The sequence below is a fragment of the Corynebacterium sp. AOP36-E1-14 genome, assembly GCF_052377495.1.
Taxonomy (GTDB): Bacteria; Actinomycetota; Actinomycetes; order Mycobacteriales; family Mycobacteriaceae; genus Corynebacterium.
Window position 1 is genome coordinate 1 of sequence record NZ_JBQSWV010000020.1, and the last position, 57,671, is coordinate 57,671.

At 68.6% G+C, this 57,671-nt stretch carries 51 protein-coding genes and 3 tRNA genes (1 of these 54 running past the window's edge); 34 read left to right on the forward strand and 20 right to left on the reverse strand.

Annotation, left to right across the window (positions count from 1 at the left end; all coding sequences use genetic code 11):
- Positions 1 to 566: 566 nt before the first annotated feature.
- The 7 genes from ACT3TD_RS10070 to rplA all read left to right on the forward strand — a co-directional run bounded on the left by ACT3TD_RS10070 (position 567) and on the right by rplA (position 4,017).
- A tRNA-Thr gene (locus ACT3TD_RS10070) sits at positions 567 to 639 on the forward strand.
- 55 nt (positions 640 to 694) lie between these two features.
- Positions 695 to 768 (forward strand) — tRNA-Met (locus ACT3TD_RS10075).
- A 366-nt stretch (positions 769 to 1,134) separates the two neighbouring features.
- Positions 1,135 to 1,207 (forward strand) — tRNA-Trp (locus tag ACT3TD_RS10080).
- Between the two features lie 85 nt (positions 1,208 to 1,292).
- Entirely contained in the window at positions 1,293 to 1,628 is a 336-nt protein-coding gene (gene secE / locus ACT3TD_RS10085; protein WP_301442994.1) for a preprotein translocase subunit SecE, read from the forward strand.
- Between the two features lie 121 nt (positions 1,629 to 1,749).
- Entirely contained in the window at positions 1,750 to 2,613 is an 864-nt protein-coding gene (gene nusG / locus ACT3TD_RS10090; protein ID WP_301442995.1) for a transcription termination/antitermination protein NusG, read from the forward strand.
- Between the two features lie 159 nt (positions 2,614 to 2,772).
- Positions 2,773 to 3,219, forward strand: a complete 447-nt coding sequence (rplK, locus tag ACT3TD_RS10095) for a 50S ribosomal protein L11 (RefSeq protein WP_301442996.1) — start codon at positions 2,773 to 2,775, stop codon at positions 3,217 to 3,219.
- An 84-nt stretch (positions 3,220 to 3,303) separates the two neighbouring features.
- Positions 3,304 to 4,017 carry a 50S ribosomal protein L1 gene (gene rplA / locus ACT3TD_RS10100; protein WP_301442997.1) on the forward strand — a complete coding sequence of 238 codons (714 nt, stop codon included), beginning with the start codon at positions 3,304 to 3,306 and terminating at the stop codon, positions 4,015 to 4,017.
- Between the two features lie 81 nt (positions 4,018 to 4,098).
- Here the strand turns inward: rplA and ACT3TD_RS10105 are convergent, their stop codons facing one another.
- Complete coding sequence (locus ACT3TD_RS10105) at positions 4,099 to 5,088, reverse strand: esterase/lipase family protein (RefSeq protein WP_301442998.1); 990 nt, start codon at positions 5,086 to 5,088, stop codon at positions 4,099 to 4,101.
- Between the two features lie 369 nt (positions 5,089 to 5,457).
- Between ACT3TD_RS10105 and rplJ the strand changes: the two genes are divergently transcribed.
- The 14 genes from rplJ (at position 5,458) to ACT3TD_RS10175 (ending at position 25,449) form a co-directional block, all read left to right on the forward strand.
- On the forward strand, positions 5,458 to 5,976 hold the full coding sequence (gene rplJ, locus ACT3TD_RS10110; RefSeq protein WP_301442999.1) for a 50S ribosomal protein L10: 519 nt from the start codon (positions 5,458 to 5,460) through the stop codon (positions 5,974 to 5,976).
- Positions 5,977 to 6,056: 80 nt separating this feature from the next.
- Positions 6,057 to 6,437, forward strand: a complete 381-nt coding sequence (rplL, locus tag ACT3TD_RS10115) for a 50S ribosomal protein L7/L12 (protein WP_301443000.1) — start codon at positions 6,057 to 6,059, stop codon at positions 6,435 to 6,437.
- A gap of 118 nt (positions 6,438 to 6,555) precedes the next feature.
- Positions 6,556 to 7,575: a DUF3068 domain-containing protein gene (locus tag ACT3TD_RS10120; protein ID WP_441578934.1), complete on the forward strand. Its 1,020-nt coding sequence runs from the start codon at positions 6,556 to 6,558 to the stop codon at positions 7,573 to 7,575.
- 423 nt (positions 7,576 to 7,998) lie between these two features.
- Positions 7,999 to 11,517 (forward strand): DNA-directed RNA polymerase subunit beta, encoded by a 3,519-nt coding sequence (rpoB, locus tag ACT3TD_RS10125; RefSeq protein WP_444614791.1) that lies wholly within the window; start codon positions 7,999 to 8,001, stop codon positions 11,515 to 11,517.
- Between the two features lie 86 nt (positions 11,518 to 11,603).
- Positions 11,604 to 15,575, forward strand: a complete 3,972-nt coding sequence (locus tag ACT3TD_RS10130; RefSeq protein ID WP_444614790.1) for a DNA-directed RNA polymerase subunit beta' — start codon at positions 11,604 to 11,606, stop codon at positions 15,573 to 15,575.
- A 532-nt stretch (positions 15,576 to 16,107) separates the two neighbouring features.
- A complete protein-coding gene (gene rpsL / locus ACT3TD_RS10135) occupies positions 16,108 to 16,479 on the forward strand; it encodes a 30S ribosomal protein S12 (RefSeq protein WP_444614789.1) in 372 nt (123 codons plus the stop codon).
- 1 nt (position 16,480) lies between these two features.
- Positions 16,481 to 16,951 carry a 30S ribosomal protein S7 gene (gene rpsG / locus ACT3TD_RS10140; protein ID WP_444614788.1) on the forward strand — a complete coding sequence of 157 codons (471 nt, stop codon included), beginning with the start codon at positions 16,481 to 16,483 and terminating at the stop codon, positions 16,949 to 16,951.
- Positions 16,952 to 17,064: 113 nt separating this feature from the next.
- On the forward strand, positions 17,065 to 19,191 hold the full coding sequence (gene fusA / locus ACT3TD_RS10145; protein WP_444614787.1) for an elongation factor G: 2,127 nt from the start codon (positions 17,065 to 17,067) through the stop codon (positions 19,189 to 19,191).
- A gap of 411 nt (positions 19,192 to 19,602) precedes the next feature.
- Positions 19,603 to 20,793, forward strand: coding sequence for an elongation factor Tu (gene tuf, locus ACT3TD_RS10150; RefSeq protein ID WP_444614786.1), 1,191 nt, complete (start codon positions 19,603 to 19,605; stop codon positions 20,791 to 20,793).
- A 494-nt stretch (positions 20,794 to 21,287) separates the two neighbouring features.
- A complete protein-coding gene (locus ACT3TD_RS10155) occupies positions 21,288 to 21,956 on the forward strand; it encodes an isochorismatase family protein (protein WP_301444270.1) in 669 nt (222 codons plus the stop codon).
- On the forward strand, positions 21,949 to 22,701 hold the full coding sequence (locus ACT3TD_RS10160) for an SDR family oxidoreductase (RefSeq protein WP_301444271.1): 753 nt from the start codon (positions 21,949 to 21,951) through the stop codon (positions 22,699 to 22,701). The genes ACT3TD_RS10155 and ACT3TD_RS10160 overlap by 8 nt, the downstream gene beginning before the upstream one ends.
- Positions 22,679 to 23,869, forward strand: coding sequence for an isochorismate synthase (locus ACT3TD_RS10165; protein WP_441579566.1), 1,191 nt, complete (start codon positions 22,679 to 22,681; stop codon positions 23,867 to 23,869). The genes ACT3TD_RS10160 and ACT3TD_RS10165 overlap by 23 nt, the downstream gene beginning before the upstream one ends.
- 49 nt (positions 23,870 to 23,918) lie before the next feature.
- Positions 23,919 to 24,959, forward strand: coding sequence for an ABC transporter substrate-binding protein (locus ACT3TD_RS10170; RefSeq protein WP_441579567.1), 1,041 nt, complete (start codon positions 23,919 to 23,921; stop codon positions 24,957 to 24,959).
- Positions 24,960 to 24,984: 25 nt separating this feature from the next.
- Positions 24,985 to 25,449 (forward strand): pyrimidine dimer DNA glycosylase/endonuclease V, encoded by a 465-nt coding sequence (locus tag ACT3TD_RS10175; RefSeq protein ID WP_301443995.1) that lies wholly within the window; start codon positions 24,985 to 24,987, stop codon positions 25,447 to 25,449.
- Here ACT3TD_RS10175 and ACT3TD_RS10180 read toward each other — a convergent pair.
- The 9 genes from ACT3TD_RS10180 to ACT3TD_RS10220 form a co-directional block, all read right to left on the reverse strand.
- Positions 25,430 to 26,296: an ABC transporter ATP-binding protein gene (locus ACT3TD_RS10180; protein WP_301443996.1), complete on the reverse strand. Its 867-nt coding sequence runs from the start codon at positions 26,294 to 26,296 to the stop codon at positions 25,430 to 25,432. The two genes, ACT3TD_RS10175 and ACT3TD_RS10180, sit on opposite strands and share 20 nt — an antisense overlap.
- A 12-nt stretch (positions 26,297 to 26,308) precedes the next feature.
- Positions 26,309 to 27,400, reverse strand: a complete 1,092-nt coding sequence (locus ACT3TD_RS10185) for a FecCD family ABC transporter permease (protein WP_444626358.1) — start codon at positions 27,398 to 27,400, stop codon at positions 26,309 to 26,311.
- Complete coding sequence (locus ACT3TD_RS10190; protein WP_444626360.1) at positions 27,397 to 28,488, reverse strand: FecCD family ABC transporter permease; 1,092 nt, start codon at positions 28,486 to 28,488, stop codon at positions 27,397 to 27,399. Before ACT3TD_RS10190 ends, ACT3TD_RS10185 begins: the two co-directional genes overlap by 4 nt.
- A 195-nt stretch (positions 28,489 to 28,683) precedes the next feature.
- Complete coding sequence (locus ACT3TD_RS10195; protein ID WP_444614785.1) at positions 28,684 to 29,247, reverse strand: hypothetical protein; 564 nt, start codon at positions 29,245 to 29,247, stop codon at positions 28,684 to 28,686.
- Positions 29,244 to 29,921 (reverse strand): hypothetical protein, encoded by a 678-nt coding sequence (locus tag ACT3TD_RS10200; protein WP_441579571.1) that lies wholly within the window; start codon positions 29,919 to 29,921, stop codon positions 29,244 to 29,246. Before ACT3TD_RS10200 ends, ACT3TD_RS10195 begins: the two co-directional genes overlap by 4 nt.
- Positions 29,918 to 31,060, reverse strand: a complete 1,143-nt coding sequence (locus ACT3TD_RS10205; RefSeq protein WP_444614784.1) for an Asp23/Gls24 family envelope stress response protein — start codon at positions 31,058 to 31,060, stop codon at positions 29,918 to 29,920. Before ACT3TD_RS10205 ends, ACT3TD_RS10200 begins: the two co-directional genes overlap by 4 nt.
- A 6-nt stretch (positions 31,061 to 31,066) precedes the next feature.
- The gene (locus ACT3TD_RS10210) at positions 31,067 to 31,255 is read right to left on the reverse strand and encodes a hypothetical protein (RefSeq protein WP_301444146.1); all 189 of its coding nucleotides are present in this window, start codon (positions 31,253 to 31,255) and stop codon (positions 31,067 to 31,069) included.
- Between the two features lie 7 nt (positions 31,256 to 31,262).
- Positions 31,263 to 31,727 (reverse strand): hypothetical protein, encoded by a 465-nt coding sequence (locus ACT3TD_RS10215; RefSeq protein WP_444614783.1) that lies wholly within the window; start codon positions 31,725 to 31,727, stop codon positions 31,263 to 31,265.
- Between the two features lie 39 nt (positions 31,728 to 31,766).
- Entirely contained in the window at positions 31,767 to 32,252 is a 486-nt protein-coding gene (locus ACT3TD_RS10220; RefSeq protein ID WP_301444148.1) for an Asp23/Gls24 family envelope stress response protein, read from the reverse strand.
- A 737-nt stretch (positions 32,253 to 32,989) separates the two neighbouring features.
- On the opposite strand from ACT3TD_RS10220, the gene rpsJ reads away from it, so the two are divergent.
- The 11 genes from rpsJ to rpsQ are packed head-to-tail and all read left to right on the forward strand — an operon-like array spanning position 32,990 to position 38,189.
- Entirely contained in the window at positions 32,990 to 33,295 is a 306-nt protein-coding gene (gene rpsJ / locus ACT3TD_RS10225) for a 30S ribosomal protein S10 (protein ID WP_010120790.1), read from the forward strand.
- Between the two features lie 53 nt (positions 33,296 to 33,348).
- Positions 33,349 to 34,005, forward strand: a complete 657-nt coding sequence (gene rplC / locus ACT3TD_RS10230; RefSeq protein WP_441583039.1) for a 50S ribosomal protein L3 — start codon at positions 33,349 to 33,351, stop codon at positions 34,003 to 34,005.
- On the forward strand, positions 34,002 to 34,667 hold the full coding sequence (gene rplD, locus ACT3TD_RS10235; protein WP_441583040.1) for a 50S ribosomal protein L4: 666 nt from the start codon (positions 34,002 to 34,004) through the stop codon (positions 34,665 to 34,667). The genes rplC and rplD overlap by 4 nt, the downstream gene beginning before the upstream one ends.
- Positions 34,664 to 34,969 (forward strand): 50S ribosomal protein L23, encoded by a 306-nt coding sequence (gene rplW / locus ACT3TD_RS10240; RefSeq protein ID WP_444614782.1) that lies wholly within the window; start codon positions 34,664 to 34,666, stop codon positions 34,967 to 34,969. The genes rplD and rplW overlap by 4 nt, the downstream gene beginning before the upstream one ends.
- A 38-nt stretch (positions 34,970 to 35,007) precedes the next feature.
- Entirely contained in the window at positions 35,008 to 35,850 is an 843-nt protein-coding gene (gene rplB, locus ACT3TD_RS10245; RefSeq protein WP_444614781.1) for a 50S ribosomal protein L2, read from the forward strand.
- 15 nt (positions 35,851 to 35,865) lie between these two features.
- Positions 35,866 to 36,144, forward strand: coding sequence for a 30S ribosomal protein S19 (rpsS, locus tag ACT3TD_RS10250; RefSeq protein ID WP_014010890.1), 279 nt, complete (start codon positions 35,866 to 35,868; stop codon positions 36,142 to 36,144).
- Positions 36,145 to 36,146: 2 nt separating this feature from the next.
- A complete protein-coding gene (gene rplV / locus ACT3TD_RS10255) occupies positions 36,147 to 36,512 on the forward strand; it encodes a 50S ribosomal protein L22 (protein WP_038546287.1) in 366 nt (121 codons plus the stop codon).
- Complete coding sequence (gene rpsC / locus ACT3TD_RS10260) at positions 36,512 to 37,255, forward strand: 30S ribosomal protein S3 (protein ID WP_444614780.1); 744 nt, start codon at positions 36,512 to 36,514, stop codon at positions 37,253 to 37,255. Before rplV ends, rpsC begins: the two co-directional genes overlap by 1 nt.
- A gap of 3 nt (positions 37,256 to 37,258) precedes the next feature.
- Positions 37,259 to 37,675, forward strand: coding sequence for a 50S ribosomal protein L16 (gene rplP / locus ACT3TD_RS10265; RefSeq protein ID WP_145941229.1), 417 nt, complete (start codon positions 37,259 to 37,261; stop codon positions 37,673 to 37,675).
- Positions 37,675 to 37,908, forward strand: a complete 234-nt coding sequence (gene rpmC / locus ACT3TD_RS10270) for a 50S ribosomal protein L29 (RefSeq protein ID WP_441582747.1) — start codon at positions 37,675 to 37,677, stop codon at positions 37,906 to 37,908. Before rplP ends, rpmC begins: the two co-directional genes overlap by 1 nt.
- Complete coding sequence (gene rpsQ, locus ACT3TD_RS10275; RefSeq protein WP_444614779.1) at positions 37,908 to 38,189, forward strand: 30S ribosomal protein S17; 282 nt, start codon at positions 37,908 to 37,910, stop codon at positions 38,187 to 38,189. The genes rpmC and rpsQ overlap by 1 nt, the downstream gene beginning before the upstream one ends.
- A gap of 203 nt (positions 38,190 to 38,392) precedes the next feature.
- Here the strand turns inward: rpsQ and ACT3TD_RS10280 are convergent, their stop codons facing one another.
- Both ACT3TD_RS10280 and ACT3TD_RS10285 read right to left on the reverse strand, forming a co-directional pair.
- Positions 38,393 to 40,036 carry a (2,3-dihydroxybenzoyl)adenylate synthase gene (locus tag ACT3TD_RS10280; protein ID WP_444614778.1) on the reverse strand — a complete coding sequence of 548 codons (1,644 nt, stop codon included), beginning with the start codon at positions 40,034 to 40,036 and terminating at the stop codon, positions 38,393 to 38,395.
- Positions 40,033 to 46,869, reverse strand: coding sequence for a condensation domain-containing protein (locus ACT3TD_RS10285; protein WP_444637987.1), 6,837 nt, complete (start codon positions 46,867 to 46,869; stop codon positions 40,033 to 40,035). The genes ACT3TD_RS10280 and ACT3TD_RS10285 overlap by 4 nt, the downstream gene beginning before the upstream one ends.
- A 117-nt stretch (positions 46,870 to 46,986) precedes the next feature.
- On the opposite strand from ACT3TD_RS10285, the gene ACT3TD_RS10290 reads away from it, so the two are divergent.
- Complete coding sequence (locus ACT3TD_RS10290; protein ID WP_441579917.1) at positions 46,987 to 47,250, forward strand: phosphopantetheine-binding protein; 264 nt, start codon at positions 46,987 to 46,989, stop codon at positions 47,248 to 47,250.
- An 18-nt stretch (positions 47,251 to 47,268) separates the two neighbouring features.
- Here the strand turns inward: ACT3TD_RS10290 and ACT3TD_RS10295 are convergent, their stop codons facing one another.
- Together ACT3TD_RS10295 and ACT3TD_RS10300 are read right to left on the reverse strand one after the other, a co-directional pair.
- Entirely contained in the window at positions 47,269 to 49,023 is a 1,755-nt protein-coding gene (locus tag ACT3TD_RS10295; protein ID WP_444614776.1) for an amino acid adenylation domain-containing protein, read from the reverse strand.
- Entirely contained in the window at positions 49,020 to 50,402 is a 1,383-nt protein-coding gene (locus ACT3TD_RS10300) for a SidA/IucD/PvdA family monooxygenase (protein ID WP_444614775.1), read from the reverse strand. Before ACT3TD_RS10300 ends, ACT3TD_RS10295 begins: the two co-directional genes overlap by 4 nt.
- Before the next feature lie 144 nt (positions 50,403 to 50,546).
- Here ACT3TD_RS10300 and ACT3TD_RS10305 point away from each other — a divergent pair, with 144 nt between their 5' ends.
- On the forward strand, positions 50,547 to 51,272 hold the full coding sequence (locus tag ACT3TD_RS10305) for a GNAT family N-acetyltransferase (RefSeq protein WP_444614774.1): 726 nt from the start codon (positions 50,547 to 50,549) through the stop codon (positions 51,270 to 51,272).
- A gap of 20 nt (positions 51,273 to 51,292) precedes the next feature.
- Here the strand turns inward: ACT3TD_RS10305 and ACT3TD_RS10310 are convergent, their stop codons facing one another.
- The 6 genes from ACT3TD_RS10310 to ACT3TD_RS10335 form a co-directional block, all read right to left on the reverse strand.
- Complete coding sequence (locus ACT3TD_RS10310) at positions 51,293 to 52,591, reverse strand: hypothetical protein (RefSeq protein ID WP_444614772.1); 1,299 nt, start codon at positions 52,589 to 52,591, stop codon at positions 51,293 to 51,295.
- Positions 52,592 to 52,618: 27 nt separating this feature from the next.
- Entirely contained in the window at positions 52,619 to 53,740 is a 1,122-nt protein-coding gene (locus tag ACT3TD_RS10315; protein ID WP_444614771.1) for an acyl-CoA dehydrogenase family protein, read from the reverse strand.
- Positions 53,709 to 54,803 carry a dimethylsulfone monooxygenase SfnG gene (gene sfnG / locus ACT3TD_RS10320; RefSeq protein ID WP_444614770.1) on the reverse strand — a complete coding sequence of 365 codons (1,095 nt, stop codon included), beginning with the start codon at positions 54,801 to 54,803 and terminating at the stop codon, positions 53,709 to 53,711. Before sfnG ends, ACT3TD_RS10315 begins: the two co-directional genes overlap by 32 nt.
- A gap of 26 nt (positions 54,804 to 54,829) precedes the next feature.
- Positions 54,830 to 55,348, reverse strand: coding sequence for a flavin reductase family protein (locus ACT3TD_RS10325; RefSeq protein WP_444614769.1), 519 nt, complete (start codon positions 55,346 to 55,348; stop codon positions 54,830 to 54,832).
- A gap of 250 nt (positions 55,349 to 55,598) precedes the next feature.
- Positions 55,599 to 56,870 carry an acyl-CoA dehydrogenase gene (locus tag ACT3TD_RS10330; protein ID WP_444614768.1) on the reverse strand — a complete coding sequence of 424 codons (1,272 nt, stop codon included), beginning with the start codon at positions 56,868 to 56,870 and terminating at the stop codon, positions 55,599 to 55,601.
- Positions 56,867 to 57,671, reverse strand: partial view of an LLM class flavin-dependent oxidoreductase gene (locus tag ACT3TD_RS10335; RefSeq protein ID WP_444614767.1) — the 3' portion only. It continues 638 nt past the right edge of the window; the window shows 805 of its 1,443 coding nt (coding positions 639-1,443); the start codon falls outside the window, past its right edge — the gene reads right to left on this strand; the stop codon is at positions 56,867 to 56,869. The genes ACT3TD_RS10330 and ACT3TD_RS10335 overlap by 4 nt, the downstream gene beginning before the upstream one ends.

Below are 57,671 nucleotides of genomic sequence, written 5' to 3' on the forward strand. Positions count from 1 at the left end.
ACTCTGCTGCCCGGCGCAATCCCTGCATTTCGGTCCGGTGACTGGCAGTGATCGGACCGAAATGCAGGGATTGCGCCGTGGTGTGGGGACGAGCTGCTTCGGGCTACCCGGAGTCAGCGGGAGCGGCCTCCATGGGCCGGCATGGCACGGGCCATGGCGGCTCCGCGGCTCAATAGCCCCCGATGAGCTATTCGAGCCCCATTCCTCTGTCTTGACCTGCCGAGGAGCGCCGGTCCCGGACACACATTCTGTCGTTTAATCCGCATCTGCCGCTTGGGGTGGGGCTGCCCGGGTAAGGTTGAGGCAGCAACCCCGGAGGACGGTGGAACCAACCTCCGGGGTTGCCCGGTCGCCCGGTACCGAGGAGGGCCGTCGGACGCGGCGAGCGGGGGAGGGGAGGCCGTACGAAGCCCGAGGATGCGGCGGTGGTGTTCCCCGGAGTGCTATTTATTCTCACTGACCTGCAGATTTGTGCAAGTAGGGTCGCTCTGGTTATTCTACTTCAGGCTTCGAGCGATGGAGCGGGAACAACCAAGGTTGTGCTCCGGTCCTGCTGCGTGAAGTACGCCCCCTTAGCTCAGTCGGTAGAGCGTTTCCATGGTAAGGAAAAGGTCGACAGTTCGATTCTGTCAGGGGGCTCAAGTCATTTCTAGGCGATATCCGGCTTGCCGGTCACAGCCGGATGAATGGCCCTGGCGGTGTAGCTCAGATGGTTAGAGCGCACGACTCATAATCGTGAGGTCCCGGGTTCGATCCCCGGCATCGCTACAACTGGACACCCCGCGGCACCGAGAGATCGGGCCGCGGGGTGTTTCGCTGTGCACGCTCCGTGCTCGCGGTCTCTCCGCGCTCTCCCGCCGGGCGTCCACCCACGGCCGCGTGCCGGATCCGTCCCGGCGCCGGCACGGAAAGGCCGGATCCGGCACGGCACGCGGGGTTGCGTCCAGCCCGAACCAGGACGCAACCCGGACGCGCCCCGGGCTCACCCCGGACGCGCCCCGGGCTCACCCCGGACGCGCCCGGCCCAGTTGTTGCCGGGGACGGGCTACTGATACACTGCTGCGGTGCCGTTGTTGCGGTACCGTCCGTGAGACGTCGACGTCTGCCCGAGTGGTAGGCTGAGATCCATCGCGAAGGGGCGTGGCTCAATTGGCAGAGCAGCGGTCTCCAAAACCGCAGGTTGCAGGTTCAAGTCCTGTCGCCCCTGCACATGCCCCGGGATGCCGGGCCGGTGGTTCGCCACCGACCCGGGGTCACCGGGGTCTTCCATATTCCGAGGAGCTGTAGATCACGTGAGTGACGAGAAGAACGATGAGGTCGGTTCCGCCGGTGGTCCGTTGCGCCCGTCAGGTAAGCGTCAGGTCAGCGGATACGGCGCCGCCCACGACCACGACAACGGCGTCTCCGCCAAGATCGCGGACGTCGAGGGGTCCAAGTCCGGCGGCAGCCGGATCCTGGCGTTCCCGCGGTCGGTGGGTTCCGAGGTCAAGAAGGTCATCTGGCCCACGGGCCGCGAGATGGTCACCTACTCCATCGTCACGATCGTCTTCCTCATCGTGATCACCGCGATCTGCACGGTCGTCGACCTGCTCACCGGTGAGGGTCTGGAGTTCATGTTCGGCCTCTGAGCGTGCTAGAATCTTCGTTGTAACCACCGCCTCCGCCTTCCGGCGAGGCGGATTTTTCATGCGGGGGACGGCAACGTGCCCGTCCGCCAGGCGTCAGTACCATCCGGGAGATGATCAACCCATGAGTGACGAGAACATCCACGACAGCAGCACCGCCGAGGGCCTCGCTGCGGCCGCGCACAACGACGTGCAGCAGGCCGTCAGCGAGCTCGGCGATACCGCGCCCGCCGCCGGCGCGGAGATCGACGGGGAGGACGGCTCGGCCGCCGCAGCGTCCTCCGCCGACGCGCCCGCCGAGCAGGCGCCCGAGGACGCGGCCATGGCCGCGTACCGCACCCGCCTGCGCGAATTCATGCGCGCGCTCAAGAAGCTCGACGGCGACTGGTACATCATCCAGTGCTACTCGGGCTACGAGAACAAGGTGAAGACCAACCTGGAGATGCGTGCGCAGACCCTGGGTGTCGACGAGCAGATCCACGAGGTCGTCGTCCCGATCGAGGAGATCACCGAGCTCAAGGACGGCAAGCGTAAGCGCGTCAAGCGCAAGCTGCTGCCGGGCTACGTCCTGGTGCGCATCGAGCTGGACGACGCGTCCTGGTCCGTCATCCGCGATACCCCGGGCGTGACGTCCTTCGTCGGCAACGAGGGCAAGCCCACCCCGGTGAAGATCCGTGAGGTCGCCAAGTTCCTCCTCCCGCCGGAGGCGGCCACCGCACCGACCAACGAGGAGGAGACCGACTCCGCCAGCAACGTCGACGTCAGCGACACCGGTGTCGCCATGGCCCCGACGCCGCTCGGCGAGCAGGTCGAGGTCGACTTCGAGGTCGGGGAGTCCGTCACCGTGCTGTCCGGTCCCTTCGCCTCGGTGTCCGCGACGATCTCCGAGATCGACGCCGCCAACAGCAAGCTCAAGGCCCTGGTCTCGATCTTCGGTCGCGAGACCCCGGTTGACCTGGCGTTTGACCAGGTCGAGAAGCTCAACTAGAGTTTGACCGTTGCTCTTCGTGAGCACGACAACATTCCACCCGGTGGCCGGTACACAGTCCGGCATCCGGACAGGTGCGTCCGGCCCCCGCCATAGGGCCGGCGGCGCCGCTCCCCGAGGGGGAAGCGGCACACCTGGTACCACGTGAAGAGGTGAACCATGGCTAAGAAGAAGAAAAAGGTCTCAGGCCTGATCAAGCTGCAGATCCAGGCTGGCGCCGCCAACCCGGCTCCGCCCGTGGGCCCGGCGCTCGGTGCGCACGGCGTCAACATCATGGAGTTCTGCAAGGCGTACAACGCCGCGACCGAGTCGCAGCGCGGCAACGTCATCCCGGTCGAGATCACGGTCTACGAGGACCGCTCCTTCGACTTCAAGCTGAAGACCCCGCCGGCAGCGAAACTGCTGCTGAAGGCCGCCGGCATCCAGAAGGGCTCCGGTGTCCCGCACACGGAGAAGGTCGGCCAGGTCAGCTGGGCCCAGTGCCGCGAGATCGCCCAGACCAAGTTCGAGGACATGAACTCCAACGACCTGGAGAACGGTGCACGCGTCATCGCCGGCACCGCCCGGTCGATGGGTATCGACGTCATCGACCAGCCGGCCAAGTAGTCAGCCGACTGCCGGTTCCACCCGTGGCAGGGCCACTTGCGGCCCGTCGACCACAATCCAACAACCACTGATTGGACCAGTACCATGAGCAAGAACTCCAAGGCGTACCGCGCCGCAGCAGAGAAGATCGACGCCGATCGTCTCTACTCCCCGATCGAGGCCCTGAAGCTGGCCAAGGAGACCTCCTCCAAGACGCACGACGCCACCGTCGACGTCGCCTTCCGCCTGGGTGTCGACCCGCGCAAGGCCGACCAGCTCGTCCGCGGCACCGTCTCCCTGCCCAACGGCACGGGTAAGAACGTCCGCGTCATCGTCTTCGCCGAGGGCCCCAACGCCACCGCCGCCGAGGAGGCCGGTGCCGAGGCCGTCGGAACCGCCGAGCTCATCGAGCGCATCCAGGGTGGTTGGACCGACTTCGATGCCGCGATCGCCACCCCGGACCAGATGGCCAAGGTCGGTCGCGTCGCCCGCGTCCTGGGCCCGCGTGGTCTGATGCCGAACCCGAAGACCGGTACCGTGACCACCGACGTGGCCAAGGCCGTCACCGAGATCAAGGGCGGTAAGATCTCCTTCCGCGTCGACAAGGCCGCGAACCTGCACGCCATGATCGGCAAGGCCTCCTTCGACGAGAAGGCGCTCGCCGAGAACTACGGCGCGCTGGTCGAGGAGCTCCTCCGCGTGAAGCCGTCCGCCGCCAAGGGCCGTTACATCAAGAAGGCCTCCGTCGCGACGACCAACAGCCCGGGCATCCAGGTTGACCCGACCGTCGTGAAGAACTTCGCCGGCGAAGAGGCCTAAGTCTCAGACTCCTCTTTCCGTCCCGCGTAGGACGCCGCCCCGTCCTCCCCGTACACCGGGGAGGACGGGGCGTTCTTCATGTCAGTACCCGCGTTGCAGGAGTTGCCCGAGGACGGGCACGACGCGGGCGACGACGTGCGGGTGCGCACGGCGGTAGGCGCCGTCCTCCCCGGAGTCGGAGTCCGACAGACGCTCGAGGATGAGGTCGAAGGAACGCGGCGAGTAGCAGATCGACAGGTGGTCGCTCCAGTCGCCGGAGTTGCCGTCGGACTGCACGCAGTGGTTGCGTACGCTCGCCCCCTCGCCGGGGGTGAGGAACTGGGTGCGCCACGGGGTGACGACCTCGTCGTAGCGCGTCCCGATCATGGTGTAGTCCACGCCCGGGACTGTGTGCCCGTCGCGGTTGATGTGGTTGATGACGTCGGAGTCCACGATCTGGTCCTCGGCGCAGCCACCCAGGACGCTGCGAACGATCCGGGAGACGTCCACCCGGCCGTGGAGGGCCTCGCGGAGCTTCGCGGTGAGCGTGCCGAGGCCCATCAGCGTGGTGCCGTTGCCGGAGCCGGCGAGCCCGATGATGTTGCGGATCTTGGGTTCGCCGCCGGCGAACCGGCCCTCGTGCTCGGTGACGAGCATGCGGGCCTGCGCGGAACCCTGTGAATGGCCGACCACGTCCACCTTCTCGGCGCCGGTCGCCTCCAGCACCCGGTCGATGAAACGGCCGATGTCCTCGGTGGCGTCGAGCAACGGTCCGCTGGCGAAACAGCAGCGGCGACGGCCCAGCAGGCTCTCGTCGTCGCCGCCGTAGTTGAGCGCGAAGACACGGTAGCCCCGTGCCACGAGCTTCGGTGCGATGTACGACCAGGTGCCGTAGGCGTTCATCCACGTGCCGTGGAGCAGCACGACGGGCACCGGGTGTTCCTCGGACATCGGTGTCTCCCAGTCGTTCACCCGGGAGGGGAGTGGGTCGTGTCGTCCCCACGAGCGGAGGAAGGCGGAGAGGAAGAACCGGTGGTCGGGGACGCCGGCGGACCGGGCTGCTCCGGCGGGGGAGGCGGCAGGGGAAGTCATGTCCACGAAACTACATCCCGGGGCGCTCCGCGGCCGGGATTTTGCGGTTCGTGTGTGCCGGTCTATAGTGACACGAGAAGTTTGATCGCGGGTACCCCCGCGAACGTTCAAGTTTCACCGGAGACCGTCGGTCGACGTCTCACCCGGGCAGCACCGGGGGAGTCGGACGAAGGACCATCACCGTCAAGGCGATGGCGACCCACGCAGGGAAACACGGAACACGCCGAGCGTCGGCGGACCCACGGGTCCGCGAGAATCGCTCCAAGCGCCCCGTGCCCTGTGGCACGGGGCGTCACTGTTTGTCACGGAGGGTCGTTCAGGACACCGTCTGGTCGCACCACCGACAGACATCAGGAAGGAGGCGAGAGTATGGCAAACGCAAAGAACACCGCATCGGTCGCGGAGCTCACCGCACGTTTCGAGAACGCCAGTGCCACCGTGCTTACCGAGTACCGTGGCCTGACCGTCGCTCAGACGACGGAGCTGCGCAAGGCCCTGGGTTCCGAGGTCACCTACTCCGTCGCCAAGAACACCATGATCAAGCTGGCTGCCAAGCAGGCCGGCGTCGAGATCGCTGATGAACTGCTCACCGGACCTACTGCCGTCGCCTTCATCCAGGGCGAGGCGGTTGACGCCGCCAAGGCGTTCAAGAAGTTCGGTGCGGATCACAGCGCCCTCGTGATCAAGGGCGGCAACATGGACGGCACTCCGCTGTCCGCTGCCCAGGTTGAGGCAATCGCCGAGCTGGACAACCGCGAGACCACCCTGGCCAAGCTGGCCGGCGCCCTGCAGGGCTCCCTCAGCAAGGCTGCCGGGCTGTTCAACGCCCCGGCTTCCCAGGTTGCACGGCTCACCGCCGCGCTCCAGGAGAAGAAGGAAGCTGCCTGATCTTTCAGGCTGCTTAACCCCCATACGTAACAAAACCTGTTCCCGGCCACGTCCGGTCGGGACGAAGAAAGGAAGCCGACATGGCTAAGTTCACCAACGACGAACTGCTCGAGGCCTTCAAGGAGATGACCCTGATCGAGCTCTCCGAGTTCGTCAAGCTCTTCGAGGACACCTTCGACGTCACCGCTGCCGCCCCGGTCGCCGCTGCTGCCGCTCCGGCCGCTGCTGCTGCCGAGGAGGAGGAGAAGGACGAGTTCGACGTCGTTCTCGAGGATGCCGGCGCCAAGAAGATCGGCGTGATCAAGGTTGTCCGCGAGCTCGTCTCCGGCCTGGGCCTGAAGGAGGCCAAGGAGCTCGTCGAGGGCGCACCGAAGGCTCTGCTCGAGGGTGCATCCAAGGATGACGCCGAGGCTGCCAAGACCAAGCTCGAGGAGGCCGGCGCCAAGGTTTCCCTCAAGTAGGAGAAACCCGGCTCACGCCGCTTTCACCACGACCCCCGTCAGGGACGTCCACGAGACGTTCCCGGCGGGGGTTGTGTCATGTGTACTCCCGGACACGTCGACCACTACGATGGTCCGCATGCTTCCGAGATCACGTGTCACCGCAGTCCTCGTCCTGGGACTGGGGTGTCTCCTCCTCGTCCTCGGCCTCGCGCTGCCGGTCCTCGTGCCGCCGGAGCGTCCCGTGCCCCTGGAACTCAGCGAGACGCAGCTGACGCTGCAGGACGACGAGGCACGCGTCGGGACGTCCTATCTCGGTGACGGCGACGAGCCGGTCACCGCGCCGGTGACGAAGACCTACGCCGTGACGCTGGGGGAGCCGGCGGACGACGACGCGGCCGCGACGACCGTCGGCGTCACCTCCGTGCGCGACGACCTCGAGGGCGGCGACGCCCTGCTGGACGCCGAGGTCTGGAGCTACCGGATCGACCGCATGAGTGGCGCGTCGCTGGGGGACGCGAAGGTCGCGGACACGCCGGGGACGCCTGCGGTGGCGAGCGAGGTCACCGGCCAGTGGCTGACGTTCCCGCGCGACACGGCGCAGGAGGAGTACCCGGTCTTCGACAACCTGCTGCGTCGCGAGGTGCCCGCCCAGTTCGTCCAGACCGAGGACGTCGACGGCTTGGAGGTCTACGTCTTCCGGCAGGACTTCGACGCCGAGCCGGTGCGTCAGGCGAACCCGGGCTACTACCGGTCGACGTCGACGACGCCGGACGGGGCGTCCTCCTCGCTGTACCGCAACGGCTACAAGGAGTTCCGCGTGGAGCCGGGCAGCGGCATGATCGTCTCGGTCACCGAGGACATCCAGGACGTCTACGTGCCGGACGCGCCGGCGCAGGACGGTGAGGGGGAGGCTGCCGCAGGCGAGGCTGGCGAGGCTGCAGCCCCGGAACTGCTGAGTTCCTTCAACGGGTCGACCCCGGGCGCGGAGCGCGACGACCTGCTGCGACAGGCGGCGGATCTGGGGCAGGACCGTCCCACGCGCGGTTGGGGTATTGTGCTGACCGTCACGGGTGCTATCGTGGCACTCGGTTCGGCGGTGGTGGCCTTGCGGCCACAGCGCGCCCAGCGGTCTGGGACGTCAGGGTCGTCGGAGTAGCCGGGTCGTCGTCGGAGACGACCGACCGGCCGCACGGTTCACGGGTGGGTGAACCGGGTGTGTCGCAGGGGTGGACATACGCCTACGGGTGATATACGATCGATCGTTGCGCTGGATTGACGTCCGGTGATGTTGCGACAACAGCAGGACACGACCTTGATGAGTGAAGGCATGGAGGGGATCGACATGGTCACGGCACGGCGGAACGCCAGGGTGCCAGACCGCGCCGGTCCGGTCCGGACCGGTGACTTGACAAGGTCCATCAACTGTTTCCGGACCAAGGTTCGCAACTGACCCGGTCACCGCCAATCCCCACAGAACCCCACAGATTTCCACAGACCACCGCAGACCGTACGCTCATAGCAACCGTGTCGGCCACCGCCCAGGAACCCGTCCCCTCGGATCCAGGCGACCGGCAGGCACGTGAGGTGCTGGAAGGACCCCATCTTGGCAGTCTCCCGCCTGACCAGTTCCACCCCGGGAATTCCCGGAGCTTCGCAACGTCACTCGTTCGCGAAGATCGACGCCCCGATCGAGGTTCCCGGTCTTCTCGACATCCAGAGGGACTCTTTCGCCTGGCTCGTCGGCACGCCGCAGTGGCGCGCCCGCAAGCAGGCTGAGGCCGGGGAGGGCGTTCGCATCACCTCCGGTCTCGAGGACATCCTCGAAGAGCTGTCCCCTGTCGAGGACTACTCCGAGAACATGTCCCTGGTCCTGTCCGAGCCGCGCTTCGACGACGTGAAGAACACCGTCGACGAGTGCAAGGACAAGGACATCAACTACTCGGCTCCGCTGTACGTCACCGCGGAGTTCACCAACGCCACCTCCGGTGAGATCAAGAGCCAGACCGTCTTCATCGGCGATTTCCCGATGATGACGGACAAGGGCACCTTCATCATCAACGGCACCGAGCGTGTCGTGGTCTCGCAGCTCGTCCGCTCCCCGGGCGTGTACTTCGACGAGTCCATCGATCCCGGTACCGAGCGTCCGCTGCACTCCGTGAAGGTCATCCCCTCGCGTGGTGCATGGCTGGAGTTCGACGTCGACAAGCGCGACACCATCGGTGTGCGCATCGACCGCAAGCGTCGTCAGCCGGTCACCGTGCTGCTGAAGGCCCTGGGTCTCAGCGCCGAGGAGATCACCGAGCGTTTCGGTTTCTCCGAGATCATGATGTCCACCCTCGAGAAGGACGGCGTCGCAAACACCGACGAGGCCCTGCTGGAGATCTACCGCAAGCAGCGTCCCGGTGAGTCGCCCACGCGCGACTCCGCGCAGGCACTGCTGGAGAACAGCTTCTTCAACTCCCGTCGCTACGACCTGGCGAAGGTGGGCCGCTACAAGGTCAACCGCAAGCTGGGCCTGGGCACCGGCGGCGAGGGTCCCATGACCCTCACCGAGCAGGACATCCTGACCACCATCGAGTACCTGGTGCGTCTGCACTCCGGCGAGCGCGACATGACCTCCCCGGACTCCGTGGAGATCCCGCTGGGCACCGACGACATCGACCACTTCGGCAACCGTCGTGTGCGTACCGTCGGCGAGCTGATCCAGAACCAGATCCGCGTGGGCCTGTCCCGCATGGAGCGCGTCGTGCGCGAGCGCATGACCACGCAGGACGCGGAGTCGATCACCCCGACCTCGCTGATCAACGTGCGTCCGGTCTCCGCCGCGATCCGCGAGTTCTTCGGCACCTCCCAGATGTCGCAGTTCATGGACCAGAACAACTCCCTGTCGGGTCTGACGAACAAGCGTCGTCTGTCCGCCCTGGGCCCCGGTGGTCTGTCGCGTGAGCGCGCCGGCCTCGAGGTGCGAGACGTGCACCCGTCCCACTACGGCCGCATGTGCCCGATCGAGACCCCTGAGGGTCCGAACATCGGTCTGATCGGTTCCCTGGCGTCCTACGCCCGCGTGAACCCCTTCGGCTTCATCGAGACTCCTTACCGTCGTGTCGAGAACGGTCAGATCACGGACGTGGTCGACTACCTCACCGCCGATGAGGAGGACCGCCACATCATCGCCCAGGCGAACACCCCGTACAACGCGGACAAGCAGTTCACCGAGGAGCAGATCGAGGTCCGTCTGCGTGGCGGCGACGTCGAGGTCGTCCCGGTCGACAAGGTCGACTACATGGACGTCTCGCCGCGTCAGATGGTCTCCGTGGCCACCGCCATGATTCCGTTCCTGGAGCACGACGACGCCAACCGTGCCCTCATGGGTGCGAACATGCAGCGTCAGGCCGTGCCGCTCCTGCGTGCCGAGGCCCCCTTCGTGGGTACCGGTATGGAGCAGCGCGCCGCCTACGACGCCGGCGACGTCATCGTCTCCCCGAAGGCCGGCGCCGTGGAGTTCGTCTCCGCCGACTACGTCACCATCATGGACGACGACGGCGTGCGCGACACCTACATGCTGCGCAAGTTCGAGCGCACCAACCAGGGCACCTGCTACAACCAGAAGCCGCTGGTCAGCCAGGGCGACCGCGTCGAGGCCGGCCAGGCCATCGCCGACGGCCCCGGCACCGACAACGGTGAGATGGCGCTGGGCCGCAACCTGCTGGTCGCCATCATGCCGTGGGAGGGTCACAACTACGAGGACGCCATCATCCTCAACCAGCGCATGGTTGAGCAGGACATCCTCACCTCGATCCACATCGAGGAGCACGAGATCGACGCCCGCGACACCAAGCTCGGGCCGGAGGAGATCACCCGCGACATCCCCAACGTGGGTGAGGACGTGCTCGCCGACCTGGACGAGCGCGGCATCGTGCGCATCGGTGCGGACATCCGCGACGGCGACATCCTCGTCGGTAAGGTCACGCCCAAAGGCGAGACCGAGCTGACCCCGGAGGAGCGCCTGCTGCGCGCCATCTTCGGTGAGAAGGCCCGCGAGGTCCGCGACACCTCCATGAAGGTGCCCCACGGCGAGACCGGCAAGGTCATCGGCGTGCGCGTCTTCTCCCGCGAGGACGACGACGACCTGTCGCCCGGTGTCAACGAGATGGTCCGCGTGTACGTGGCGCAGAAGCGCAAGATCCAGGACGGCGACAAGCTCGCCGGCCGCCACGGCAACAAGGGTGTCGTCGGTAAGATCCTGCCCGCCGAGGACATGCCGTTCCTGCCGGACGGCACCCCGGTCGACATCATGCTGAACACCCACGGTGTTCCCCGTCGTATGAACATCGGTCAGGTCCTGGAGACCCACCTCGGCTGGCTAGCCAAGAACGGCTGGGCGGTCGACATCGACTCCGAGGACGAGACCGTCAAGGCCATGCTGGAGACCCTCCCGGAGGATCTCTACGACGTGCCGGCCGACTCGTTGACCGCCACCCCGGTGTTCGACGGTGCCTCCAACGAGGAGCTCTCCGGCCTGATGAAGTCGGTGCGTCCGAACCGTGACGGCATCCGCCTCACGGACGGCGACGGCAAGGCCGAGCTCATCGACGGTCGCTCCGGCGAGCCGTTCCCGTACCCGGTCTCCGTGGGCTACATGTACATGCTCAAGCTGCACCACCTCGTGGACGAGAAGATCCACGCGCGTTCCACCGGTCCGTACTCCATGATCACCCAGCAGCCGCTCGGTGGTAAGGCGCAGTTCGGTGGCCAGCGCTTCGGTGAGATGGAGGTGTGGGCCATGCAGGCGTACGGCGCGGCCTACACCCTGCAGGAGCTGCTCACCATCAAGTCGGACGACGTCGTGGGCCGTGTGAAGGTGTACGAGGCCATCGTCAAGGGCGAGAACATCCCGGACCCGGGTATCCCGGAGTCCTTCAAGGTTCTGCTCAAGGAGCTGCAGTCGCTGTGCCTCAACGTCGAGGTGCTCGCGGCCGACGGTTCCCCGATGGAGCTCAGCTCCACGGACGACGACGAGCTCGACCACGCCAACGCCGCCCTGGGCATCAACCTGTCCCGCGACGAGCGTCCGGACGCCGACAGCGACGTGGGCTAGCCCCCACCACCAGACAACGACCTTTTTTCACTGCACCACCCGTACTACCGCCCTCCGTATGAAGACGGAGGGGAAAGGGAGTCCACGTGCTGGACGTCAACTTCTTTGACGAACTGCGTATCGGTCTCGCGACCGCCGACGACATTCGTCGTTGGTCCCACGGCGAGGTCAAGAAGCCGGAGACCATCAACTACCGCACCCTGAAGCCCGAGAAGGACGGTCTGTTCTGCGAGCGGATCTTCGGGCCCACCCGTGACTGGGAGTGTGCCTGCGGCAAGTACAAGCGAGTCCGTTACAAGGGCATCATCTGTGAGCGCTGTGGTGTCGAGGTGACGAAGTCCAAGGTGCGCCGTGAGCGCATGGGCCACGTCGAGCTCGCCGCCCCGGTCACGCACATCTGGTACTTCAAGGGTGTGCCCTCCCGTCTGGGCTACCTGCTGGACCTGGCTCCGAAGGATCTCGAGAAGATCATCTACTTCGCGGCCAACATCATCACCTCCGTGGATGAGGAAGGTCGCCACAACGACCAGACCACCCTCGAGGCCGAGATGCTGGTGGAGAAGAAGGAGGTCGAGAACGAGCGCGACGCCGATCTGGCCGAGCGTTCCGAGAAGCTCGAGGCCGACCTGGCCGAGCTCGAGGCCGCCGGTGCCAAGGCCGACGCCAAGCGCAAGGTCCAGACCTCCGCCGAGCGCGAGATGCGCCACATCCGTGAGCGCGCCGAGCGCGAGGTCGAGCGTCTCGACGAGATCTGGAACACCTTCGTCAAGCTCGCCCCGAAGCAGATGATCGTGGACGAGGGCATCTACACCGAGCTCGTCGACCGCTACGAGGACTACTTCACCGGCGGCATGGGCGCGGAGTCCATCCAGACCCTCATCCGCTCCTTCGACCTCGAGGCCGAGGCCGAGAAGCTGCGCGAGATCATCCGCGACGGCAAGGGCCAGAAGAAGCTGCGCGCCCTCAAGCGCCTGAAGGTCGTCGCCGCGTTCCTGCGTTCCGGCAACGACCCGGCCGGCATGGTCCTGGACGCTGTCCCGGTGATCCCGCCGGAGCTGCGCCCGATGGTGCAGCTCGACGGTGGCCGCTTCGCGACCTCCGACCTCAACGACCTCTACCGTCGTGTGATCAACCGCAACAACCGCCTGAAGCGCATGCTGGACCTCGGTGCACCCGAGATCATCGTGAACAACGAGAAGCGCATGCTGCAGGAGTCCGTCGACGCGCTCTTCGACAACGGCCGCCGCGGCCGCCCGGTCACGGGCCCCGGCAACCGTCCGCTGAAGTCGCTGTCCGACCTGCTCAAGGGCAAGCAGGGCCGCTTCCGTCAGAACCTGCTCGGTAAGCGTGTCGACTACTCCGGTCGTTCGGTGATCATCGTCGGTCCGCAGCTGAAGCTGCACCAGTGTGGTCTGCCCAAGCAGATGGCCCTGGAGCTCTTCAAGCCGTTCGTGATGAAGCGCCTGGTCGAGAAGTCCTACGCGCAGAACATCAAGTCCGCCAAGCGGATGGTCGAGCGTCAGCGTCCCGAGGTGTGGGACGTGCTCGAGGACGCCATCGCCGAGCACCCGGTGATGCTGAACCGTGCGCCCACCCTGCACCGCCTGGGTATCCAGGCCTTCGAGCCGGTGCTCGTCGAGGGTAAGGCCATCCAGCTGCACCCGCTGGCCTGTGAGGCCTTCAACGCCGACTTCGACGGCGACCAGATGGCTGTGCACCTGCCGCTGTCCGACGAGGCCCAGGCCGAGGCCCGCATCCTGATGCTCGCCTCGAACAACATCCTGTCCCCGGCGTCCGGTAAGCCCCTGGCCATGCCGCGTCTGGACATGGTCACCGGCCTGTACTTCCTGACGCTGCAGAAGTCCGTGGACGAGATCGGCGGCCAGGGTGCCTACACCCCGGCCGACGAGAACGGTCCCGAGCGGGGCGTGTACTCCACCCTCGCCGAGGCCATCATGGCCCGCGACCGTGGCGTCCTGGGTCTGCAGGCCCCGATCAAGGTCCGCATCGACCACCTGCGTCCGCCGGCGGATGTCGAGGCCGAGCGTTTCCCCGACGGTTGGCAGAAGGGGGAGGTGTGGCTCGCCCACACCACCCTCGGCCGCGTGCTCTTCAACGACCTGCTGCCGTGGAACTACCCCTTCGTCGACGACGTCATGGCCAAGAAGCCGCAGGCCGCGGTCATCAACGACCTCGCCGCGAAGTACCCGATGATCACGGTCGCCCAGACCGTGGACAAGCTCAAGGACGCCGGTTTCTACTGGGCGACCCGTTCCGGCGTGACCATCACCATGCACGACGTGCTGGTACTGCCGAACAAGAAGGAGATCCTCGACCGTTACGAGGAGCGTGCCCGCGTCATCGAGAAGAAGATGGCTCGCGGCAAGATCAACGCGACGGAGCGGTACAACTCCCTAGTCGACCTGTGGAAGGAAGCCACCGACTTCGTCGGTGAGTCCGTCGAGCAGCTCTACCCGGACGACAACCCGATCCCGATGATCGTGAAGTCCGGCGCGGCCGGCAACATGCGTCAGATCTGGACGCTGGCCGGTATGAAGGGCATGGTCACGAACTCGCGTGGTGACTACATCACGCGTCCGATCAAGACCTCCTTCCGTGAGGGCCTGTCGGTGCTGGAGTACTTCAACAACTCCCACGGTTCGCGTAAGGGCCTGGCCGATACCGCGCTGCGTACCGCCGACTCGGGTTACCTGACCCGTCGTCTGGTGGATGTCGCGCAGGACGTCATCGTCCGCGAGGACGACTGCACCACGTCCAAGGGCGTCACCATCCCGCTGGCGGAGGCTGTGCCGGACGCCGAGGGCAACCCGACCGGGAAGTTCCGTCGTGCGGAGTTCGTCGAGACCGCGGCCACCGGCCGTTTCCTCGCCGCCGACGCCGTGGACCCCGAGGGCAACGTCGTCATCCCGGCCGGCCAGGACCTGGGCGACCCGGAGATCCAGCAGCTCGTCGACGCCGGTGTCGCTACCCTTAAGGTCCGCTCCGTGATGACCTGTGACACCGCCACCGGTGTCTGCGCGACCTGCTACGGACGTTCCATGGCAACCGGTAAGAAGGTTGACATCGGTGAGGCCGTGGGTATCGTCGCCGCGCAGTCCATCGGTGAGCCGGGTACCCAGCTGACCATGCGTACGTTCCACCAGGGTGGTGTCGGTGGAGACATCACCGGCGGTCTGCCCCGTGTCCAGGAGCTGTTCGAGGCCCGCGTCCCGAAGGCCAAGGCGCCCATCGCCTCGGTCGACGGCAAGGTGCGGATCGAGGACGACGACAACTTCTACACCCTGACCATCATCCCGGCCGACGGCTCGGACGAGGTCGTGTACGAGAAGCTGTCCAAGCGTCAGGGTCTGGCCGTCATCAAGGTCGGCGACTTCGAGCGCCAGATCAAGCAGGGCGACTCGGTCTCCCGCGGTCAGCAGCTGCTCAAGGGTTCCGCTGACCCGCACGAGGTGCTCCGCGTGATGGGTCGCCGTGGCGTCCAGCAGCACCTGATCAACGAGGTCCAGAAGGTCTACCGTGACCAGGGTGTGGCCATCCACGACAAGCACATCGAGATCATCGTGCGTCAGATGCTGCGCCGCGTGACGGTCATCGACTCCGGCTCGACCGAGTACCTGCCCGGTTCTCTCGTCGACCACGCCGACGCCGTGTCCGCCTCCAAGGCTGCGGTGCAGACCGGTGGACGTCCGGTGGAGGTGCGTGCCGAGATCATGGGTATCACCAAGGCCTCGCTGGCCACCGACTCCTGGCTGTCGGCCGCCTCCTTCCAGGAGACGACCCGTGTGCTGACGGACGCTGCGATCAACAAGCGTTCGGACAAGCTCATCGGCCTCAAGGAGAACGTGATCATCGGTAAGCTGATCCCGGCCGGTACCGGTATCTCCAAGTACCGCAACATCGCGGTGGAGCCGACCGAGGAGGCCCGCGCGGCCGCCTACCAGCTGCCGTCCACATTCGGTGACGGTTTCTACGGTGACGACTCCTACGGTGAGTTCACCGGCGCTGCCGTCCCGCTGGACGACATCGACCTGAACTAGCAGGTGCCCGGTGGCCTAACGCCGCCGGCCCACCCGTGAAGCAGAGCAAAGCCCGGTCCCCTTTCAAAGGGGGCCGGGTCTTCGTCGTTCGTGGGGGAGGGGCGGTCGCGGGGTCCATACCTGATACGTACGTACCAGTGCGCGTCCAGGGGCGATGAATTGAAGCGGCGGGGAGGCGCTCGCGGGCCTGTGGCCGGGAACGATGTCTGGTACGGCTGTATAGTACGGATCTCGGCGGGGGCCCGGGTGCGGCGGGGGCGGGGATTTGGTGGTATGTGGCGTGTCGGGTAGTGTCAGGCCACAGTCCCAGTTATCAGGACGCGTCTGCCGGTTCTTCCGGTCGGATATGAACTTCTACCCCGTAGGCCAGCGAGAGCGGCTGAGGGGTTTCGGCACGTTCAAAACAAAGACGCGACTGACACAGCAGGGAAATGATCTCGAAGAAGGTCTCGTCCGACCACGAGCGTCCACCGGCATCAGCACCGGGAGAGCCCGGGGCACGGCAGGACACGAACAAGCAGAAAGTCGGTTTATGCCTACTATCCAGCAGCTGGTCCGAAAGGGCCGCCACGACAAGTCTGTCAAGACTGCCACGGCTGCGCTGAAGGGCTCGCCCCAGCGTCGTGGCGTGTGCACCCGCGTGTACACCACCACCCCGAAGAAGCCGAACTCGGCTCTTCGTAAGGTCGCCCGTGTGCGACTGACCTCCGGCATCGAGGTCTCCGCCTACATCCCCGGTGAGGGCCACAACCTCCAGGAGCACTCCATGGTGCTCGTCCGTGGTGGTCGTGTGAAGGACCTCCCGGGTGTCCGCTACAAGATCGTCCGCGGCTCCCTCGATACCCAGGGTGTCAAGGACCGCAAGCAGGCCCGTTCCCGCTACGGCGCCAAGAAGGAGAAGTAGAATGCCGCGTAAAGGTCCCGCACCCGCACGTCCCGTCGTCAAGGATCCGGTCTACGACGACGTCATCGTCTCCCAGCTCGTGAACAAGGTTCTGCTGGACGGCAAGAAGTCCACCGCCGAGCGCATCGTCTACGGTGCCCTCGAGGCCTGCCGCGACAAGACCGGTACCGACCCGGTCCTCACGCTGATGAAGGCCCTCGACAACGTGAAGCCGGCCCTCGAGGTCCGCTCCCGTCGCGTCGGTGGCGCCACCTACCAGGTCCCGGTCGAGGTCCGTCCCGGTCGCTCCACCACCCTGGCCCTGCGCTGGCTCGTCACCTTCACCCGTCAGCGCCGCGAGAACACGATGACCGAGCGTCTCGCCAACGAGATCCTGGATGCGTCCAACGGTCTCGGCGCCTCGGTCAAGCGTCGCGAGGACACCCACAAGATGGCCGAGGCCAACCGCGCCTTCGCCCACTACCGCTGGTGATCTGAGAGGAGTCACCCCCGGGTGACTCCTCCCGGCCGGCGTGGAACCTGCGTGGTCGCCCGGTCGATGGCACAATCATCTACGACATTCCAACAACACCGAGGGAATAGACTGTGGCACAAGAAGTGCAGAAGGACCTGAAGAAGGTCCGCAACATCGGCATCATGGCGCACATCGATGCTGGTAAGACCACGACGACCGAGCGCATCCTCTACTACACCGGCATCAACCGCAAGGTTGGCGAGACGCACGACGGTGCCTCCACCACTGACTGGATGGAGCAGGAGAAGGAGCGTGGCATCACGATCACCTCCGCCGCCGTCACCTGTTTTTGGGATGAGAACCAGGTCAACATCATCGACACGCCCGGCCACGTCGACTTCACCGTCGAGGTCGAGCGCTCCCTGCGCGTCCTCGACGGCGCCGTCGCCGTCTTCGACGGCAAGGAGGGCGTCGAGCCCCAGTCGGAGCAGGTCTGGCGTCAGGCCGACAAGTACGACGTCCCCCGCATCTGCTTCGTCAACAAGATGGACAAGCTGGGCGCGGACTTCGACTTCACCGTTCAGACCATCATCGACCGCCTCGGTGCGAAGCCGTTGGTCATGCAGCTCCCGATCGGCGTCGAGGACGACTTCGACGGCGTCGTCGACCTGCTGACCATGAAGGCCATCACCTGGCGCGGCCGCGTCGAGGTCGGCGCTGAGCCGACCTACGAGGAGATCCCCGCCGATCTCGCCGACAAGGCCGCCGAGTACCGCGAGAAGCTCCTCGAGTCCGTCGCCGAGTCCGACGAGGCACTCATGGAGAAGTACTTCGCGGGCGAGGAGCTCTCCCTCGAGGAGATCAAGGCTGCCATCCGCAAGCTGACGATCAACTCCGAGATCTACCCCGTGCTCTGTGGTACCGCGTACCACAACAAGGGCATCCAGCCGGTGCTGGACGCGGTCATCGACTACCTCCCGTCCCCGCTGGACGTCGAGAACATCCAGGGCCACAAGCCGGGCCACGACGACGTCGAGATGTCCCGCAAGCCCAACGACGACGAGCCCTTCTCCGCTCTCGCCTTCAAGATCGCCGCTCACCCGTTCTTCGGCAAGCTCACCTTCGTGCGCGTCTACTCGGGCAACGTCGAGCCGGGCCAGCAGGTCCTCAACGCCGTCACCGGTAAGAAGGAGCGCGTTGGCAAGCTCTTCCAGATGCACGCCAACAAGGAGAACCCGGTCGACAAGGCCCACGCCGGTAACATCTACGCGATGATCGGTCTCAAGGAGACCACCACCGGTGACACGCTCTGCGACATCAACGACCCGATCCTCCTGGAGTCCATGGACTTCCCGGACCCGGTCATCAAGGTCTCCATCGAGCCGAAGACCAAGTCGGACCAGGAGAAGCTGGGTGTCGCCATCCAGCGCCTGACCGAAGAGGACCCGACCTTCACCGTCAACCTCGACGACGAGACCGGCCAGACCATCATCGGTGGTATGGGCGAGCTGCACCTCGACGTCTTCGTCGACCGCATGAAGCGCGAGTTCAAGGTCGAGGCCAACGTGGGTGCCCCGCAGGTCGCGTACCGCGAGACCATCCGCAAGCCCGTCGAGAAGATCGAGTTCACCCACAAGAAGCAGACCGGTGGTTCCGGTCAGTTCGCTAAGGTGATCATCGCCCTCGAGCCGTACAACCCGGATCCCGAGGAGCTGGAGGAGGGCGAGGACGCGAACTACAAGTTCGTCAACGCCGTCACCGGTGGCCGCATCCCCCGTGAGTACATCCCCTCGGTGGACGCCGGCATCCAGGACGCCATGCAGTACGGCTACCTGGCGGGCTTCCCGCTGGTCGACATCAAGGCCACCCTGATCGACGGTCAGTACCACGACGTCGACTCCTCGGAGATGGCGTTCAAGATCGCCGGTTCCCAGGCCCTGAAGGAAGGCGTCGCCAAGGCGAAGCCGGTCCTGCTCGAGCCCCTGATGGCTGTCGAGGTCACCACCCCTGAGGAGTTCATGGGTGAGGTCATCGGCGACATCAACTCCCGTCGTGGCCAGGTCTCGGCCATGGAGGACCGCTCCGGCGCCAAGGTCGTCAAGGGCAAGGTCCCGCTGTCCGAGATGTTCGGCTACGTCGGCGACCTGCGGTCCAAGACCCAGGGTCGTGCGAACTACACCATGATCTTCGACTCCTACGGTGAGGTTCCCTCCTCCGTGGCGACCGAGATCATCGCGGAGCGCACGGGCAACGCCTAGTTCTCCGCCGCCTCCCTCGGCCCCGGCCGAAGGACGCGACCTCGTCCTCCCCGCGGACGGCGGCCCAGCCTCCGGCTGGTGACACCGGCCATCCTCGGGGGAGGGTAGGGGTCAGCACCCGGTATCCTCGTAACCTGCCGTCACCACGCGGTTTTCGCTGCGGCGCAGGTTGCAGTAGGATGCAGAGTGCTGGCCGTTACCCAGCACCTGCGTGTAGGCAGGAAGCCCTTTCAATCCCGCCGTTCCGGTGCGGGGATGTCACGGCCGCCAACGCGCTGTACGATGCTGTAATCGGCACAATGAAAGACCCGGTGTTCCGGCTGCTGCACCAGCAGTGGACCCGGTACCGGAGTACATAATCCCCGTGGCTGCGAGAGTCGTAGTCACCGAAGAGTCCAGGAGGACACCACAGTGGCGAAGGCTAAGTTCGAGCGTACTAAGCCGCACGTTAACATCGGCACCATCGGTCACGTCGACCACGGCAAGACCACGACGACTGCCGCTATCACGAAGGTTCTGGCTGACACCTACCCGGAGCTCAACCAGGCCTTCGCATTCGACGCCATCGACAAGGCGCCGGAGGAGCGTGAGCGTGGCATCACGATCAACATCTCCCACGTGGAGTACCAGACCGAGAAGCGCCACTACGCACACGTGGATGCGCCGGGTCACGCCGACTACATCAAGAACATGATCACCGGTGCTGCTCAGATGGACGGTGCGATCCTCGTCGTCGCCGCCACTGACGGCCCGATGCCGCAGACCCGCGAGCACGTTCTGCTGGCTCGCCAGGTTGGCGTTCCCTACATCCTCGTTGCGCTGAACAAGTGCGACATGGTTGACGATGAGGACCTCATCGAGCTCGTCGAGATGGAGGTCCGTGAGCTCCTGGGCGAGCAGGACTACGACGAAGAGGCCCCGATCGTCCAGATCTCCGCTCTGAAGGCGCTCGAGGGCGACCCGAAGTGGACCCAGGCGATCGTCGACCTCATGCAGGCCTGCGACGACTCCATCCCGGATCCGGAGCGCGAGACCGACAAGCCGTTCTTGATGCCCGTCGAGGACATCTTCACGATCACCGGCCGCGGCACCGTGGTTACCGGTCGTGTCGAGCGTGGCGAGCTGAACCTGAACGACGAGATCGAGATCATCGGCATCCGCGAGAAGTCCACCAAGACCACGGTGACTTCCATCGAGATGTTCAACAAGCTGCTGGATTCGGCTGAGGCCGGCGACAACGCCGCCCTGCTGCTCCGCGGTCTGAAGCGCGAGGACGTCGAGCGCGGTCAGGTCATCGCCAAGCCCGGTGCCTACACCCCGCACACCGAGTTCGAGGGCTCCGTCTACATCCTGTCCAAGGATGAGGGCGGCCGCCACACCCCGTTCTTCGACAACTACCGCCCGCAGTTCTACTTCCGCACCACCGACGTCACCGGCGTCGTGAAGCTGCCGGAGGGCACCGAGATGGTCATGCCCGGCGACAACGTCGACATGAGCGTCACCCTGATCCAGCCGGTCGCCATGGACGAGGGCCTGCGGTTCGCCATCCGTGAGGGTGGCCGCACCGTCGGCGCCGGCCGTGTCACCAAGATCAACAAGTAGTTTGATCTGACCTGACAGGGTCCGTCCCCGCGCTCCGGCGCGATGGACGGCACTGAGGACTGCCCCCACCCGTGTTCGCACGGGAGGGGGCAGTCCTTTTTGCATGCCCGGTCCTCCTCCGCGTTCCCCCGTCAGGCGTAGGGGAGTGGCCATGCAGTGCGATCACCCTTCCAAACAGGGAAACGGGCCGATTGGCTGCCTGGAAGGGTGGTTATTCCGCACGGCCCCACCGCGCCCCGCAGGACCTCCCCGCCCCACGGCCCGCTGCCAATATCCTGGCAACCCGCAACCCCCCAAGCCAGCGGTGAACGCCATTGTCCGCTGATACGCTGCGCAGATGTCGTCCCGGTGTCCGTGGCGGGACAGTTGTGTCAATACTGCGCGCATGTGGCAAATGACATAGATAGGTCTGGTATACGTGAAGCAAGGGTAGGGTATGCTGTTGCCGCCGTCGCTTATGGCGGTATACCCTCACACCCTTTTAGGAGGACGTCGTGCTACCCGCGATTGCACCTTACCCGTTGCCCGCCGCCGATTCCCTGCCGCGGAATCGCGCGGACTGGCAGCTTGATGCCCCTCACGCAGCTCTGCTGATCCATGACATGCAGGAGTATTTCATCGACGCGTTCGGCGAGGACTCGCCGATGGTCGCCACCGTCATCGACAACATCCGTCGGCTCCGCGAGGCCGCGGACGCCGCCGGTGTCCCGGTGTTCTACACCGCTCAGCCGCCGAACCAGGACCCCTCCGACCGCGGGCTCCTCGGTGACTTCTGGGGCCCCGGCCTCACCGACGACGGCCGCCAGGCGATCGTGGGCGACCTCGCCCCGCGTGAGGCGGACACGGTGCTCACCAAGTGGCGCTACGACGCCTTCTCCCGCTCGGACTTCGAGGACATGCTCGCCGGCGACGGCCGCGACCAGCTCATCATCGTCGGCGTGTACGCCCACATCGGTTGCCTGACAACGGCGACCTCCGCGTTCATGCGAGACGTCAAGCCTTTCCTGGTCGCCGACGCGATGGCGGACTTCACCCCGGAGGACCACCGGCACACCCTGGACTTCGCCGCGTCGCGGTGCGGCCTCGTCACGGACACGGCGTCGGTCGTCGACGGGCTCACCCAGTTCGCACGTCCGGCGGCTGCGGTCGGGGCGCGTGGTTGAGTTGTCCCATGTCTTTGTCACGGGCGCGGCGGGCGGTATCGGTAACGCCGTCGTGACCCGACTTCTGGAGGCCGGTCACACGGTTTCCGCGGCCGACGTGTCCCACGACGCGGGTGTCATCCGTGTGCGGACGCAACTGCCGGGCGTCCTCCACCAGGTGGGGTTGGACGTCTCGGACTCCGACCAGGTCGCGACGATCGTCGAGGACGTGTGGTCCTCGGTCGGCCCGGTGGACGCCCTCGTCAACGGTGCCGGCGTGATCGCCGGCGGACCGGGTGAGGAGACCAGCGACGAGGACTGGGACCGCCAGTTCGCCGTCAACGCCTTCGGCGTCTTCGCCCTGTGCCGCACGCTGGGCCCGCGGATGGCGGAGCGCGGCGGCGGCTCGATCGTCACCATCGGGTCCAACGCCGGCTCGGTGCCGCGCTCCAGGATGGTCGCCTATGCGGCGTCCAAGGCGGCGGCCAGCAGCGTGACGAGGTCCTTCGGCCTTGAGCTGGGGCCCCGTGGCGTGCGGTGTAACGTTGTCTGCCCGGGCACCACCCGCACGTCGATGATCGACGGTCTCGGCTCGGAGGAGTCGTTGGTCGCCGGTCAGCCCGAGTTGTTCAAGTCGGGCATTCCGCTGGGGCGAATCGCCGATCCGTCGGACATCGCCTCGGTCGTCGTCTTTCTCACCGGTGACGGTTCCCGTCACATGACCCTCCAGGAGGTGGTCGTCGATGGTGGTGCCAGCCAGCGTTGACCCGCGTACCGATGACATGTTGTTCGACTTCTCCACGCCGGAGTACCGGCTGTCGGCCCGGGGCGTGAAGCAGGTCGTGGACCCGTCGGTGTGGGACGGCGACAGTGTCGCCGACGCCGTCGAGTCCCTGCTCGTGCACCTGGGCAACGAGGGGCCGGTCGTCGGGTGCATCCCCTTCGACACCGGACGTCCCGCGGTCCTCTACGTGCCCGAGGAGGTCACCTGGCGGGAGGGTTCCGTCGGTGACACGGCCCAGGAGACGGCCCAGGACGCGGCGCAGGACGCTGCGACGGCGGCGAACGCCGCCGCAGAACCCCTGTCGCTGCCGGATTCGCCCGGCTACCGTCGCGCGGTGGCCAGCGCCGTGGAGCGGATCGAGGCCGAGGAGCTCAAGAAGGTCGTCCTCGCCCGGACGGCGTCGCTGGAGGCGGAGCAGGACTTCGACCTCGACCGGCTCGTCGCCGACCTCGGTGCGGCGAACCCGCACGCCTACATCTACCGAGCCGCCCTCGGTGAGTCGCAGGGTTCGCTGGTGGGGGCGAGCCCGGAGCTCGTCCTGCGCAGCCGGCGCGGTGCGGTCACGAGTTTCCCGCTGGCGGGTTCGGTGCCGCGGGACCGTCAGCACCCGGAGCGTGACCGGGACCTGACCCGCAACCTCCTGACCTCGCCGAAGGACCGCGCCGAGCACGGCCACGTGGTCAACCAGGTGGGGGAGGTGTTCCACCGTCACGCGAACAACGTGGTGGTGCCGGAGGCGCCGAGTGTGGTGTCCACCCCGGTGATCCTGCACCTGGGCAGTCGGATCACCGGCCGGTTGCCGGGGGTCGGTTCGCCGGCGTCGGTGATGAAGATGCTCTACGACCTGCACCCCACACCCGCCGTCTGCGGCTGGCCCACGGCGACCGCCCGTGAGCTCATCGGGGAGCTGGAGGACTTCGACCGCGGTATGTACTCCGGTCTGGTCGGCTGGGTGGACGCCAACGGCAACGCCGAGTGGGCGTTGTCGTTGCGCGGCGGCGTCGTCGACGGCCCCCGGGCGCAGCTCTTCGCCGGGGCCGGCATCGTCGCCGGTTCCGTGCCGGAGGAGGAACACCGGGAGACGGCGACGAAGTTCGCCACCTTCGCGCGCGTCCTGCAGAACCAGCAGCGTCGCGCCGTCAGTGTCTAGACAATAGGAAAGCCTGGCCTAAGGGGTCGGAATGTGTCATGATCCCCTCATGACGTCCTTCCCGCACCCCTCAGCCACCGTTCCCAACCGCCACGCCCGCCGACGCGCGGCGTCCGGCGTCCTCGCCGCGGCCCTGCTCCTCGCGGTGCCCGCATGCAGCACCGACGGGGAGGACGGCTCCAACTCCGACTCGGTCACCGACGTGGCCGACGGGGACGTGCGCACGGTGACGGATTCCGAGGGCAACGAGGTGGAGGTCCCGGCGGACCCGCAGACCATCGTCACCCTGCACTTCGCCGCCGTGCAGGCACTCCTGGACCTGGGGACCGAACCCGCCGGCCAGAACGGCACGGCCACCAGGTCCCTGCTGACCGAGGAGCAGTTCGAGCGGATGAAGGACGTTCCGGACATCGGCCGGGACGGCCAGGCGGACCTCGAGGCCGTCGCGGCGCTGGAGCCTGACCTGATCCTCGTGCCGAACATGGTGGACGAGGAGATCGTGGAGAAGCTGCGGGAACTCGCTCCGTCCTACATCTACACGCACGCCGGGCCCGAGCGGGCGGACTGGTCCGGCCGGGTGGCGCAGATCGCCGACGCGGTCAACCGCACCGACCGCTACGAGGAGCTCGAGGAGGATCTGCGAGCCCGTCAGGAGGACGTCGCCGATGCCTACGGTGATGAGCTGGCCGACCGGCGGGTGGCCTTCTTCGCCTCCTACGACGACCAGGAGATCACCGCGATGGGCTCCGGCAGCATGGCCGGCGAGATCATCACGCCGGCGGGTGCCCGGTTCGCCGACGGCATCGACGACGCCACCCGCGACGCCGACGGTTGGGAGCAGGAGATGTCGGCGGAGAACCTCAGCTCGGTGCTCGGCGACGCGGACCTCGTCTTCTACGCGACGGGGTTCGACGGCTCGACGACCGACTCCCTCGACACACTGATGGAGTCGACCGCCTTCCGTGACCTCGAGGCCTCCCGGCAGGGGGAGGTCCACCCGCTCGGCAAGGGGACCATCGCCGGATTCACCGACGCCTTCGACGTCCTCGACAACCTCGAGGACGCCGTCGAGGACTCCTCCGCCAACTGACCCGGGAGGGGTATGCTGGCCGTCCATGCGACTGTGGAGCCTTGACCCCTCGATCCTCGACCGTGCCGCACTCGTGGCCTGCTGGCGCGAGGCGTTGCTGGCGCAGAAGGTGCTGGAAGGCGGGACGCGGGGTTACACCGCGCACCCGCAGCTCAGGAGGTTCCGCGCGCAGGACGCCCCGACCGAGGCTATCGCCGCCTACCTGTGGGCCCTGCGCGAGGAGGCCACGGCACGGGGCTACCGCTTCGACGGCACCCGGATCCACGGCACGGCGACGCCGGACGACCTCACACCGGTCCCCGTCACCGGCGGGCAGCTCGCCTACGAGCTCGAGCACCTGCGTCGTAAGGTGACCGAGCGTGCGCCGGAGTGGCTGGACAACCTGCCGGACGCGAGCCTCCCGGACGACGAGATCCCCGCCCACCCGCTGTTGCGGGTCGTGGCGGGGGAGGTCGAGGACTGGGAGGTGGTCAGCGACCCCCGGCGGTAGCGTTCTCGTGTTCCGGGTTCACCGCGGAGACCACGTTCTTCTCCGCCCGCGGGTCCAGGGGCACGATGTTCGGCGTCCCGGTGACCGGGTCGGGGACCACCAGGGCGCGCAGTCCGAAGACCTCCTCGACGAGCTCGGGGGTCATCACGTCCTGCGGGGCGCCGGTCGTCACGATCCGCCCGTCGCGCATCACGATGAGGTGCCCGGCGTAACGGCAGGCCTGGTTGAGGTCGTGCAGCACGGTGACCACGGTCTTGCCGTCGTCGTGGAAGGTGCGCAGCAGCTCCATCAGCTCGTACTGGTGGGCGATGTCCAGGAATGTCGTCGGCTCGTCGAGCAGCATGATCGGGGTCTGCTGGGCCAGCAGCATCGCCACCCACACGCGCTGGCGCTGACCGCCGGAGAGTTCGGAGACGAGACGGCCTGACAGCACGTCGGTGCGGGTGGCCTCCAGGGCCTCCTTCACCGCCTGCTCGTCCTCACGCGACCACTGGTGGAACAGCGACTGGTAGGGGGCGCGCCCGGGGGCGACGAGGTCGGCGACGCGGATGCCCTCGGGTGCCAGGGAGGTCTGCGGGAGCAGTCCGAGCTGGCGGGCGACGTCCTTCGCCCCGTAGGACGAGATCTTCTTGTCGTCCAGCAGGACCTCGCCCTTCGCCGGGGTCAGGACGCGGGCGAGTGCGCGCAGCAGGGTGGACTTGCCGCAGCCGTTGGGACCGATGATGGCGGTGAACGACTCGTGCGGGATATCCACCGAGAGGTCGGTGGAGATGATCCGCTGGTCGTAACCGATGGTGGCGTCGACGGCCTTCAGGCGGGTCGAGGGGCCGTGCGTTGAGTCAGTCATTCCATGTTCCCGTTAGTTGGTCTGTTTCGGTGCGCCGTACTGCTTGCGGGCCTCGCGGACGAGCAGCCAGATCATGTACACGCCGCCCACGCTCACGGTCAGCAGACCGACGGGGATCGAACGGTAGAACTGGGATATCACCAGCGAGAGGAAGTGGGCGAAGGTGAGCAGGGCGGCACCCACCGCGGCGGCACCGAGCACGGTGACCCCCGGGGTGCCGGCGATGCGCCGGGCGAGCTGCGGGGCGACCAGGGCGATGAAGCCGATGGGCCCGGCGGCGGCGGTGACCAGCGCGGTCGTGGCCACACCGGTGATCATCAGGGCCAGGCGGGTACGTTCCACGTTCACGCCCTGGGTGGTGGCGGCGTCGTCGCCGAGTTCCATCTGCTTGAGCGCCGGGGCCAGCAGGGCGATCAGGACGATGACCAGGATGCCGATGGCCAGGACGGGCAGCAGCGACTGCCAGGTGACCCGGTTGATCGACCCGGCGGACCAGAAGCCGACCATCATGGCGTCCTCCACGTCGGCGCGGGTGATCAGGTAGGCGTTGAGCGAGCCGAGGGTGGCGGAGACGCCGATGCCCACGATGATCAGGCGGAAGCTCTGCACCGACTTGTTCTTGCGGGCCAGCAGGAAGACCACGAAGGCGGTCAGCACGCCGCCGATGATCGCGGCGAAGGCGATGTTCCAGTAGGCGGTGGAACCGATGACCAGCATGGTCAGGGTCACGGCGGTGAAGGAGCCGGCGTCGAAGCCGATGATGTCCGGGGAGCCCAGCGGGTTGCGGGTCATGGACTCGAACACCGCGCCACCGATGCCGAGCAGGGCGCCGAAGAACACCGCGGAGATCGCCACGGGCATGCGCCACTCCACGACCACGATCCGGTGGAAGCGTTCGCCGTTGCCGATGATGGCGTTGAACACCTCCAGCGGGTTGAGCGGGTACTGGCCGATGCCGATGGCCACCAGGGCGAGCAGTGCGGCCGAGCCGATGAAGAGGCAGGCGACCACGCCCGAGCGGATGTGGAATCGGTGGTGGGTGAACGGGGTCCGGACGGTGCGGGTGGCGTAGCCGAAGTCGATCGTGCTGTCAGGAGTCTTCACAGGCCGCTCGCATTCTTCCGACGGACCAGGGCGATGAGCACCGGGGCACCGATGACGGCGGTGAGGATGCCCACCTCGATTTCACCGGGACGGGCGATGACACGGCCCAGGGTGTCGGCCAGCATGACCATGATCGGTCCGCCGAGCAGGCAGTAGAAGAAGATCCAACGCTGGTCCGGACCGACGATCCAGCGCACCACGTGGGGCACCATCAGCCCCACGAAGCCGATGCCGCCGGTCAGCGCGGTCGCCCCGCCGGCGAGCACGGTGACGGCCAGGATCGTCACGATCCGGGCGCGCACGACCTTGGTGCCCAGGGATGCGGCGAGGTCGTCGCCCAGGGCGATGGAGTTCAGGTCGGTGGACACCAGGACCGCCAGCACGAATCCGAGCAGGAGGAAGGGGATCACGGCCTGCGCGTCGACGATGGAGGTCCGGGCCACGGAACCGAGGTTCCAGTTGCGGATGGCCTCGAAGGTGTCGGGGTCGATGAGCTGCAGGAAGCTGGTCACACCTCCGAACACGGCGGCCAGTGCGACACCGGCGAGGACGAGCGTCGCCGGGTTCGCCCCGCGGGAGCCGCCGGCCACGCCGATGACGTAGACCAGCACGGTGGTGGCCGCGGCGCCGAGGAAGGCGAACCAGATGTACTGGGTGATGCCTGCGATGCCGAAGATGCCCACGCCCACGGTGACGGCCAGTCCCGCGCCGGCGTTGACGCCGAGGATGCCGGCGTCCGCCAGGGGGTTACGGGTGAGTGCCTGGATCAGTGCACCGGACAGGGCGAAGGCGGCACCGGTGAGGATGCCGATCACCGTCCGTGGGAAGCGCTGGTCCCACACGATGTAGGACGCCTCGTTCTCCCCGCGGTTCCAGATCGCGTCCCAGACCTCCGCGTAGGGGATGGGGTTGGCGCCGTGGGCGAGGCTGGCGATGAAGGCCAGGAAGAGGACGACGAGCAGGACGACCAGGCCGATGGCCCGTTTCGCGTACAGTCCGGTGGTCGTGGAGGCCGCTACGGTGTCCTTGTGGCCGTCGTCGCTGTCATCGGAGGGTGGAGCCTGCGAGGTGTCCAGGGTGTGTGTCATTGGTGCGTGAGCGGTCCCGGGACAGCCGGGAACCCCGTTCTTCCTCCTCGTAGTCGGCGCGGAGCGGACCACGTATAAGGGTTCGCTTGCCCGGGGGGCACTATCAGTAGGCTAACCTCACTGTCAAGGGATTGATATTCCCCTGACCTGCGGTCCAGCGTGTCCGGCACGCCGCCTGTGCCGCCTCGCGAACTCCTACCGGGGCCGGGCGGGCTGCTCGACCTGCAGCAGGAATCGGGGGAGGATCTCCTGGCCCGGGAGTGCGGTGGTGATGTCCCGGGCCGCGCGGGCGCAGTCGGCACCGAGCTCGGCTACGTCGGCCTCTGCCGGGATCCGCAACCGGATCTCGATGATGTCGGTACCGCGGTCGGTGGTCGCACGGTAGGACGTCGAACGTACGTCGTCGCGCTTCTCGAAGGACTGGGCGACGGCGGACGCGAGGTCCCCGGGGGACGTGCGGATCGTGCCGGTCGCCGCGGACGTCGGTGAGGCGCCCCGGCCGAGGCGTCGCCGTTCGATGTTGATGCCGATGAGGAACAGTCCCACCAGTCCGGTGACCACGGCGGCGACGATGAGGATGGCGGTGTAGTTGTCCTGCCCGGTCAGCCCGGACCAGAAGTCGCGGTCCACGGCCTCGCCGATGCGCTCGGCGGGGCCGAACTCGAAGTGCACTCCGACTGCCCAGAAGGCGAGCCCTCCGAACAGGAGGAACAGCAGGAAGGTCACGAGCCGGTCGAAGGTTGCTCTGCCACGGTTCACTTGCCTTCACCTCCTGCGGAGACGCTCACGTCGACCGTCGGGGTCGACGTCAGGTGCCCGGCGAGCTCGTTGACCTGGGCGGCCACGGTGTCCCGGATGGCTCCGGCGGAGTCCGGGGTGACCGCGGTTTCCACGGTCACGGAGATCTTCTTGCGCGTCGCCACGCTCCGGGCGGTGAGCACCCCGGGCACCCGACGTGCGGCGGCGGTGGACAACCGGGCCACGTCGACGGGGCGGGCGAACAGTGCGGTGTCGTCGTCGAACGCGAGGTGCGTCCGGCTGCGGGGGCGCAGCGTGACGATGAGGAAGATGAGCGCGACGACGGCGCAGCCGATGCCGGCCCACAGCATCCACGTCTCCTGCTGGACGGTGGCGAACCAGTCGAACACGGGCGGCAGGAGCTGCGTCCCGCCGACGGTGTCGGTGACGATGAGGATGTCACGGACGATGACGGCGGTGACGCCGAGCAGGACGAGCCCGAGCAGGACGGTCCAGCCGCGCGCATGCGGCGCGGCCTTGGGCTCAGGCGGCGCAGGACGCGACGCGTCCTTGCCGTTCTTCTTCCCGCCGTCCCGGGTCTCGTCGTCCAGCGTGGTGAGGTCGACGGCGAACCGGCCGGAGGGTTCCGGACGGTAGTGCTCGGGGTGCTGGGGTGCGTTGTGTGTCGTCGTCACCGCGGGCTCCTCCTGTCGGGTGTTGAGGTGTCTTCCGCGCCGGCCGGCCGCCAGCGGCGGGAGGTGTCGACCGTGACGGGGACCGTGCGACGGCGCCGCACGGTGGGAAAGACGGTCACCTCCAGTCCCTGGGGCGTCGGCACCGCCCGGGTGGCCAGGCCGCGTGGGGTCGGGATGTCGCGCAGCCGCGGCCCCGCCGGTGTGGGGACGTCCCGCAGCAGAGGAAGTCCCTGCGCCCGCGGGGGCACGACGACGTCGGCGTGGTCCACGAGTACCGGTTCCAGGGGACGCGGACGGGTGGCGTCGAACGGTGCGCGCGGGTGGCGCACCGGTTCGACGGGCGGGGTGACCGGATGGGCGACCTCCGGCGGCGGCGGGAGATGGACGGGGGTGAGCTGTACCGGGGCGGGAGTGGTCGGACGACGCACCGGGGTCCGGGGCGGGGCGGAGACGTGCCGCGGTACCGGCGGCAGGTTCAGGATGACCTGGGTGATGCTCACTGACTCCGGTGCCGTCGGATGCTCGACCGTCACCTCCTCCAGTGCGGTGGGGGACAGGACGTCGGTCACCGCGCGCTCGACGGTGGGGGAGGTGACGTCCAGTCGGTCCGTGGTCACGCGGGTGAGTTCGGGCGTGCGCGGTGCGCGCACCAACTCGTCGAGGGTGACCCCGGAGGCCCTGGAGCTGTCACCGGAGCTGTCACCGGACTCCTCATCGCCGGAACCTGGCACGACCGCCGTGACGTCCACGTTGACCGCCAGCACGGGCACACCGGTGGTGTGTTCGACCCATTCACCGACGGTCTCGCGGGTCACCTGTGCCACGGCCACGGTGGGCGCGGGCCAGGCGGTGGCGATCTGGACGTCGACGACCGCCGCGCGTCCGCCGGGGTCCATCTGGACGGAGACCCGGGGCAGACGCCGGCCGGTGAGCTGGCCGATCCCGGAGGAGTGGCGCAGCACGCCGGGCACGGACAGTGCCGCCCGTGTCGCGATCTTCTCCAGCACCTTCAGCTCGATGGACGTGTGGGTGCGCTGTTCGCGGTAGGCGGCACTGCGCGGAAGGTCGACCGCGGTCGCCGCGTCCGGCACCTCACCCTCGGGGGCCGTGGGCCCCGACTGTGTTGTCTGGGTGGACACGGGGGATCAGCCCCGTCCCCGGCCACTGGTGTTGAAGGCGCGGCGGAGGTCGATCAGGCCCTCCAGGTGGGCGCCGACGAGGCCGCCGACCCCGCACAGGACGAGCACCACCAGGAACCCGACCACGCCGTGCCACAGGGCACCGACGGCCAGCAGGAATCCCAGCAGTACCCCGATGATTGTCGCGTACTTCATGATGACCTCATTCTCTGTCGGACTTGTCGTCTGGGCCGGTCTCGGTGAACCTCCGGGAACCGGGGAAACTGGTGGGAAGCCGGGACCGCACGGTCCGGTCGGCGTCCCTGACGAACTTCCCGGCGGCACGCATCATGCGTCGGGTCTTCGGCGAGTGGGCGATGACGGAGCTGCGGGCGCGAAGATCCTCCGCGCGCCGCAGCACCTCGTCGGACGTCCGCTCGGCGAAGTCGGTCGCCTGGCGCGCGACGTCGTCGGGAATGAAATCGGGGAGCTTGACGCTCTCGACGCTCCGGCGCAGCGAACTGCGGCGTTCCCACTGGGCGTCGAGGTCGCGGAGCGCGGCGATGAGCTGGTCGTCGGTACCACCGCGGTCGGGGTGGTGCTCGCGGATGACCTGGCGACGCAGACGCACGTACTCCGGATCCTTGCGGAAGTCCGGGGAAGGTCCGGATGCTCCGGGACTACTCATGGTTGCTCCAAGATCTCCGGTGTCGGTGGACGGTGGGGACTACTGGACCCGCGGGGCCTGCTCGGGCTCGACGTCCTCGTCCTCGTTGTCCTCGGGCAGGTGGACGTCGTGCACGACGACGTTGACCTCGGTGACCTGCAGGCCGGTCATCTCCTCGACGGAGAGGATGATGTTGCGGCGGATCGCCTCGGCCAGTTCGTGGATCGCGACGCCGTACTCGGCGACGATGGCGATGTCGACGGCGGCCTGGCGGTCGCCGACCTCCACCGAGATACCCTGCTGGACGTTGACGCGGCCACCCGGGATGCGCTCGCGGATGGCACCGATGGTGCGCGAGGCGCCACCGCCGAGGCCGTGGACGCCGGAGACCTCACGGGCCGCCATGCCCGCGATCTTCGATACGACGACGTCGGCCACGGAGGTGCGGCCGTGCTCGGTGAACAGGTCCGAGTCGGTGTTCTCGCCGTCCTGCACCGCCGGGACCGAGCTGCTTCCGGAGTTCTTCTGGGAGTCGTTCTCACTCATGGGTGGCCTCACTGTTCTGGATGAGTCTGGATGGTGTCTCTCACGGGGCGTGCCGACGTCGGTGTCGGTACTGGCGCCCAGAATACTCATTTTTCCCGGGTGTGACGGCGGGGCGGAGGAAGATGTTGTAGCGACCCCTCCCGAACGCACCCGGCGGGCACCGGGGCCTGCGGGAAGACCGGATTTGAAGGAAGCGCCGCGCCGTGGTTAAATAGCGGACGTTGCTTTGACATTGCGTCTGAGCGTCTTCGCTTTACACCTCGTCATCAGGCCGGATCGGAACCGGTGGTGGGGGAGCCCGAGACGTGAGACGGCGCAGATGGTGAAGTGAGCATGAACCATCATCGACGGATCACCTTCGCCTGGGCATTGCCCGGACGGGGTCGGACTGTCGTGCGGTAACCCAGGTGGACCGGGCCGACACGCCCGACCGCGGGGGCCGGAGGTGGGGCATGGCAAATAAACAGCGGCAGTAAGTGAAGATCCCGGCCACCACGTTGGAGGGGCTCTTCCTCACATAGATTTCGGCGGCCACCGGGGTGCACACCCCCGTGGCGGGCCGGACGGTCACCGTGTTTGCCATCGTCTTTCCACGACGGCACTCAGGGAAACCGTGAGACCAACCGAAATCATGACTGGCGTCTGTGCCAGGCCCACGGCCGGACAGCGTTGACATTGAAAAGAAGTTCCCTCGGACCCGGGCTCCGGGCGAGGGGGACACGAGGAAGAGGACTAGCGTGGCGGGACAGAAGATCCGCATCAGGCTCAAGGCCTACGATCACGAGGCAATCGACGCTTCTGCAAAGAAGATTGTCGAGACGGTCACCCGTACCGGTGCTCGTGTGGTCGGCCCTGTGCCTCTGCCCACTGAGAAGAACGTGTACTGCGTCATCCGCTCGCCGCACAAGTACAAGGACTCGCGCGAGCACTTCGAGATGCGCACCCACAAGCGCCTGATCGACATTCTCGACCCGACGCCGAAGACCGTTGACGCCCTGATGCGCATCGATCTGCCGGCGAGCGTCGACGTCAACATCCAGTGATCTCGTCAGAGAACCTGGACTTGAGTCTGAACTGAGGCAGCGGAGACTGAATTATGAGTGAAAACGAGATCAAGGGCATCCTGGGCAAGAAGCTCGGCATGACCCAGATCTTCGACGAGGACAACCGGGTCGTTCCGGTCACCGTCGTCGAGGCTGGGCCGTGCGTCGTCACCCAGGTGCGCACCAAGGACATCGACGGCTACGACGCCGTCCAGATCGCCTACGGCGACATTGACCCGCGTAAGGTCAACAAGCCGCAGGCCGGTCACTTCAAGAAGGCCGGTGTGACCCCGCGCCGCCACTCCACGGAGATTCGCGTCGACGACGCGTCCTCCTACGAGGTCGGCCAGGACATCACCGCAGAACTGTTCGGCGACGTCACGTTCGTTGACGTCACCGGCACCTCCAAGGGCAAGGGCTACGCCGGCGCCATGAAGCGTCACGGCTTCGCCGGTCAGGGCGCCTCCCACGGTAACCAGGCCGCTCACCGCCGCGTCGGTGGCATCGGCGCCTGCGCCACCCCGGGCCGTGTCTTCAAGGGCACCCGGATGGCAGGCCGCATGGGCAACGAGCGCGTCACCCTGCAGAACCTGAAGGTTGCAAAGCTGGACGTCGAGTCCAACCTGCTCCTCATCAAGGGTGCCATCCCCGGAGTTAACGGCGGCATCGTGACCGTCAAGACCGCAGTGAAGGGCGGTGCACACGCATGAGCAACCTGACTCTCAACGTCCAGACCGCCGACGGTGCCACCAACGGCTCGGTCGAGCTGCCCGCGTCCATCTTCGACGTGGAGCCGTCCGTTCCGCTGATGCACCAGGTCGTCGTGGCCCAGCTGGCCGCGAAGCGCCAGGGCACCCACGCCACCAAGACCCGCGGCGAGGTCCGCGGCGGTGGTCGTAAGCCCTTCCGCCAGAAGGGAACCGGTCGCGCCCGTCAGGGTTCGATCCGCGCCCCGCATTACACCGGTGGTGGCACGGTCCACGGCCCGCAGCCGCGTGACTACGACCAGCGGACCCCCAAGAAGATGAAGGCCGCCGCCCTGCGCGGTGCCCTCACCGACCGTGTCCGCAACGAGCGCATCCACCTGGTGGACGAGCTCGTCGCTGGCCAGACCCCGTCGACCAAGGCCGCGCGGACGTTCATCGAGCGTCTCACCGACCGGAAGTCCGTCCTGGTCGTCCTCGGCCGCGAGGACGTCACGGCGTGGAAGTCGGCCAACAACCTGCCGAACGTCCACACCCTGGCCTTCGATCAGCTCAACACCTACGACGTGCTGAACGCAGACGACATCGTGTTCTCCGTCGAGGCGCTCAACGGCTTCATCGCCGTGGCTGACACCGCCAAGGCCGCCGCCAAGGAGGAGGCAAAGTGAGCACCATCGCCGACCCCCGGGACATCATCGTCGCACCCGTCGTCTCCGAGAAGTCCTACGGACTCATGGAGCAGAACGTCTACACGTTCCTGGTGAACCCGGACTCCAACAAGACCCAGATCAAGATTGCCGTCGAGCAGATCTTCGGTGTGAAGGTCGCCAGCGTCAACACCCTGAACCGCGCGGGCAAGCGGAAGCGCTCCCGCACCGGTTACGGTCAGCGCAAGGCCACCAAGCGCGCCATGGTGACCCTGGTCGCCGGCAGCGATCCCATCGACATCTTCGGTGGTGCGACCGCGTAGCGGCCGTGCACACCGACAGGTAAAGAGAGAGCAGAAGTATGGCTATTCGCAAGTACAAGCCGACTACGCCGGGTCGCCGCCAGAGCTCCGTTTCCGAATTCGACGAGATCACTCGTTCGACCCCGGAGAAGTCTCTGCTGCGCCCGCTGTCGAAGACCGGCGGCCGCAACGTCCACGGCCACATCACCACCCGTCACAAGGGTGGCGGCCACAAGCGTCGCTACCGTGTCATCGACTTCCGTCGCAATGACAAGGACGGCATCACCGCCAAGGTCGCGCACATCGAGTACGACCCGAACCGCACCGCGAACATCGCGCTGCTGAACTACGCCGACGGCGAGAAGCGGTACATCATCGCTCCCCGCGGTCTGACGCAGGGCACCGTGATCGAGTCCGGTTCGACGGCCGACATCAAGGCCGGCAACAACCTGCCCCTGCGCAACATCCCCACCGGTACGACCATCCACGCCGTGGAGCTCAAGCCCGGTGGCGGTGCCAAGATGGCCCGCTCCGCCGGTGCCTCGGTGCAGCTGCTGGGTAAGGAGGGCAAGTACGCCATCCTGCGTATGCCGTCCTCCGAGATCCGCCGCGTCGACATCCGTTGCCGCGCCACCGTCGGTCAGGTCGGCAACGTCGACCAGATCAACATCCGGTGGGGCAAGGCCGGCCGTATGCGCTGGAAGGGCGTCCGCCCGACCGTCCGTGGTGTCGTGATGAACCCGGTCGACCACCCGCACGGTGGTGGTGAGGGTAAGACCTCCGGTGGTCGCCACCCGGTCTCCCCGTGGGGCCAGCCTGAGGGCCGTACCCGCAAGCCCAATCGTCCGAGCGACAAGCTGATCGTCCGCCGTCGCCGCAGCAACAAGAACAAGAAGCGCTAAAGGAGGTAGTTGAGAATGCCACGCAGCCTCAAGAAGGGCCCGTTCGTCGACGAACACCTCCTCGCGAAGGTGGACGTTCAGAACGACGCCGGCACCAAGAAGGTCATCAAGACCTGGTCCCGCCGGTCAACCATCCTTCCCGATTTCATCGGTCACACTTTCGCCGTCCACGACGGTCGGAAGCACGTCCCGGTGTTCATCGATGATTCGATGGTCGGTCACAAGCTGGGCGAGTTCGCCCCGACCAAGACCTTCAAGGGTCACATCAAGGATGACAAGAAGGGTCGGCGATAGACATGTCTGACACCGCTGTCAACAACGCACGCGCAACGGCCAAGTTCGTCCGGGTCACCCCGATGAAGGCACGCCGCGTCATCGACACCATCCGCGGCAAGTCCGTGGAGGACGCCCTGGCACTGCTGCGCTTCGCGCCGCAGTCGGCTTCCGAGCCGATCGCCAAGGTCGTCGCCTCCGCCGCGGCCAACGCCGAGAACAACTTCGGCCTGGATCCCCGTACGCTCGTCGTCTCCGAGGCTTTCGCCGACGAGGGTCCGACGCTCAAGCGGTTCCAGCCGCGCGCCCAGGGTCGGGCCTTCCAGATCCGCAAGCGCACCAGCCACATCACCGTGGTTGTCGAGAGCCAGAAGGGAAGTGCTCAGTAGTGGGCCAGAAGATCCAACCCCACGGCCTCCGGCTGGGTATCACTTCCGAGTGGCGCTCCCGCTGGTACGCCGACAAGCAGTACGCTGACTACCTCGCCGAGGACATCAAGATCCGCGAGTTCCTGTCGAAGGGCCTCGACCGCGCCGGCATCGCCGACGTCGTCATCGAGCGCACCCGCGACCGGGTCCGTGTGGACATCCACACCGCTCGTCCGGGTATCGTCATCGGCCGCCGCGGCTCCGAGGCCGAACGCATCCGCGGTCAGCTGGAGAAGCTCACCGGCAAGCAGGTGCAGCTCAACATCCTCGAGGTCAAGAACATCGACGCGAACGCTCAGCTGGTGGCACAGTCCATCGCCGAGCAGCTGAGCAACCGCGTGGCATTCCGCCGCGCGATGCGCAAGGCCATCCAGTCCGCGATGCGTCAGCCCGAGGTCAAGGGAATCAAGGTCGTGTGCTCGGGTCGTCTCGGCGGCGCCGAGATGGGCCGCACCGAGCGTTACCACGAAGGTCGCGTTCCGCTGCACACCCTGCGCGCCGAGATCGACTACGGCACCTACGAGGCCCACACCACCTTCGGACGCATCGGCGTCAAGGTGTGGATCTACAAGGGTGACGTCGTCGGCGGTCGCCGGGAGTCCCTGCAGAACGCACGCGACGAGCGTCCGCGCCGCAACAACCGCGAGCGTCCGCGCCGCGGTGGTGCCCGGCGCCAGCGCGCAGAGCAGAAGCAGGAGGGTTAACCCGTGCTTATCCCCAAGCGCACGAAGTACCGTCGCCAGCACCGTCCGCACCGTTCCGGTGTGTCCAAGGGCGGTAACCGGGTGACGTTCGGCGAATACGGCCTGCAGGCCCTGGAGCCGACCTACATCACCAACCGTCAGATCGAAGCTGCCCGTATCGCCATCAACCGCCACGTCAAGCGTGGTGGCAAGGTGTGGATCAACATCTTCCCGGACCGCCCCCTGACCCAGAAGCCGCTCGGCGTGCGTATGGGTTCCGGTAAGGGCCCCGTGGAGAAGTGGGTGGCAAACGTCAAGCCCGGCCGCATTCTCTTCGAGATGGACTACCCCAACGAGGAGGTCGCCCTCGAGGCGCTCCGTCGTGCCGGCAACAAGCTGCCCTGCAAGGTGCGCATCGTGAAGAAGGAGGATCAGTTCTGATGGCTACCGGAACCCCGGCTCACGAATTCCGCGAGCTCAACAACGAAGAACTGACCACCCGTCTCACGGAGGCGAAGGAAGAGCTGTTCAACCTGCGCTTCCAGTCCGCCACCGGTCAGCTGTCCAACAACCGTCGACTGGGCACCGTGAAGCGCGACATCGCCCGGATCTACACCGTCCTGCGCGAGCGCGAGCTCGGACTGTCCACCGTCCCCGGTGGTGAGGACGCATAATGAGCGAGGCTACTGTGAGCAACGAGAACACCAAGGGCGCACGCAAGGTCCGCTCCGGATACGTCGTGTCCGACAAGATGAGCAAGACCATCGTGGTCGAGCTCGAGGACCGTAAGAAGCACGCCCTCTACGGCAAGATCATGCGCGCGAACTCCAAGGTGAAGGCGCACGACGAGAACGAGACCGCCGGTATCGGCGACCTCGTCCGCATCGAGGAGACCCGGCCGCTGTCCAAGGACAAGCACTTCCGTCTCCTGGAGATCATCGAGAAGGCCAAGTAGTCCCTTCCCAGGGATCACACTCTTCTTGACGCGTTAAACCCCCGTACCCCGGATCACTCCGGGTGGCGGGGGTTTCGTGCGTGCGGGGTCTGGTGCGTTTGGTGTATCCCGACCCCGCGTGGCGTGCAGGATTCGGTCTTCTCGTGCCGAGCGAGGACTGGATCCGGCACGCGACGCGGGGTTCTGTTCCAGCCCGCCGGGCGTTACCCGGCTTGCTGGGCTTTCTTGCTCACCTTGCCGACGCCGGTGACGGGGAACTCGTCGACGACGTCGATGACGTCGGGCACCGCGAAGCTCGCCAGGCCCTGCTCGCGTACGTACCTCTTGAGTGCACCGGCCTTCAGAGGCTCCGTGGCCTCCGAGCGGGGGATCACCAGGGCCCGGATCTTCTCGCCGAGCACCTCGTCCGGCACACCCACGACCGAGACGTCGTGCACGCCCGGGTGGGTGAGCAGCACGTTCTCGACGGCCTCCGGGGCGATCTTCTCGCCACCGCGGTTGATCTGGTCTTTGGCCCGTCCGACCACGGTCAGTGTGCCGTCGACGAAGACCACGACGTCGCCGGTGCGGTAGTAGCCCTCCTCTGTGAAGGAACGGGCGTTGACCTCGGGGGCACGGTGGTACTGGCGGATCGTGTACGGCCCACGGGTCAGCAGGTTGCCGGGCGTGCCGGCGGGCACCTCCCGGTCCTCGTCGTCGACGACGAGGATCTCGTCGTACGGGCTGATCGGACGTCCCTGGGTCGCCACGATCTCCTCGATGCCGGCGTCCAGCGGGGTGTAGTTGACCAGGCCCTCGGCCATGCCGAAGACCTGCTGGAGGTTCCAGCCGAGTTCGGGGCGAACCCGCCTGGCGGCGGCCTCGGAGAGTTTCGCACCGCCGATCCACACGGTGCGCACACTGGAGATGTCCTGGTCGTCGCGGTCGGGGTAGTTGAGCAGGCTGATCAGCGCCGGGGGCACGAGTGCGAGGTGGGTCACGCGGTGACGTTCGATCAAGGGCAGGACCTCGGTGGGCAGGGGGCCGTCGGCGAAGACGATGGTGGCTCCGACCTGCACGGCCCCGAGGATCCCCGGGGAGCTCATGGTGAAGTTGTGGGATGCCGGCAGCGCGACGAGCAGGACGTCGTCGCCGCTCAGGTCGCAGACGTCGATGGAGGCACGGACCGAGTAGAGGTAGTCGTCGTGGGTACGCGGGATCTGCTTGGGTACGCCGGTCGTACCGCCGGAGAGCTGCAGGAACGCCAGCGACTCCGGGGATGCCGGCGTAAGCGGCGCGCTGGCGAGGGTGATCGGCGCGGCGTCGGCGGCGTCCCCCACGGCGCCTGAAGCGTTCCCCGCAGTGGCCCAGGGGTCCGCGGCGCGCTCGTCGACGAGCACGGTGGCGACGGTGCGTCCGTCGTCGAGCGGGCGGGCCAGGTCGTCCTGCACGCGGGAGAGGTGCCTGTTGGGACGCGAGGTGCCCACGTAGTGCCCGGCGGGGGCGTGGGTGGCGAAGTGGCGGACCTCGGAGGACCCGTGGGCCGGCAGGGCGAAGACGGGGACTGCGCCGAGGCGCCACAGCGCGAAGACGGTCTCCAGGTAGACGACGCTGTTCGGCAGCTGGACGACCACCCCGTCGCCGGGGCCCACGCCGGCGTCGGCGAGCACGCTGGCGGCGCGGGCCACGCCGTCGTCCAGTTCGGACCATGTCAGTGAGCGTGTCGCGTCGACGGCGGCGGTGGCGTCCGGCCGCGCCTCCACGGTGCGACGGAAGAGGTCCCAGTGGGCGTCGCCGGTCCAGACGCCGAGTTCGCGGTAGTACTCCGCGGCGTCGGCGGTGAATCCGTTGGCGAGTGTCTCGTTCATGCCAGTGTCTCCTTCTCGGCGGTGAGTGCGGCGGCGACGGCGGGGGCGATGGCGTCCCACCCGTCCTCCGTGACGAGTCCGGCGTGGGTCGTGTCCAGGGGCAGGACGTCCGGCTCGTGGGGCAGTGCGTCGCGCCAGGCCGGCGCGGGGTTCCAGACGACGTCGGGATGATCGTGCTCCGTCAGTCGCTCGTCGGCGCGGGTGGCGACGACGACCTGCGCCCGCCCGGTGAAGGCGCTGAGGTCCACCGGTGTGGCAGAACGCATCAGCCGGTCACAGTAGGTGAGGTTGTCCAGCAGTGTGTCCGTGCCGGTTGTCGCGTCGGTCCCGGTACCGGTCAGCGCCCGCAGTTGGTCGTCGCTGTAGCCGGACGTCGCGGGAATGTCGGGCATGGCGGGTGCCGTTCCGGCCGGGTAGGCGTCGAGGATGCCGAGGTAGCTGACCTCCCCGCCGCGGCGCAGGAGCTCGGCGACCATCGACTGGGCGACGAGCCCTCCGAAGGAGTAGCCCAGCAGACGGTAGGGCCCGTGGGTCTGGACCGACTGCACGGTGTCGACGTAGCCGGCGGCGAGTGCCTGCACGTCGTCGACGTCGGGGTGGGGGTCGGGCAGCTGCAGCCCCGTTACCGGAACGTCTGTACCGTCTGAAGCATTTTCGCCGGTGAGCCGCGTGGTCAGGCCCCGGAAGGGAAGTGCCAGACCGCCGGCGGGGTGGACGCAGAACAGCGGCGTTCCAGAACCCGCGCTCAGGGGCAGGACGCTGCGGCCGGTGTCGGTCTCGACCTCGGTGTCGGCGTCGGACGTCCCGGCGAGGCGCGCGGCGAGGGCGGCCGGCGACCCGGTCTCCACGATGTCCTGGATCGTCACTGTGGCGAGCCCGCCGGTGCCGTCGCGGCGCAGGCGCCCGAGCAACCGCATGGCCAGCAGGGAGTGCCCGCCGATGTCGAAGAAGTTGTCGTGGACGTCCACGGTGTCCACCCCGAGCAGGTCGGCCATCAACGCGGCCGCCGTCGCAGCAACGGCAGAGTCGGCAGAGTCGGCAGAGTCCGCAGAGCCGCTTCCGTCGCTGTCCTTCTCACTGGTAGAGGCCGAGGACACCTCGACCGCAGCCTCCGGTGCCTCGCCCGTGGTACGGGCGACCCAGGCGGCGGGCAGAGTGTCGAGGACGTCGCCGACGGTGTGCTCCGCGCCGTCGGTCAGCACCTCGAGCACCGACCGCAGCGTCCCCGCCGCCTGCTCGACGAAGGCCTCGTCGATCAGGTCGGGGCGGTGCGCCAGCACCACCCGCGGGACGTCGCCGGGCGGCACCACCAGCGACAACGGGAAGTCCGTCATCCCGTCGGCGTGCACCGCGGCGACCGTCACCCGGTCCTGCGCGTCCGAAGCGCCCGATGCGTCCTGCAGCGACGGGAAGTTGTCGTAGACCACCAGCGTGTCGAAGAGCGGGCCCGCCCCGGCGAGCTGCTCGACGTGCACCAACGGGGTCGAGGCGTGGTCGGTCATCCCCGCCTGGCCGTGGCCGACGGCGGTGAGCAGCTCGGCCAGCCGGTCCGTCCGGCGCAGCGCGACGCGCGCCGGCAGGGTGTTGATGAACAACCCGACCGTGTGCTCCACTCCCTCGAGCTCGGTCGGACGACCCGACACGGTGGTGCCGAAGACCACGTCCTCGCGTCCGGACAGCCCAGCCAGGGTGAGTGCCCACGCGGCCTGCAGCAGTGTATTGGGGGTCACGCCGGCCCGTCGGGCCGCGGCGGTGAGGCCATCGGTGAGTGCGTCGGACGCTCCGGTGATCTCCCGCACCTTTTCGCGGGGAGCCTCGGCGTTGGTCCCGGGCGCCAGCTCCCGCACCAGGGTGCCGCGGTCGAGGCCGTCGAGGTGGGCGCGCCAGGCGTCGTCGGCGTCGCGCGGATCCTGCTCGGCGAGCCAGTCGAGGTAGGTGGCGTAGGACGCGGCGTGCGGCAGCGGCTCGTCGTGGTAGATCGCCAGCAGGTCGCGCAGCATCACCGGGGTCGACCACCCGTCGGTGAGCAGGTGGTGGTTTCCCAGCACCAGGCGCGCGGTGGGGGCATCTCTGTCTGTGCCGTTGTCACCGTCCGGCAGCAGGACCAGCGTCGCGGTGACCAGCGGCCCGCGGGCGGTGTCCACGCGGCGGTGCGCGGTGGAGCGCAGCAGCTCGTCGGCGGCGTGCAGCGCGTCCTCGCGGGAGAATCCGCGCAGGTCGACGGTGCGCCACGGCAGCTCGGCCGCACGCGGGACGAGCTGCACCGGGCTGTGGTGCGTGGTGGTGTCGAACCGGGCGCGCAGCTGGTCGTGACGGTGCAGCACGCCGGTAAACGCGCGGTGCAGACGGTCTGGGTCGACCGTGCCGCGCAGGTCCACACCGGCGGCGAGCACGTAGCCGTCGCCGCCGCTCACGGCGTGGTAGAGCAGCCCCTCCTGCAGTGCGGAGAGGGGCCTGACGTCGGCCAACGGGCCGTGGTCCTGCTCCCAGGTGTCGATCGTGTCCTGGCTGACTCCGCCGTGCCGGGCGAGGGTGACGTCGCCCCGGGACGCACCGCCGTCGCTCGTGCGGGCGTGGACGGCCAGGTCGGTGAAGGCGCGGGACGCCCGGTGCGCCAGTGCGTCGTCGCCGGCGAGCACCGTGTCGGTGTCGCCGACGATCAGCAGCGGTGCGTGCGCACTGTGCCCGACCGGGGCCATGCGGGTGTCACCGCAGGTCACGGTGATGGCGGCCGGGTCCGTTGATGCCGTGTGACCACGGTGTTCCTTGGCGTGCAGCAGTGCCGCCCGCGGCGTCGCCTGCTGTGCTGCCCGCTCGTGGCCGGGCAGGGCAGGAAGGGCGGGGACGCGGCGCACGGTGCTCAGTGACCCGATCACCCGGGAGGAGTCGGAGGCGTCGGCGGCGCGGCTCAGCACGTCGACGGGCCCGCCGGTGGCCAGGAGCGCCGCGGCGACCGCCACGTCCTCCCGCCGGGTCCGGTACAGCCCGGCGAGCCGGTCGAAGACCCCCGGGGCGTCTGCCAGGGTGGTGCGGTGCGTGGTCACCGGGGTGACTGTCACGGCTGTGGCAGCAAGCCCCGTGGCCCGCCAGGAACCCGTCGGCGCGGGGAGCGCGCGACCGGACAGTGCGGCGGCGAGGTCGTCCAGCAGGACACCGACGGACGCCGGGTCTGCCACCGCGGCGTCGACGGCGACGCGCAGCATGGTCGAGTCGGCGGCGGGTGGGGCGATCCGCCAGACGATCCCGGAGGTCGGTGAGACCGAGCCGGCGAGTTGCTCACTGCCGAGTCCCGCCGGGGCGATGATCGTGTCGGCGGGCACCAGAGGCACGCGGGGCACCACGAAGCGAGGCGCACCGGCGGTCGAGGTGTCGAGCACGACGCGCAGCGCACCGTGGGTGGTCATCATCGTGGTCACCGCGTCGACGAGTCGGTCGTGCAGGGTTGCGGTCGGTAGGTCCACGGCCGGTAGGTGAGCGACATCGAGGTGGCCGAACAGGATCGGACGGGTGCCGTTGACCACGGTGGTGGGCACGGCCCCGGTGTCGTAGCGCACCGCGGTGTCCGCCACGGTGTCGTCGTTCGACGACTCCTGCCGGACGCCACGGGCCGATTCCTCCCGGGCGGCGCCGGCGGCGCCGGCGGCGCCGGCGGCGCCGGCGGCGCCGGTGACCGCGGCGACCCGTCCGGCCCCGGCGGCGACGTCGGCCAGCTCGACTCCGGTGAGAAGGTCCTTCGCCTGGACCACCAGGCCGCGTTGGCGCAGCCGTCCGGCGACGGTGAGCGCGCCGATGCTGTCCCCGCCGAGGCTGATGAAGTCCCGGTCGAGGTCGACGGTGGTGTCTGCACCGGTGTCGGGGGTGCCGAGGGTCTCGGCGACGACCTCGGCGAGGAGGCGCTCGGCGTCGGTGCGGGCAGGACGCGCCGATGCCGGTCCGTCCTCCCCGGCGTTCCCGGCCTGTTCGGCGCCGGTGGCGTCCTGAAGGGCACGCCGGTCGACCTTGCCGCCGACGGTCAGCGGCAGCCGGTCGTGCACCAGTACCCGGGTGGGCACCAGGTGACCGGGGACGGTGGCCGCCATGTCCGCGCGGACCTGGGAGGGTGATGTCGTGCCCTCGGTGGTGACGTGCGCGATGAGCTTGAGCGCACCGGGCTGCCCGAACGTGCCCACGGCGGCGCCGGTGACCTGCGGCAGCGCCAGGAGGGCGGCCTCGACCTCGCCGGGTTCCACACGGTGGCCGCGGATCTCCAGCTGGTTGTCGACGCGGCCGAGGAAGTGGTGTGCACCGCCGGCGTCCGGCACCCACCGCACCAGGTCGCCGGCGCGGTAGCGGCGCTGACCGTCCACCGTGTCGAAGGCGGCGGCGCTCTGCTCCTGCAGGCCCCGGTAGCCCAGGGCCACCTGCGGGCCGGCGAGGAAGAGTTCGCCGGTCTCGTGGTCGGGGACGATCTCCCCGTCGGTGTCGAGGATCTGCGCGGTCATGCCGGGCACGGGGCGTCCGATGGTCACCGGGCCGTCGGTGACGCGGGCGGCCAGTGCGTCCACGGTGGTCTCGGTGGGGCCGTAGACGTTCCACGCCTGGAAGTCGCGGGTGCGCGCCGGGGTGGCGAGTCGGTCCCACAGCGACTGCGGGACGGCCTCGCCACCGAGGATGACCGTGGAGACCTCGGCGTCGTCCAATGCGCCGGAGTCGATGAGGGCGCCGGCGAGTGAGGGCGTGGCGTCGAGCACGTCGATGCCGTCGTCGGCCAGGGCGGTGCGCATTGACGCGGGGTCACCGACGACGTCGGTGGGGTAGAGGTGCACGGTCGCGCCGGTGAAGATCCAGGACAGCTGGTCGATCGCGGCGTCGAAGGAGAACGACGCGGTGTGGGCGATGTGCAGTTCCCGTGCGGGCTGCGCCGAGCGCGCACGCGACCAGGCGTCGGGGTAGAGACCGGTGCGGTGCCCGGCCAGCAGGGCCTCCACGGCGGTGCGGGTGACCTGCACGCCCTTCGGCGTCCCGGTCGTTCCCGAGGTGTAGAGCAGGTACGCCAGGTCGGGTGTGACGTCGCCGGACGCACAGCCAGCAGTGCGGACGCCGGACCCGTCGATGACGGCGACGGCACCGGAGTCGGCGAGGATCGCCTTGCGCCGGGCCTGCGGGTGCTCCCGGTCGAGCACGACCACGGCCCGGTGGGCCCGCCACACCGCCAGCAGGGCGACGGCCAGGTCCACGCCCTTGGGCAGGTCCACGGCGACCACCCCGAACTCCCCGTTATCCCCGGTGAGCTGGCTGATCTCGGCGGCGAGCTCGGTGATACGGGTGTGGAGGGACGCGGCGTCGAGGGCGGTGTGCGCGTCGACGAGGCGTCCTGCGCCGGACGCCAGGGCGTCGACGAGATCGTCGAGAGGCAGGACGTCCCGGGCGTCCGGCAGCGGATCGCCCGCGCGCCGCCGTGCGGCGGCGTCGGTGAACTCCCGGCTGCGCAGCCGGACGTCCTGCAGGGGACCCTCGGCGGTGAGCAACGCCCGGACGTCCTGCAGGCGCTGGCGTGCGGTGTCTGCGTCCACGCTCGCAGGGTCGGTCTCGAAGGCGAGGTCGACGCCGCCGTCGGCGGCCGGGGTGACCACGAGCACGAGGTCCTCCGGAGGGCCGCCGGCGACGTTGCGCAGCACACCGGTGGTGCCGTGGAAGTCGAGGGTGAAGTCGAAGGTCTTCAGGTTCAGCCCCACCCCGTGCAGCACCGCCGGGCTGCCGAGGTCGCGGGAGAGCTCGCTGCCGGGGTAGCGCTGGTGGGTGCGCAGGGCGTCCAGGGTGTCGCGCACGGTGGCGGCCAGGTCGGTGACACTTCCGGTCGGGTCGACCGGCAGGCGCAGCGGGAGCATGTTGACCAGCATCGCCGGGGTCCGGCGCAGCGGTCCGGAGGTGCGCGCCATCAGCGGCATCGCGATGAGCGCCTCACAGGAGCCGTCGGGGCCGTCGGGAGCAGGGGAGGTGTGGCCGAGTTTGCGCAGCCAGGCGGCGTAGGCGGCGGTGACCAGGTCGGACCAGGCCAGTCCGAGGTCCTCGGCGCGGGCCTTCAACGCCTCGACCTCGCCGGCGGGCAGACGCAGGGTGGTGGTGATGCTGGCGGTGCCTGCACCGTGGACGAGGTCCTCGCGTCCGGCGGTGGCCGGGGTGGGGGTCATGGTGTCGGCCCAGAAGTCGCGGTCGGCGCGGTAGTCCTCGCCGGCACGGTAGTCGGTGTCGGCGGCGACGACCTCGGCGATGGGGGCGAACCTGGTGCGACGTGCGGCACATCCACCACTCAGTGCGGTGTAGTGGGCGGCGGTGCGCCTGGTCAGCAGGGCCGCACTGTACCCGTCGACGATGATGTGGTGGTACAGCTGTATGCACCACACCTCGTTGACGCCTGTGCCGTTCTCCCCGAGGTCGAGGATGAGGTAGCGGAACAGCGGACCGTCGGTCATGGTGCGCCAGCGCTCCCCGCAGGCGGTCTTCTCCGCGTCGATCACCGCGGTGGCGGTGAGCCGGGGATCCGGCGCGCCGGAGAGGTCCAGGATCTCGGGCAGCACCGCGGCGGTGTCGTCGACGTACTGGCGGGGACCGTCGTCGGTGTCGGTGAAACGCAGCCGCAGGGTCTCCGCCTCGTCGACGGTGAGCCGGACGGCCTCGGCGAGCAGGCCGGTGTCGATGCGTCCGGCATCAGCTTCTGGTCTCAGCTCCAGCACCTCGCCGACCACGTAGTAGGGGGAGGTGGGGTCGAGCTGCTGGGCGTTCCAGATCCCGTGCTGCGCGGCCGTGAGCGGGAGGAGGCCGGCGGTGGAGCCGGGGGACGACGGGTGGGGCACCGGTGGTCCTTTCAGGGTCAGAAGTTGGAGAGGCTTACTTCACTTCGTGGGGTGGTGGTACAGTCTGCGCGTCACCGGACAGGTGACACCGAACTACAAGGAATCAAGAGGTGCAGGATGGCTGACGGTGCTGACGGCAAGGTCGACGACAGGGTCGAGGCGACGATGGGCCGGCTGCTCGCCCGCGTGGCGGAGTTGCTGAACATCGAGGTGTCCCAGATCGACACCGACGAGGAGCTCATGGACCAGGGGCTGGACTCGGTGCGTCTGGTGGAGATCGTGACCTTCCTGCGCAGGGAGGGGTTCGAGGCCGACTTCGCCGACCTCGCCGAGGACAGCTCGGTGGACGCCTGGCGCGAGCTGCTCACCGACCAGGTCTAGAGCAGCGCTAGACCAGCTCTAGCGCCGGTCGGCGAGCCCGCGCAGTGCCGTGCGGTCCAGCTTGCCGTTGGGGCTGACCGGCAGGGCGTCGAGCACGGTGATCCGGGTGGGCACCATGTACTCGGGCACGTGCTGCGCCAGCTGCGCCGACAGGTCAGCGCCTGCCTCGGCATCCGAACCGTCGAGCACGACGAAGGCCAGCAGGGTGTCCGCCCCGGCCCGGTTCACGGCCACGGCACCGGCCTGGCGCACCCCGTCGAGCTCACGCAGACGCGACTCGACCTCGCCGAGCTCCACACGGTTGCCGCGGATCTTCACCTGGTCGCCGATGCGCCCCAGGAACTGCAGCATGCGGCTGCCGTCGACCTCGGTCCAGGAGACCACGTCGCCGGTGCGGTACATCCGCCCGCCGTCGACCTGCGGCTCCAGCGACTCCACGAAGACCTGCGAGCTCAGCTCGGCGCGTCCGAAGTAGCCGCCACCGACCTGCGGCCCGGAGATGCACAGCTCTCCGGGACGCGACCAGCTGTTTTCTCCGTTCCCGTTGGCCCCACCGTTCCCGGACGGGTCGACCTCGACACCGTCCTCGTCGATGACGTAGACGCCCACGTTGTCCTCGGGCAGGCCCAGCAGGCTGGCACGGTCGTCGAAGTCCGCGGCGGCCACGAGCTCGTCGGTGTACTCCACCCACGTCACGTCCATCGCCGCCTCGGTGGGACCGTAGAGCCCGTGCACGCGGCAGCCGATGCCGTCGCGGGCGCGCCGCACCACGTCGGCCGGTACCGCCTCGCCGCCGAGCAGCAGGTGACGGATGTTCGACAGCGACGACAGGGGGGTGCCGAAGTCGTCGAGGACGTCGAGCAGCACCCGCATCAGCGACGGCACCATCGACAGCACGGTGACCTCGTGCACGGAGATCATCTGCACCATCGTGTCCACGTCACCGGGCCACCACTCGGGACCGGGCACGGCCACGGTGCCGCCGGTGGCCAGCGGGCCGAGCAGCTCGGCCACGCCGACGTCGAAGCCGACGGGCGCCTTCTGCAGCATCCGGATCGGGGTCCCGGCGCCGTCGCCGGCACCTGCGCCCATGACCCGCCCCATCCACTGGAAGTGCGCGGCCACGCCGATGTGCGTGTTCAACGCGCCCTTGGGTGTGCCGGTCGTTCCGGAGGTGTAGATCAGGTAGCAGTGGTCGGTGGGGGTCACCGGACGCGACTGCTCGGAGGGGTCGAAGGACGCGCCGGACGCAGCGGCGTCCGCGGCATCAGTGGCGTCGCTGAGGAACCGTCGTCCCAGAGCGGAGTCGTCGGTGACGGTCCCGCCCGGCAGCGCCACGTCCTGCGTGCCGTCCTGCCGGGGCAGCGACGCCCCGCCGAGGGCGAAGGCGGCGGCGGGGGCGCAGTCCTCGAGGATGAAGGCGACGCGTTCGTGCGGGTAGGACGCGTCGACGGGGACGTAGACCGCGCCGGCGCGGATCACGCCGGCGGCGACGACGGGCAGCCACCCGCAGCGGTGGGCGAGCACCACGACCCGGTCGCCGGTGCCGATGCCGTTGGCGCGCAGGTGGCGGGCCACGGCGCTGGACCTGCGGTCCAGCTCGGCGTAGGTCAGCGTCCCGCCGTCGCCGATCACGGCGGTGGCGTCGCCACCGGTGGTGAGCGTGTCGTGCAGCAGCGCGTCCAGGGTGGACGGTTCGATGGGGGCGGCGGGGCCGAAGCGCAGGTCGCCGTCACGGCCGGTGTACGGGCGCACGGTGTCGGGTGCGGTCACAGAGTGGTCCTTTCGGGACGGGAGGGGGCGTGTCGCAGGGACTCCGGGTCCGGGGCGCAGCCGGCGCCGAGGCCGGCCAGGACACGGTCGGAGAGTTCGCCGAGGCAGCTCAGGTTGGCCAGGCCGGGGCCCTGGTGCCAGCCGGAGACCGTGGGCAGGAACAGGGTGGGGTCCATACCGGTCAGGGAGAGGTCGGCGCCGATGCGGTCCATCACGCCGGACGGGGTGACCGCCCCGCCGCAGGCACCGATGAGCCGGGCGACGACCTGGTCGTTCATCATGCGGGTGAACCACAACGGCGAGTTGCCGCGGGCGTCGACGACGAGGTCGACGAGCTCGGTACGGTCACCGATCTGCACCTCGGCCATCCCGTTGCCGCCGCCCCCGCCGCCCCCGCCGCCCCCGCCGTCCCTGCCGTACACGCCGGTGACGCGCCCGCGGACGTGGTTGACCCGGTCCTCGGCCATGAGCTTCTCCTGCACCTGGGCGGAGAACACGCCGCGGTCGCACCGGTTGATCACGTCGGCGCGGTCGGACTCGTCCAGGCTCGACCACAGGCGCGGGTCGGTGTAGAGCTCGTTCTCGAAGGAGCCCTCGGCGCGGGTGAAGATCGTGGGCGTGGGGGAGATGACGGCGATGTCGACCACGTCGTGGCCGATGAGTTCCTCCACGACGCTGGCCGCGGTCTCCCCGCCGCCGATCACCGCCACCCGGGAGGCCGGGGGCAGCTGGGCCGACGACACCGCCTGCCAGAACCCTGCCACGGAGTACACCGTGGGCAGCGGGGCGATGCGTCGGTCGGAACGTCCCGGGCCGGTGAGCATCAGGGCGTCGGCCTCCAGTCGTGAGGTCGTGCCGTCGATCCGGTCGACCGACAGTGACCAGCCCGAGCTGCCCGAGCCGTCCCGCAGGCCCAGGCGGGTGACCTGGCCGTTGACCAGCGTCATGTGGGATCGTGCGGCGACCCAGCGCAGGTAGTCGGCCCACAGGTAGTGCCGGGGGTTGGGGTGGCCGTGGTCGACCCACCAGGCGTAACGGTCGGTGGCGACCAGGAAACTCGTCCAGCTGACGTCGAGCAGTGCGCGGTCGACCGCGCGGTTCGCCTCCTGTCCTGTGCCATTTCCTGTGCCATTTCCTGGACCCTGCCCTGCGATGCGGGTGCGGTAGGGGAATCCGACGTCCTTGGTGGGGGACGTGCCAAGCTGGTGGCGTCCGTCCGTCCATCCGCCGCCGGCGCGCCAGTTGCCACCCACCCCCTGGTGGTCGACGACGGTGATCGTCGGTGCCGGCAGGCCGAGGCTTCGCAGGGCGTGAGCCTTGGCCTGGACGGCGACCGCCTTGGGCCCGGCGCCGAGGATGACGAGTGAAGGGTTCGACACTGTGAGGGGTGCTCCTGTCGTTGGGCGACGATGGATGTCAGACTGTTCCTGTGGCACGCTACTCTGTCACGGCAGCCCTTATCAAAGGGTAGGAATCCCTAAGTATCATATCTGCGGCATGACCAGCAGGAGAAGGCAGGAACTGTGACCGAGAAGAACCTCATCGATGATCGAGACACAGGAACGGACCTCAGCGTGCTGCACCGGCTGCGCACCGACCTCCCCGACAGCGAGTACCTGGACTCCGCACCGCAGATCCCGGTCGAGTACCGCACCGGAGGCGCCGGATCGGGCACCGACGGCATCACCCTGCGCGTGGCGGACCCGGACACGGACGCGCAGATGGTCTCTGAGTGGATGAACCGCCCCCACCTCGTGGAGACCTGGGACCAGGCCTGGCCGGCGCAGCAGTGGGCGGCGGACTGGACAGCGAAGCTCTCCACCACCTACGCCGTCCCCCTGATCCTGTCCTACGAGGGGCCGGACGGTCCGACGGACGTCGGCTACATGGAGATCTACCGGCCGCGCCGCGACGAGATCGGCATGGCCTACGCCTCCGAACCCCACGACCTGGGCTTCCACGTGGCCGTCGGCGAGGCGACGTTGACGGGCAAGGGCATCTTCGGCCCCTTCGTCGGGGCGTTCGCCGACCGGCTGCTGCAGTCCGACCCGGAGTGCCGGCTGGTGATGGCCGAGCCGGACGTCTCCAACCACCGGGTGCACCGGGTGATGAGCCGGGGCGGCGGGGTGGACGCCGGGCAGTGGCAGCAGCGTGCGGACCGTCGGGTGCGCCTGTTCTTCTGGCCGGGTGCCGGCGTGGACCCGCGGTCCCGCCTGCTCGGCGACCCTCAGGACGGCGACCTGGCGTAGGCACGCCCGCTGGTGGCTGGTCAGCCGGTGATCAGCCGGCCGGTCACGCCGCTACCGACCCGCCCGGAGCGTCCGCCCGTGGCCTTCGGGTCGGTGACCCCGGGCAGACGCACCAGCGTGGTGCCGCCGGGGTGGGTGGACTGCAGCCGTTTGACCACCTCGAAACCGTTGACCTCGGGCAGCCGGGACAGGTCCACGGTGCGGTCGGCGGTGAGCGACCCCCGGCCGAAGAGGTTGATCGAGGTCGCCGGAACGGGTGTCGCGGTTTCCGTGACCCCGGCCTCGATGAGCCGTGCCAGGGCGGACAGGCTGATCAGCGCCTGCTCCAGGTGCGGCCAGATGAGTTCGCCACCGGCACCGCCATGTTCGTCGACCACCGTCACCCGCGCCAGACGCTGGGTCCCCAGGATCACGTGCGGCACCCCGTCGACCGGACGCACCGGCCCGGACACCGACACCTTCGCCGCGCTGACCTCCACCGTCGCCGCCGGTACAGCGCCGGACGCTGCATCGGTCGTTGCGCCGCCGCGCAGCGCGTCGCGCACGTGCGTCAGCGTGGCCAGCACGGCCGGGCCGCCGGTGAGCAGTGATGCACCGTCCAGCCCGGGCGGCGCGGCGACCCCGTACTGGCGGTCAAGGCGTCCGACGGTACGACCCACGCCGGGCGTCAACGGCGAGGTCCGCCCGCGGGCACGCAGCGCCACCGGGGCGTCCGGCATCCCGGCGGACGCGCGGGCCAGCAGGACCGCGGCGAGCATGATCTCGTCGTGGCTCACCCCGAGTTGGGCGGGGAGCAGTTCGAGCAGGGCGTCGGCGTCGCTGACGTCGAAGGTCTTGTACGTCGACGGCCCGCCCCCGTCGAACGGTGCAGGCGGGTCCATCTGCGCCTGCGGACCCCAGTCGCCCGCCGGGGCGACCGCGTGACCTCCCAGCAGGGACCGGGCGTCGGCGACGAGGGTGGCCCAGGACTCCGCGTCCACGATCCCGCGGTACACGCACAGCAGCAGCCGCGCCGGCGAGAGCAGACTGACCCGCCACACCTGCCCGGACGCCGGGTCGAGGGACGCGGCGAGCGCGCCGGGGCCCGTGCGCTCCTCGGCGATCACGTCGCCCGGGGCGAAGGAGGCCTGTTCGGGTACGGTGCACGTCCCGTCCGGCGCCACGACCGCGCGCAGCGCCCCGTGGGTGTCCATCAGCCCGGCGACGAGGAAGCGCAGGTCGGCGTCCTCAATGCCTTCGGAACCCCCACCGCCCCCGTCGGTGTCGAGCGTCGTCCAGTAGACGGCGGAGGGCGGTACCGGCGGGACGCTGAAAGTCATGCCCCGCAGGTTACCGGTCGCCCCCGCTCACAGCCGGGGCCCGGGTGTGGGGTCCTCGCCGGTGAGCGCGGCACGGCCGAGGACGACGAGTTTGTCGCGGCGTCGTTCGTGCAGGGTGTGGGTGCGTAGGTCGCGCCAGTGCCGCGCCAGGTCCCCGCCGTCGCCCACACCGGGGCCGGTCACCCCGCGGGTGCCGGTGAGTTCGAAGAGGCGGGACGCCAGGTCGACGGTGAGCCGTCCGGTCGTCGTCTTCGCCGCGGCGACCGCGAGCGACGCGGCGGCGGACACATCGCCCGCGGCGCCCTGCGCCCAGGCGTCGTCGACGGCGCGTCCGGCCTTCTCCAGGACGGCTTCGGCGGCGAACTGGGCGGCGACGAGGTCGCCGGCCAGGTGGGCGGTCACGGGGTCGGGGCCGGACGCGCCAGCAGCGCCGTCGCGGCTGAGCGCGAGGGCGGCGTCCAGCGCGGCACCGGAGATGCCGACGTCGATGGCGGTGTGCAGCAGCTGGGCGAAGGCACCGTAGGCGGGCGGGCCCGATGCCGTGTCGAAGGCACGCACGGCCTCCGGCGGGACGGCGACATTGTCGAGGACCACGGTGCCCGAGGCGGTGAACTCCTGGCCGAGCGGTGAGTGCTCGCCCCAGTCGTCGAGGACGCGGATGCCGGCCGTGTCGGCGGGCAGGAAGACGACCAGGGACTGGTGGTCCTCGCCGGGACGTCGGGCGGTGACGGCGAGCACGTCGGCGTAGGCGGAGCCGGTGCAGAAGATCTTCTCCCCGGTGAGGCGTCCGTCCTGCAGGACGGTGGGTGCGCGTTCGGCCTGGGCGTTGGCGACCAGCGTACCGTCGAGCAGGAGGTCGGCCCAGCGGCGTTCGGCGTGCGGGTGGGTGCCGGTGAACAGCCAGCGGGTGAAGACGACGTGGCTCTGCGGGATCTGCCCGAGCGAGCCGTCGCCGGAGGCGAGGATGCGCAGGACCTCGGCGATCACCGAGGCCGGCAGCTCGGGCCCGCCCAGGCGGGCGGGCACCGTGGCGGCGAGCAGGCCGGACGCCCGCAGCCGCTCGACCGCGTCGGCAACGAGCGCCTGACGCGGCTGCTGCGGCTGACGCGTCCCGCTGCTACGCGGGGACATCTGCGGGGTGGGCGGCACGCAACGGCTGGATGATCTCGGTGCCGAAACGCTCGACCTCCTCCTGGAAGTGCAGGTAACCGGTGAGTACGAGGTCCACGCCGATGCGGCGCAGCCCGTCGATGCGTTCCTCGATCTGCTCGTGGGTGCCGATCAGGCCGGTGCGGAAACCGTCGTTGTACTGCACCAGGTCCTCCACGGTGGAGTTGGCCCACATGCCCTGGCCGTCGGCGGTGGACTGGCCGGCCTGCTTCACCGACTGGCGGAAGCCCTCCACGGCGGGACGGCTGGCGTTGTCGACGATGTGACGCAGCTTGTCGTGCGCCTGCTTCTCGGTGTCCTCCAGGATGACGAAGGCGTTGACGCCGATCTTCGTCTCGCGGCCGGCGGCCTCGGCGTGGTGGCGGACCTTGTCGATCTGGGCGGCGAGTTCGTCGACGGGGGCGCCGTTGATGAAGTACCAGTCGGCGTGGCGTCCGCCGTTGGCCTGCGCGGCGGTGGAGTTGCCGCCCTGGAACAGTTCGGGGGCGACCTGCGGCCGTGGGCTGATGGCGTAGTCGTGCAGGCGGTAGAAGTCGCCCTGGAAGTCCGCCGGGGACTCGGTGAAGATCGCACGCAGGACCTGCAGGAACTCCGCGGAGCGGCGGTAGCGTTCATCGTGCTCCAGCCAGGGTTCGCCGAACTTCTGGAACTCGTCCTTCAGCCAGCCGGAGACGACGTTGAGCGCGAAGCGTCCGCCGTGGATCTCGCTGGCGGTGGTGGCGAGGTTGGCCAGCACCGCGGGCTGCCAGAAGCCGGGGTGGACCGCGGCGATGACCTTGAGCCGTTCGGTGGCCTCGAGCAGTGCCAGGGAGAAACTGACGGACTCGTGCTGGGACTCCGCGCCGTAGGAGCCGAGGTAGCGGACCTGGGTGAGGGCGTAGTCGAAGCCGACCTGCTCGGCGGTGCGCGCGAGGGTGCGGTTGTAGTCGATGCCCCAGTCGGTGCGTTGCTCGACCTCGGAGACCACCAGGCCGCCGGAGACGTTCGGTGTCCAGTAGGCGAACTGGAGGTCCTGGGGTGCAGGAGTGGTGGCGGTGGACATGGGTGCGTCTCCTTATCTCGGGTTGCTCAGAGTTCGCCGACGACGGTGACCTGGGAGCCGTGGAACACCAGCGGTACCTCGGAGGGGGCCTCCTCGCTGACGCGGTCGATCTGCAGCACGGCGGTGACGTGGTCGCCGGTGTCGTACTCGTTGACGATGTGGCCGGTGAGGTGGACGACGGCGTCGTCGACGAGCACGGCGTCGCGGTCGGTGCTCCAGCCGACGCTGTCGAAACGCTTCTCGACGGGGCCGGCGAGCTGGCGGACATGGGCCTGGTGGGCGCGGGTGAGCACGGAGATGCCGAGGTGCTCGGCGTTGCGCAGCAGCGGCCAGGTCCGGGAGCTCTTCTGCACGCTGACCGCCACGAGTGCGGGGTCCAGCGAGAGCCCCACGTAGGAGCCGACGATCAGGCCGACGGGGTGGCCGTCTACGACGGCGGCGACGGTGGTGATGGGTGTGGGGATCGACGCCCACGCACTGCGCAGCGCGGTGGGGTCGGCCGCTGCGGTGTGGGTGGCGGTGTGGGTGCTGAGCGAGGACGTCACGGTGGTTCTCCTGACGGGGGATGGTGTGTGGGGGATGGTCTCAACGTGCGACGACCCCGAGTAGACCATGTGGTCTGTTCTCGGGGCCATGATTCGCCAAAGGGGTGAATGGAAGGTCTGTGGCGTGACGACCCCGCGCCGCGTGCCGGATTCGCCGTGCTCGTGGCACGGGAAGGCCGAAACCGGCACGGCGCGCGGGGTTCGTCTCTGCAGGGGTTCCCGCCGAGGTCCGCAGCGCGGCCGGTCTGGACTATCCGCCGTGGTTCACACCGCGCACCCCGGCGCTCCAGGCGTAGGGCAGCGTGGTGCCGTCGCCGGTCAGGGCGTAGCGTCCGAGGGCCTGCTGCTTGTACACCGCCGGGTTGTGCACGGCCAGGGTGCGCGCGTTGCGCCAGTGCCTGTCGAGGTTCAACGTGTCGGACGCCAGGGACGCCCCGCCGGTCTCGAAGATCTCGGTCACCGCGTCCAGCACCAGCGGGATCAACGACACCTGCGCCCGGGCGGCGGCGCGTTCGGCGGCGTCGATCTGCGCGTCGGGGCCGTTGAAGGCCACCGCCACCGCCTCGGCGACGGCCAGGGTGGTGGCGCGGGCGGTGAACGCCGCGGCGTCCACCCGGCCCAGCACCGCCTGCACCAGCGGATCCTCACGCGGGACGTCGGCCGGTGCGTGGGTGTAGGTGCGGTCGCGGGCCAGGACGCGGTCGCGGGCGTCGTCGGCGGCGCGCCGGGCGATGCCCGCCAGCGCGGCGAGGTGGAACAGCTGCAGGTAGGACGTGTCGGGCGTCCTGCCACCGGTGCCGTAGCCGCGCGGCGCGACGTCGTCGGGGTCCACGGTGACGTTGTCGAAGATGGTGGTGCCCGAGCCGGTCAGGCGTTGACCGAAGCCGTCCCAGTCGTCGATCTGGTGCACCCCGGCGGCGGTGACGGGCACCGTGGCGGTGAACCGCTCACCGTCCAGGTCGGCGGCGACCACGATCCGGTCGGCGAACAGGCTGCCGGTGCTGTAGTACTTCGTGCCGTTGAGCAGGTAGTCGCCGGTGCCGTCCTGCCTGGTCAGCCTGGTCTGGTAACGCTCGGCGGCACCGACGCCGCGCTCGGAGATCGCGTTGCCGAACAGGACACCGTCCACCACGTCGCTGAGGTTCTTCTCGGCGGCGGAGGCGGCAGACGCATCAGGGCCGCCCAGCGCGGCGAGGAACCCCTCCACGGAAAAGAAGTGCACCCGCAGCGCCTGGGTGAGGTTGGGGTCGGCGGCGGCGAGGTCGATGAGCAGGGAGAACGTCTGGGGCAGTGAGGCGCCGAAGCCGCCGCGGTCGACGGGCACACGCAGCGTCCCGAAGCCGGAGTCGCGCAGCAGACGGATGCCCTCGGTGGGCAGTTCGCGCCGGGCGTCGCGGTCGGCGGCGCCCTCGGCGATGCGCTCGAAGGCCGGACGGAAGACCTCGGCGAGCTGCTCGTCGCTGGGTGCCGAACTGCTCGGGGAACTGCTCGGGGCGGTGGGGGAGACAGGGGAGATGGTCATGATCGGACTCCTTCGGTGCGGGGGAGGTGGCTGGTTCGTGCGGCGTGGGCGGGGTGGTTGTCGGGGACGCGGTCGCCGCGGCGGAAGAGGGTGTCGCGCAGGGTGGTCGGGGTGGTGGGGTGCTCGCGCGGGTAGCGTCCGCGGTCCTGCAGGACGGGAACCACGTGCTCGATGACGTCGCGGAAGGTGCCCGGGGTGACGGCGTAGGCGAGGTTGAAACCGTCCACCCCGGTGGCGGTGACCCAGTCCTCCAGCTCGTCGGCGACGCTCTCCCCGGATCCCACGACGACGGGACCGAGCCCGGCGATGCCGCCGAACTCCGCGAGGTCGCGCACCGTCCAGCCGCCGGTACCGCTCCCGGTACTGCTCCCGCTGGCCTGCTGGAATGCGGCGACCGCGGACTGGATCGCGTTCGAGGAGGCCGCCGGGCCCAGGTCGGTCAGTGGTGCGTCCAACCCCACCTCGGCGAAGTCCACGCCCATCCACCCGGACATCAGCACCAGGGACCCCTCCGGGTCCACGTAGTTGCGGTACTCGGTGGCTTTGGCCTGCGCCAGCTCGTCGGTCTCGTCGGTGATCACCGTGAGCAGCGCGTAGATGACCACGTCCTGCCGGGAGCGTCCGGCGGCCTGAAGCTTGGCGGTGAGGTTGTCGACCACCGCGGCGAGCGTCTCCTTCGTCGGCGCGGCGACGAACACGGCCTCGGCTTGGGTGGCGGCGAAGGTGCTGCCGCGGTCGGACGCCCCGGCCTGGAAGACCACCGGCGTGCGCTGCGGCGACGGCGCGGAGACGTGCACGCCC

What these genes read in the sequence shown, in the direction of transcription:
- ACT3TD_RS10120 (WP_441578934.1), top strand. Translation starts at nt 6,556, where the DNA reads ATGCTTCCGAGATCACGTGTCACCGCAGTCCTCGTCCTGGGACTGGGG.
- nusG (WP_301442995.1), top strand. Translation starts at nt 1,750, where the DNA reads ATGAGTGACGAGAACATCCACGACAGCAGCACCGCCGAGGGCCTCGCT.
- rpsQ (WP_444614779.1), top strand. Translation starts at nt 37,908, where the DNA reads ATGAGCGAGGCTACTGTGAGCAACGAGAACACCAAGGGCGCACGCAAG.
- rplL (WP_301443000.1), top strand. Translation starts at nt 6,057, where the DNA reads ATGGCTAAGTTCACCAACGACGAACTGCTCGAGGCCTTCAAGGAGATG.
- rpsG (WP_444614788.1), top strand. Translation starts at nt 16,481, where the DNA reads ATGCCGCGTAAAGGTCCCGCACCCGCACGTCCCGTCGTCAAGGATCCG.
- ACT3TD_RS10175 (WP_301443995.1), top strand. Translation starts at nt 24,985, where the DNA reads ATGCGACTGTGGAGCCTTGACCCCTCGATCCTCGACCGTGCCGCACTC.
- rplJ (WP_301442999.1), top strand. Translation starts at nt 5,458, where the DNA reads ATGGCAAACGCAAAGAACACCGCATCGGTCGCGGAGCTCACCGCACGT.
- ACT3TD_RS10190 (WP_444626360.1), bottom strand. Translation starts at nt 28,488, where the DNA reads ATGACACACACCCTGGACACCTCGCAGGCTCCACCCTCCGATGACAGC.
- ACT3TD_RS10170 (WP_441579567.1), top strand. Translation starts at nt 23,919, where the DNA reads ATGACGTCCTTCCCGCACCCCTCAGCCACCGTTCCCAACCGCCACGCC.
- rplB (WP_444614781.1), top strand. Translation starts at nt 35,008, where the DNA reads ATGGCTATTCGCAAGTACAAGCCGACTACGCCGGGTCGCCGCCAGAGC.
- rplC (WP_441583039.1), top strand. Translation starts at nt 33,349, where the DNA reads ATGAGTGAAAACGAGATCAAGGGCATCCTGGGCAAGAAGCTCGGCATG.
- rplK (WP_301442996.1), top strand. Translation starts at nt 2,773, where the DNA reads ATGGCTAAGAAGAAGAAAAAGGTCTCAGGCCTGATCAAGCTGCAGATC.
- ACT3TD_RS10280 (WP_444614778.1), bottom strand. Translation starts at nt 40,036, where the DNA reads ATGAACGAGACACTCGCCAACGGATTCACCGCCGACGCCGCGGAGTAC.
- rpmC (WP_441582747.1), top strand. Translation starts at nt 37,675, where the DNA reads ATGGCTACCGGAACCCCGGCTCACGAATTCCGCGAGCTCAACAACGAA.
- ACT3TD_RS10210 (WP_301444146.1), bottom strand. Translation starts at nt 31,255, where the DNA reads ATGAAGTACGCGACAATCATCGGGGTACTGCTGGGATTCCTGCTGGCC.
- ACT3TD_RS10220 (WP_301444148.1), bottom strand. Translation starts at nt 32,252, where the DNA reads ATGAGTGAGAACGACTCCCAGAAGAACTCCGGAAGCAGCTCGGTCCCG.
- rpsS (WP_014010890.1), top strand. Translation starts at nt 35,866, where the DNA reads ATGCCACGCAGCCTCAAGAAGGGCCCGTTCGTCGACGAACACCTCCTC.
- rplA (WP_301442997.1), top strand. Translation starts at nt 3,304, where the DNA reads ATGAGCAAGAACTCCAAGGCGTACCGCGCCGCAGCAGAGAAGATCGAC.
- rpsL (WP_444614789.1), top strand. Translation starts at nt 16,108, where the DNA reads ATGCCTACTATCCAGCAGCTGGTCCGAAAGGGCCGCCACGACAAGTCT.
- ACT3TD_RS10215 (WP_444614783.1), bottom strand. Translation starts at nt 31,727, where the DNA reads ATGAGTAGTCCCGGAGCATCCGGACCTTCCCCGGACTTCCGCAAGGAT.
- ACT3TD_RS10330 (WP_444614768.1), bottom strand. Translation starts at nt 56,870, where the DNA reads ATGACCATCTCCCCTGTCTCCCCCACCGCCCCGAGCAGTTCCCCGAGC.
- ACT3TD_RS10290 (WP_441579917.1), top strand. Translation starts at nt 46,987, where the DNA reads ATGGCTGACGGTGCTGACGGCAAGGTCGACGACAGGGTCGAGGCGACG.
- rplV (WP_038546287.1), top strand. Translation starts at nt 36,147, where the DNA reads ATGTCTGACACCGCTGTCAACAACGCACGCGCAACGGCCAAGTTCGTC.
- ACT3TD_RS10165 (WP_441579566.1), top strand. Translation starts at nt 22,679, where the DNA reads ATGGTGGTGCCAGCCAGCGTTGACCCGCGTACCGATGACATGTTGTTC.
- ACT3TD_RS10105 (WP_301442998.1), bottom strand. Translation starts at nt 5,088, where the DNA reads ATGACTTCCCCTGCCGCCTCCCCCGCCGGAGCAGCCCGGTCCGCCGGC.
- rplD (WP_441583040.1), top strand. Translation starts at nt 34,002, where the DNA reads ATGAGCAACCTGACTCTCAACGTCCAGACCGCCGACGGTGCCACCAAC.
- ACT3TD_RS10310 (WP_444614772.1), bottom strand. Translation starts at nt 52,591, where the DNA reads ATGACTTTCAGCGTCCCGCCGGTACCGCCCTCCGCCGTCTACTGGACG.
- sfnG (WP_444614770.1), bottom strand. Translation starts at nt 54,803, where the DNA reads ATGTCCACCGCCACCACTCCTGCACCCCAGGACCTCCAGTTCGCCTAC.
- ACT3TD_RS10180 (WP_301443996.1), bottom strand. Translation starts at nt 26,296, where the DNA reads ATGACTGACTCAACGCACGGCCCCTCGACCCGCCTGAAGGCCGTCGAC.